Source organism: Ruegeria sp. CH6 (assembly GCF_056537005.1).
The window spans coordinates 1-45,008 of the sequence record NZ_JBQFQS010000018.1 but is presented as its reverse complement, the minus strand read 5'-3'; the positions used below and the strand labels follow the sequence as shown (position 1 = coordinate 45,008).

The following is a 45,008-nucleotide window of genomic DNA, read 5'->3' as shown; positions in this document are numbered from 1 at the left end:
GGCGCAGTCTGCGACATGTTCACCCCAGACGAGTGCTACAACTTCTTCCAGGCCGCAGGATATGAAACCAATTGAGCCAGACGCGCTCTAGTCATGCGATGCGTGCACATCCCGAAGCAGAGATTGTCTGGCGCAATTCGGACATGTCGATTGATCGCTACACCTATGCCGATATGGGGCGACGTACTCAGCAACTGGCCCACGCCTTGACTGGGCTGGGTGTGAGACCCGGTGACAGGGTGGCGACACTAGCCTGGAACAACAACCAGCATCTGGAACTCTACTATGCCTTGGCTTGCATCGGGGCTATCTGCCACACGATCAACCCTCGCCTGCACCCGGATCAGATTGCATTCATCATCAACGATGCGCAGGATACCCGTCTGTTCTTCGATACAACATTTGCGTCGCTGGTCGATGCTGTGTCGGGACGTTGCCCATCTTTGCAGGGCTGGTATAGCCTGACCGGACCTGATCGGGTACCGGAGATGAATACCGAGGTCATCGACTACGAAACGCTGATCTCAGGTCAGTCAGAAACGTACGCCTGGCCGGAACTTGACGAAAATGCAGCGATGGCGCTGTGCTATACCTCTGGCACCACCGGTAACCCCAAGGGGGTTCTCTATTCTCACCGGGGAACCGTGCTGCATGCCATGGGCGTGTCGGGTGGCGACTGGCTTGCGCTAAGCTCCAAGGATGCGTCGTTGCCGGTTGTGCCGATGTTTCATGCCTGTGCCTGGGGTATTCCTTATGCCGCCCTGATGAACGGCACCAAGCTGGTCATGCCCGGCCCGGGCATGGATCCGGCACCGTTGCAAGAACTGATGGATGGCGAAGAGGTCACCATGATTTCAGGCGTACCTACTGTCTGGCTGGGTCTTTTCGAGTATCTCGACCAACGCGGTGAAAAGCTGAAGACAGTAAAACGCGCAATGCTGGGCGGGTCGGCGGCACCGCGGTCATTGATCGAACAGATCGAACTGGGCCATGGCATAGATGTTGTCCACGGCTGGGGCATGACCGAGTTGAGCCCTGTCGGGACATTGTCTGTTCCGAAATGGGGCGAAGACAAGCTGCCGGATAACGACCGTATCGAGCTCAAGACCAAACAGGGCCGGGCGCTGTATGGGATCGAACTGCGTATCGTGAACGATGATAGGCAGACCTTGCCGCATGATGGGGTTGCCTCAGGCATGTTACAAGTGCGGGGGCATTGGGTTGCCAGCAGCTATTGGGGTGGGGTCGGAGCCGACGCCTTTACTGCAGACGGCTGGTTTTCCACGGGCGACGTCGCTGCGATCGATCCAAAGGGTTGTTTGCGCCTGACCGATCGAACCAAGGATGTCATCAAGTCGGGTGGCGAATGGATTTCCTCAATTGATCTGGAAAACATCGCCATGAGCCATCCGGACATTCTTGAGGCCGCCTGTATTGCTGCGAAACATCGCAAATGGGACGAGCGCCCGTTGATTGTGGCCGTCAGGCGCGAAGGGTCAGATGTCAGTCGTGCCGACGTTCTTGCGCTCTACGATGGCCAAATCGCCAAGTGGTGGATGCCTGATGACGTGGTGTTTCAGGCCGAGCTACCGCACACCGCAACCGGTAAGGTTTCGAAACTGCATCTGCGTGAGCAATACGCAGACCACAAGCTGCCAACCGACAACTAATTCTGTTTCTGAGGATCACTCCCATGCGTTCTGTCGTTATCGTCTCGACCGCCCGTACAGCTATTGGCAAAGCCTTTCGCGGTGCCTTCAATGACACACACCCCGCTGTTTTTGGCGGCCGTGCAGTCGCCGAGGCTGTCAAGCGGGCTGGGGTCGATCCGGCCGAGATTGAGGACGTGATCATCGGTAACGCTGTGCCCGAAGGCGCAAATGGTGGCAATCTGGGCCGTCAGATCGCTATGCGTGCGGGCCTGCCGGTGACGGCGTCGGGACAGACGATCAACCGGTTCTGTTCTTCGGGGCTTGAAGCGCTGACCCGGGCCTGTTCGCGGGTCATGGTCGATGGCTGTGACGTGGTTGTCGGCGGCGGTGCGGAAAGCATCTCGCTGGTGATGGGGCGCGACAACACTTATCGGCTGAAGGAAGAGTGGATCGAGAACAACATCCGGGGTTTCTATGATCCAATGATCAAGACCGCAGATACCGTGGCCGAACGCTACGGTATCAGCCGCGAGGCACAGGACGCATTCGCCCTGCAATCGCAACAGCGTACCGCTGCTGCACAAGAGGCTGGCAGGTTCGACGATGAGATCGTTCCGATCACGGTCACTAAGATGAATAAGGACAAGGAAACCGGTGAAGTCACCCAAGAAGAGGTCACGCTGACCCGCGACGAGTGCAACCGACCCTCGACCACGCTGGAAAGCCTGCAGGGTCTGGCCCCGGTAATGGGTGAGAACAAGTGGATCACCGCTGGTAATGCCTCGCAACTGTCGGATGGTGGGTCGGCGCAGGTCGTGATGGAAGAGAAGCTGGCCGAAAAGCGCGGGCTTGAACCTCTGGGCCGCTATGTGGGCTATGTGGTTTCCGGTTGCGAGCCTGACGAGATGGGCATTGGTCCAGTCTTTGCGGTGCCGCAGCTGCTGGAGCGCAATGGGCTGAAGATGGACGATATCGGCCTGTGGGAACTGAACGAAGCGTTCGCCAGCCAAGCGCTGTATTGTCAGCAGAAACTGGGTATTCCCGACGAGATCCTGAACGTCGATGGCGGTGCGATCTCGGTGGGTCACCCCTATGGCATGTCGGGCACCCGCATGGTTGGCCACGCGCTGATCGAGGGCAAGAAGCGCAGAGCGAAATACGTTGTGGCCACCATGTGCATCGGCGGTGGTATGGGCGCGGCCGGCCTGTTCGAGGTTCTGTAAATGGGCGCGATCAACAAGGTTGCCGTCATCGGTTCCGGCGTGATGGGAGCAGGCATTGCCGCTCATTTCGCCAACGCCGGGGCGCAGGTGCTTTTGCTGGACATCGTGCCAGATGGAGCTGCGGATCGCTCGGCGCTCGCCAAGGATGCGATTGCGCGTATGACCAAGGGCCGCGCGCCGCAACTGGCCGATCCGGCCTATGCCACGCGGCTGACCGGCGGGAACCTCGAAGACGATCTGGCTTTGCTGTCCGAATGCGATTGGGTGGTTGAGGTCGTGTTGGAGGATCTTGGCGTCAAGCAAGACCTCTATGCCAAGATCGCACCGCATTTGCGGGATGACGCGATCCTGAGCTCGAACACCTCGACAATCCCGCTGGCGGATCTGGTGGCCGAATTGGACGAAGGGTTGGGCAAACGTTTTGTCATTACTCATTTCTTCAACCCGCCGCGATATATGCGGCTGCTCGAACTTGTCACCGTACCGAAAACCGATCCGAATGTGGTCGAACGCGTCCGTGCCCACGGTGACGAGCGTCTGGGCAAGACCATGGTGCTGTGCAACGATCGGCCCGGCTTTATTGCCAACCGTCTGGGCGGCCTTTGGATGAACGTGGCCGTGCGTGAGGCAGTTGCTCGTGGCATCACGGTCGAAGAGGCCGACGCCGTTCTGTCGCGCCCCTTTGGTGTTCCGGGAACAGGCATTTTTGGTCTGTTCGATCTGGTGGGTATCGACCTGATCGGCAAGTCGCGCCTGTCGATGCGGTCGCTGCTTGAGGCTGACGATCCGCAACAGATCCACACCGAGGGTGTGGATACATTCAACCGGATGGCCGCAAAAGGCTATGTCGGGCGCAAGGGTGATGGATCGGGGTTCTATCGCCGGTCCATGGACGCGGCGGGCAAAACCGTTGCCGAAGCCATTGATCTTGAGACACTGGTTTACCGCTCGCGTGCCAAGACGCCGGAACTGGTAAAAACCTTTGGAACAGATTTCATCGATCAAAAGGGCGACAGGCTGGCCGACTACGCCTGGGCGGTGATGAGTGCGACTCTGTCCTATGCGGCCTACTGCGTGCCCGAAATCACCGATAGCCCGGCGGCCGTAGATGCGGGCATGGAGCTGGGATACAACTGGCGCATGGGCCCGTTCCGCCTGATGGACAAGATCGGCGTGGCCAAGATCGCTGCCCGTCTTGTTGAAGAAGGTCAGGATGTACCGCCTTTGCTGGCCTTGGCGGCGGAACGCGGCGGTTTCTTTTCGGGGCGGGGTCGTGATCGTAAGGTACTGCTACCCTCGGGTGAGCAGGCGGATATACCGCGAGGACCCGGAGTGATCTTTGCCTCGGACTTAACGGATGATCCGGTTTTCACCTCGGAGGCCGTTGCCCTGCGCGACATGGGCGATGGAGTTGTGTTGCTGTCCATCACTTCACCCAACGCCGCTTTGGATGATCTGGTGATGCAGGGGATTTCCGATGCACTGGATGTCGTGGAACGCGATTTCCGCGCGATGGTTATCGGCTCCGACGGCAGTCACTTCTCGGTCGGCGCCAACTTGAAGAAGGCGCTGGACCGCGCAGACGCCGGCGAATTGGATCTGGTCGCTGGGCAATTGGCAATCGGTCAGGCGACCTTACGCAAGATGAAATACGCGCCGTTTCCGGTGGTCTCGGCTGCCTGTGGTCTGGCCTTGGGCGGCGGGTGTGAGATCCTGATGCATTCGGACCGAGTCATGGCGACGCTGGAAAGCAATATCGGTCTGGTCGAGGCCAATGTGGGCCTGTTGCCCGCATGGGGCGGAACAACGGCCCTGTTGCTGCGCAAAACAGCGGAATTGGGCGATCCGGTTAAAGGTGCCGAAGCAGCATTTGGTGTCATACCGACGGCGCTGATGGTGGGATCTGCTCCTATGGCGCAACATGCTGGCTATCTGCGTAAAGACGATGGTGTGGTGATGAACCGGGACCGGTTGTTGGCGGACGCGAAATCGGCCGCCTTGGAACTGGCCAATGGCTATGCCGCTCCGGCCAAGGTCGAAATCGTGCTGGACGCCGCTGCGATCAACACTGCGCTTGAGCCCAAGCTGGCCGCGCTGGCCGAAGCAACTGCGGATGCGCCCTATACGGTCGAGATAGCTCGCGAGACGGCGCATGTTCTTGCAGGGGGTGACGGTGGCACTCTGGATGAAGTGGCACTGCACAAGTTGGAAGCCGAAGGCATGATGCGCCTGATCCGACAGGATAAAACCATCGAACGGATGCGGCACACCATGAACACCGGCAAGCCGCTGAAAAACTGAGAGAAACACAGTATGGACTATCAACTTTCTCAGCGGGATATCGCGTTTCTTCTGGATGAGGTGCTGGACCTTGATAAAACTCTGGCTCTGCCGGGTTACAAGCATTGTGACAAGGACACGTTCTTTGCCGTCGTTGACGCAATCAATTCCCTCGTGTGGGACAATCTCGCCACCTGCAACGAGGCCGGCGACAGCCCCGGCGCTCGGCTGGTAAATGGTCAGGTCTATGCTGCCCCCGGGTTTGGCGATGCCTACAAGGTGTTCTGCGAAGACGGCTGGAATGCGCTGGCGCTGGATGAAGAGTATGGCGGCCAGCAACTGCCCTTTGTTTTGTACGCAACGCTGCGCGAAGGCATGGCCGGAACCAATCTGGCGTTTGCCCTGATCCACGAGCTGAACTTCGGCGTGGTCGAGGCGCTGATGGCTTATGGCTCGGACGAGCAAAAGGTCATCTATTGCCCGCAACTGACACGCGGCCACTGGGCCGGGACCATGAACCTGACCGAGCCGCATTGCGGCACGGATCTGGGGCTTATCCGAACCAAGGCTGTTCGCAACGATGACGGATCCTATGCCATCACGGGCAACAAGATATTCATCACGTGGGGCGATCATGACATGTCAGAAAACGTCGCCCACCTGATCCTAGCACGGGTCAAGGGGGCGCAACCCGGTCCGCGTGGTCTATCGTTGTTTCTTGCGCCTAACTACATGCTGGATGGGGACAACAACACGACGGACGAGCGCAACGAGATCACCATTGCGGGGATTGAGAATAAGATGGGCATCCATGGATCGCCCACTTGCGCCATTTCGTTCAAAGGGGCCAAAGCCTGGATTGTTGGCGAAGAGGGCAAAGGGCTGGCCGCAATGTTCGTTATGATGAACGCTGCGCGCCTGTCGGTAGGTTTGCAGGGTCTTGGTGTGGCAGAAGCAGCGTTACAGTCTGCCAACGCTTATGCGCACGAACGTCTGCAGGGCCGGGCACATGATGAGCAACTGAACCCGACCGGCGTTGCCGATCCCCTGATCGCCCATGCCGATGTGCGTCGCCGTTTGTTAATCGCCCAGGGTGAGATGGATTCGGCGCGTGCGCTGGCCTACTACGGCGCAAGCCTGTTGGATGAGGCTCATCGCGTCACGGTGCCTGAGCAACGCAAAGCCGCCGATGCCCGGCTGTCGTTGCTGACGCCGGTGATCAAATCCTACCTCTCGGACATGGGATCTCGCATGGCAAGCGAAGCTGTCCAAATGCATGGTGGGCACGGATACATCAAGGATTATGGTGTCGAGCAATTGATGCGGGATGTACGTATCGCCGCGATTTATGAAGGCACAAATGCGATTCAGGCCCGTGATCTGGTGATGCGCAAAGTGCGCGGCGATCAGGGGGCAATAATCAAAAGCCTGGTGGCAGACATGCTGGAGGAGGCGAGCAATCTGCCTGCAGAGCTATCCGACACGCAGCGGAGTCTGCGAGGCGCGGCCGAGCGGTTGGATCGTTCAACTGATTGGGTGTTGGATGCGTCGCAGGGTGAGGTCTTGTCCGGTGCCTGCGACTATCTGGAAATCGTAGCGCTTAGCCTGTCGGCTTGGATGTCGGCCCGGATCGCCCGCGCGGCAAGTGCCGCTACCGGCAGCCAGTCATCGGACTATTATGCAGATCGTCTGGATGCCGCACAGGCATTCATGACGCGTGCGCTGCCGCGCGCTGTAAGCCACGAACTGATCATGCAAACGGGTGAGCCCGGCGTTATCAGCCGGGCAGATCGCTGTCTCTGACTCTCCTTCTCCCCAGACAGCGACGCGACAGGGCGCTCTGAATTCAGAGCGCCCTTTTTTGCATTTGTCGCGATAGAGTTTCGGATCAGAGAGCAGCTTCGCTGCCCAAAACGGTGGTGAACTCGTTCGAGAACGTGCCGCCGTTGCCATGAGCAATGGCAATGTTGACGTCATTGATCTGTCGATCACCGCCATCCCCGCGGATCTGGGTGGCGGCTTCGATCAGGCAGAACAGGCCGTACATGCCGGGATGCACGCAGCTGAGTCCGCCGCCGTTGGTGTTGACAGGCAGGCTGCCGCCGGGCGCGATATTGCCATCTGCGACAAATGCCCCGGCCTCACCCTTTTTGACAAAACCCATGTCTTCTAGGAACAGCAGCGTGTTGATGGTGAAAGCGTCGTACAGCTCGACCACGTCCACGTCCTTGGTCGTGATGCCAGCCATTTCAAAGGCGCGTTTTGAGCTGTCCGTTGCACAGGTGGTAGTGAGCGTTGTCGCCTGGCTGATTTCGCGGTGAGAAATCGCGTTGCCGCCGCCAAGGAAGTAGGCAGGTTTTTCCTGATAGTCTGTGGCACGCTCTGCCGAAGTCACGATGATCGCGGCCCCGCCATCTGACATCAAGCAGCAGTCCAGAACTGCAAGCGGATCCGCAACCATGGCAGAAGCCAGATACTCATCCATGGTCAGGTCCGTGCGCATTGTGGCATCCGGGTTCAGCTGTGCCCATTTGCGGGCCGAGATCGCCACATGACCAAGATGCTCCTTCGGAACATTGAATTCATGCATATAGCGCTGCGCGGTGAAGGCATAACCCGGGACCGGGACCATAGGCTCATAGGCGCGTTCCCATTGCGGGGTCTCAATCAGGCCGTTCAGGTCCCGTGCGGATTTGGCGTTCGAGCCGTAGCAGATCAGAACATTCTTACACAGGCCTGCCTGAATCGCCATCGTTGCTTCAAGCAGATAGGACATGAAGGATGATCCCCCCACCATGTCCGAATTCGCCCAAGTCGGATGGATGCCCAGATACTCGGCAATCGAAAGCGTCGGGAAGAAGTGATAGAACGTGCCGCCACAGATCCCGTCGATCTCGGACAGATCCATTCCTGCATCAGTCAGTGCGTTTTGCGTGGCCTTGGCGATCAGCTCTATGGGTGATGTATCTGGTGTTTTGCCCAGACCCCAATAGCCTTTGCCGACGATGGCGGATTTCCCGCGAAGAGCATGTGCCATGATGTGGTCTCCTTATTCCGCGGGTCTGAAGAAAACAGCCGGTTCGCCGGATTTTGCGTTGGGTCCGAAGTCAGGGGTCATAACGACGGCCTGGACCTTCATCCCGATTTCGACCGCTTCGTTGTCGACGTCGATAATACGACTGAACATTCGGGGTCCTTCATCCAGATCGATCAGTACATTGTTGATATCGCCACCAAATTTTGCGGGCCGCCGGATGATCGTCGAGGCGTAGACCGTTCCCCGACCCGATGCTTCGACCCATTCCAGATCGTCCGCGCCGGTTGTTGGTGACAGAGCGCGAGGGTAGAAAACGTGCTCTCCTGTCTTGGTAGAACGCTGAATCAGGAATTTTCCGGCCGCCAAGCCGGCGCGAAAAGTCGCGTCCGCCTGTGGGCTGGCTTCGGGAAGGGCAAAGTCAGTCATATGTCTTCCTTGGTTTCACGCAGCGAAAATAGCCGCATCATGAGTGGGTTGGGGATTGAGAATACGTCGTCGTAGCAAGGCGGCTTCGGGTAGGATGCGTGTACGCACGTGGCCTGCCGCTGCGCCTAGCAGATCCGGCTCGGGAGCCTGTTCAGCAACGGCTTCCATATCGGCCCAGACACGTCCAAAATAGACGAGGCCGGTCAAGCGCATGTAGTCGGCGACCGAGGGCCCGATATCAGAGCGGGTCTGCATTTCCCTGGTGGCCGCACGCCATGCCTCGATTGCTTCAGCCAGTTCCATCGAGGTTGGACCATCCGAGACAAGTTCGGCAAAGGCCTGAGCAGCGGTGCCGTCATTCGCGCGGATTGCGCGGCGGGCAATCCCGGTGGCCAGCACACCATTGGTGCCTTCGTAGATTGCCATGATGCGCGCATCGCGCATGATCTGCTCGACCCTGTATTCCTTGCAGAAACCGTAGCCGCCGTGGATTTGAACTGCCTGACTGGCGGCCATGTTGACCGCGTCGGTAGCAAACGCCTTGCATGTCGGGGTCAGGATATCCAGCAGTCCCTGATCGGTCCCCAGATCCATATCTACAAATGTCCGATAAACCATTGCACGGCAGCCCATTGCTTGGGCGTAGATGTCCAAAAGCATCCGCTGCACATCACCGTGTTCTGTAATCAGGGCCGTGCCTTCGGTTGCGGTTCCCTGTCGCCGTGCCGCTGCATGAGTGCGCGCGCGCTGAAAGGCGACATCCATCTGACCGACCGCTTGCAGCGACACATCCAGACGTTCGGCATTCATCATGGTGAACATTGCGGCAAGGCCCTTGCCTTCCTCACCCACCAACTCGGCCTGCGCTCCGTCAAAGGCCATCTGACAGGTGGGCGAAGCATGCATGCCCATCTTTTCCTCGATACGCACGGTCTGAACTGTGTTGCGGGTGCCGTTCGGCAGAACGGCCGGACAGGCAAACAGGCTCAGTCCCCGCACTCCCGGTGCTGAATCCGGCGTGCGGGCCAGTACCAGGTGCAACACGTTATCGGTGTAATCGTGATCGCCACCTGAAATGAAAATCTTGGTTCCGCTGAGTGCGTGTCCGTCGGTGGTGGGTGTTGCGATTGTTTTGATCCGCCCAAGATCCGAGCCCGCATCAGGTTCAGTCAGGCACATCGAGGCCATCCATTCACCCGATATAAGCGGAGGCAACAGACGTGCCTTTTGGTCATCGCTACCGGATGTTTTTAACGTGCGGATGCAGCCCTGCGCGAGGCTCAGCACCATCTCGTAAGAAATGCAGGCCCCGGCCAGCATGTCCGCCAGCACGGCCCCGAGAATATGCGGCAAATCCTGACCGCCGAATTCTTCGGGCGCGCAAAGTCCTGGCCATCCGGCCTCGGCGTAGCGCTTGTAGGCCGAGATCATTTGCGGGGGCATTCTTACGCGACCGTTTTGCAGGCGAGCGCCGGTATCTTCACCGATCAGGTCCAGCGGTGCGATCTCGGCATTGACGAACTTTCCAAGGGCCGGGATCACCGCGTCGGCCAGATCGTCGCTCCAATCCGGCGAGCGGTCGGGTCGGCCAATATGTTTCAGTACAAAGGCGATATCAGCCTCGGATGCAGTGTAATCGATCATGTGTTTCCCCGGCCTGTGATGATGACGGCATCCGAGCCTTCATAAAGTTCGGTTACCGCATCGGCGCGCAGCTCCAGCGCAAGACGCTGGTTGATATAGCCCTTGTCCGTGATTTCGTTTCTTTCCACCGATGGCGCATCGCGTTCAATCCGCACCCGTCCAACGCGTGTCGCACTACCGGTTTGACCGGCGTTGTAAGCAGCCAGTTGTTTGGTGATGAATGCACGTACAGCTGGATCAGCTGCATATCCTGCCTGAGTATTGTCATGCCCGGTCAGCGTTTTGCATTCATCCGTGTTCAGGAACAGCAGAGCGCCAATCTCGGCCCGGTCATGGCCGGTAATGACCGCGTCAGATGCTATTGGACTCAGTGCTTGCAGCAGAGCCACGCGTAAATTTCCAACAGCAACCCATGTGCCGGTCATCAGCTTGAAATTCTCGGAAATGCGCCCATCGAACACGATGCCTCTGGATGGATCCTTAGGATCCTCCAACCGCCCGGCATCGCCGGTCAGGAAATACCCTTCTTCGTCGAAGGCTTCGGCGTTCTTTTCGGGATTATTCAGATAACCGGTCGTCACGTGCGGACCGCGGACTCGCATTTCCAGCTTGCCACCATTGGGCAGGAACTTGAGTTCTGATCCCGGGCCGGGCACCCCGATCACACCCGCTTTGTCGATTGGGAAGTGAACGCAGGTTGCCATCATTGCCTCTGTCAGACCCCAGGCGCTGACAAAGGGTACTTTCTCGCCCCGCTCTTGGATCCCCAGCTGTTCCAGCCCTTTCCAAAGGTGATCTGGCAGGCCGGCACCGGAGAAAAAGATCAGATCAAGTCGTTTGAAGAACGCGTGGCGAAACTCCTCATCTTCGCGCAGGACCGGCAGCAGCATGTCAAAGCCGCGCGGGACGTTGAAGAACAAGGTTGGCGACACCTCGCGTACATAGCGAATGGTTTTTTCGATCTCGCCAGGGACGGGTTTGCCGTCGTCCACATAGAAACTGCCGCCATTGCGCAGGATCATGTTAAAATTGAAATTGCCACCAAAGGTGTGGTTCCAGGGCAACCAGTCCACGACCACGGGGGGTGCGGATTCCAGAAAAGGCCAGATTTGAACAACCGCCTCTTGCGTAGCCAGCATCATGCGCTGAGTCACGATGACGCCCTTCGGCAGGCCGGTCGAGCCAGAGGTGAACAGGATTTTCCCCGTTGTGTCGAGATTTACCAATGCGTGTGCATCGGAAACTGCGCCGTTAGCACTGGTCTGAAGGGCGCTATCGAAGGTCAGATCCCCGTTGTCGGACAGACCAGCGACATCCGATGCAGACAGCATCGCAAACGCATTTGCAAACACCTGGGCATCATCAGCATAGGCCATGCCCGGTTTCGTTGTATTCACGATGTGGCGCAGTTTGGCGAGAGATTCATCAAACAGTGAATAGGGCACCGAAACGGGCACGACCGGTATTCCGACATGCATCGCTGCCAACATAAGAACGCCATGCCGAACCGAGTTTCCGGACAGGATCAGCAACGGTCGATCTGGTCCAAGCCCTTGTTGCAGCAAAAAGGCGGCAAGCGAATCTACCTGTGCTTTTGCCTGTGCATATGTAACGCCCTGCCACTTACCGTCTGGCCCGCGTTCCATCAGAAACGGTCGGTTTGGCGCTTGTTTCGCCCACTGATCCAGATAGCTGGACAGGCTTTGCTTCGTGAACTCAAGCCCGTGCGGGCTGCGGAGCACAAACGCACCGTCGCCCAGATCTTCGCGCAGCACTTCGGCTGGTGCGAATTTGGCAGCCGGGACCTTAAGTTCATCGTCCTTTGGGGCAGTGTTGCTCATGTCCTGTCTTCCTGATTCCGCCGAGGGAACGGGTAAAGTGCATCGATATTTCGAAATTCACGCTAACCAATAATTTGTTAGTATGCAAATATATTATTGATCGTTCACTAAAGCTCGAATACATGGGAATAACGCACCGAAATACAGTGCAAGAATCCAAGCAGCTTTCGTCAGATCGCAGTGCCCTGGCCGCAAATGGAGACAAGATATGAAAATCGAAAACGCATCTGTAATCGTCACTGGAGGCGCGTCAGGCTTAGGGTTTGCCACGGCTGAATATCTGGCGGCGCGCGGCGGCCGGGTGGCTTTGTTCGACCTTCCGGGGGACAAACTTGATGCTTCGGCGGTCCAACTCGGAGCAACTGCCGCCGCATGTGATGTGACCAGCGAAGCAGAAGTTGCCGACGCTTTGCAAGTGGCCATTGCGGCGAATGGCCTTCCGCGGATCGTGGTGAACTGCGCCGGGGTGACACATGGTGAGCGGATTGTTGGTCGTAACGGTCCGGCATCGCTTGAGGGGTTTGCACGCACCATACAGATCAATCTGATCGGAACGTTCAATGTCATGCGGCTGTCTGCAGAGCAGATTATGCAAAACGATCCGCTTGAGGATGGAGAGCGGGGAGTCATTATCAACACAGCCTCAGCTGCAGCGTTCGAAGGTCAGATCGGGCAAGCGGCCTATGCGGCCTCAAAGGGTGGGGTTGCGAGTCTGACTTTGCCGGCGGCCCGAGAGTTTGCACGTTCGGGGGTGCGTGTCATGGCTATCGCGCCCGGCATTTTCTCAACCCCGATGATGGAACTGTTGCCTCAGGAGATACAAGATAGCCTGGGCGCCAAGGTTCCGTTCCCGACACGTCTGGGACAGCCATCCGAGTTCGCTCGTCTGGCGGGGCATATGATCGAAAATACGATGCTAAATGGCGAATGTGTCCGTCTGGATGGGGCAATCCGTCTTGAACCCAAGTGAGGCTGTTGGAATGGAATACACGCATATCAAACCCGAAACTGATGGGAATGTCGGCATCCTGACCCTGGACCGGCCTGCGAAGTTCAATGCGATCAATCACGGGCTGTTGTTTGAGATCGAGCACTACTTTGATACATTGCCTGACGAAATTGGCGCAGTTGTGATCCGCAGCTCGGGCCAACATTTTTGCGCCGGTCTGGATTTGTTAGAGCATTCGATGCGCGATGCCGCAGGGGCCATGCATGAATGCCGTCTGTGGCACAGAATTTTCGACAAAATCGAGTATGGCAGAGTGCCGGTTGTCGCCGCGATGAATGGCGGTGTTCTGGGCGGAGGGATGGAGCTGGCGATGACAGCCCATATCCGGGTCTCACAGCAGGACACATTCTACGAACTACCCGAAGGACGCCGCGCGATTTTTGTAGGTGGCGGCGCTACCGTACGCGTGGGGCGGATCATTGGTGCCAGCAGGATGATGGAGATGATGCTGACTGGACGTCGCTATGGGGCCGAGGAAGGGTTGCAGCTGGGTTTGGCCCATTATGTCGAGCCGAATGGTAGAGCTTTCGACAAAGCGATGGAACTGGCCCGGCGCGTTACTGAAAACGCGCCTTTGTCCAACTATATGATGATGCAGGCGATCACGCGCATCAACGACATGTCGGCCAGCGATGGATTCTTTGCAGAGAGTCTGGCGGCGGCGATTGCTCAATCCTCTCCCGAAGCGCGGGCGGGGATGGAGGCGTTTCTGACTAAAACGGGGAAGCGGGACAATCAGTGAGGTCCGAGACACGCGGGATCTGGCGTGAGAGCGTTTCACCAGATCCCGGTGTCGGGCGGGGCAGAGCCCCGGAGGTTAGTCGACGAAGGCGCGTTCGACCACGAAAGTGGAAGGTTTGTTATTCGCACCTTCTTCCAGTCCGAACCCTTCCAGCGCGGCCTTGGTATCCTGTAGCATTGCCATCGAGCCGCAGATCATTCCGCGATCATGTTCCGGAGAGATCGCGGGTACGCCCAGATCATCGAACACTTTGCCTGACGCCATCAGATCGGTGATCCTGCCCTGAAACGGATAATCCTCACGCGTGACGGTGCAATAGTGGCGCAAGTTCTGGGCCATCTCACCCACCAGCGGGTCGGATTTTAGTGTTGCGACCAAGTCTTTGCCGTATTGCAGTTCCGCTGCCTCCCGACAGGTATGAGTCAGGATAACTTCATCGAATTTCTCATAGGTTTCGGGATCGCGGATCAGGGACGCAAAAGGTGCGATGCCTGTGCCGGTTGAGAACATCCACAACCGCTTGCCTGGCAACAGCGCGTCGTTCACCAGCGTACCTGTCGGCTTTTTGCGCATCAAAACGGTGTCACCTTCGCGGATCTTCTGCAGATGCTCGGTTAGCGGACCATTTGGTACTTTGATCGAATAGAACTCGAGTTCTTCATCCCAGCTGGGTGAGGCGACAGAATAGGCACGGAGCACCGGCTTTTCGGCATTCGGCAGACCTATCATCACGAATTCACCGGACCGGAATCGAAAGGTCGATGGGCGGGTGATACGGAATCTGAACAGGCTGTCCGTATAATGCTGAACTTCGGTCACAGTTTGGGCAAACACGCTTGCCGGTATGGGAAAATCTGTCTTTGATTGGGTGTCCAGCGACATCATGCTCTCCTATGCGTCCGCGGGAGCTTCGGACAGAAGCTCCAGTTTGCTGTCCTTGCCGTTCCAGTCATCGGCGTCGGGCAGAGGGTCTTTTTTTTCCGTAATGACGGGCCACTGTTCTGCATATTTACGGTTCAGATCGACCCAATCTTCCATTCCGTCTTCGGTATCCGGGCGGATTGCATCTGCAGGGCATTCCGGTTCGCAAACGCCGCAATCAATGCACTCATCAGGATGGATGACCAATGTGTTTTCGCCTTCGTAGAAGCAGTCCACCGGGCAGACTTCGACGCAATCGGTAAATTTGCAGTTGATGCAGTTATCCGTCACTACATAGGTCAACGCGGCTATCCTTATCATTAGTATACGAATGAATATTTCTGAACCGCGTCGCCTGTCAATACGTTTTTATACTAACGATTACTTAGAGCGCTTCGTGCTTGACCCAGAGGCTAATATAATTAGTATACTAACGAAATATCCAAATCTTCGAGAGGGACAGATGGCTGATAAACTGGTCGTGAAAAACATCGGACTGCTGCTATCAGGAAAGATGGAGAACCCGATTCTCGATGGGGACTGTGTGATCGCCATTGACGGCAAGATTTCGGACTGGGGATACGAAAAGGACCTCGATTGTGACGATGCTGACACCGTGGTGGACGCCAATGGTGTGACTCTGGCACCGGGCCTTATCGACAGCCATATTCATCCGGTCGTTGGCGACTATACCCCCAGACAACAACAGCTTCACTGGATCGATTCCACGTTGCACGGCGGCGTGACCACACTGATTTCGGCGGGTGAAGTGCATATGCCGGGTCGGCCTAAGGACGTGGTGGGCCTGAAGGCGATGGCGATTGCAGCGCAGCGTTGGTATGAGAATTTCCGACCTTCTGGCGTAAAGGTTCATGCCGGAGCGCCGGTAATCGAACATGGTATGGTCGAGGAAGACTTCAAAGAGATGGCTGACGCCGGCGTCAAGCTGCTGGGTGAGGTCGGGCTGGGTACGGTCAAGGACGGCAAGACTGCCAAACAGATGGTCGACTGGGCGCGAAAGTACGGTATCCAGTCAACAATCCATACTGGAGGGCCGTCGATTCCGGGGTCCGGCCTGATTGATGCGGATATGGTTCTGGAAACCGGAACCGATGTGATTGGGCATATCAATGGCGGGCATTCCGCGTTGCCTGACGATCAGATCACCTGCCTTTGCGAAAGCTGTACCGCCGGGTTGGAGATTGTGCACAACGGGAACGAACGCGCCGCACTTCTGACTCTGAACACCGCGCGTGAGCTCAAGCAGATGGATCGGATTATACTGGGTACGGATGGACCAGCTGGCTCTGGTGTGCAGCCTCTGGGTATCATGCGAATGGTCGCGATGCTGTCAGCTTTGGGCAACGTTCCCGCCGAGATCGCGTTTTGCTTTGCGAACGGAAATACCGCACGTCAGCGCGAGCTGGATACAGGTCTGATCGAAAAGGGGTATTGTGCAGATTTCGTGCTGATGGATCAGGCGCAGCACGCGCCAGGTAAGACGATTCTAGAATCTGTTCAGTTAGGGAATCTTCCGGGTGTCGGCATGACCATCATCGATGGTGTTGTGCGTTCGGAACGCAGTCGCAATACGCCTCCGGCAACGCGTTTGCCGCAGATTGCTAGCTGAACAGATCACTTCTGGATGTTGAAGGCATTAGGGCACGGCGAGACTAGGACGTAAGATGAGCGCACCTTTGCAGGGCCTGAAAGTGGTTGAGCTAGCCAGGATTCTGGCGGGTCCGTGGATCGGTCAGACATTGGCCGATCTGGGGGCCGAAGTCCTCAAGATCGAAAGCCCGGATGGTGATGACACCCGCAAATGGGGGCCGCCATTTATCGAGCGTGACGGAGATCGGACGGCCGCGTATTTTCACGCCGCAAACCGAGGAAAGGATAGCATAGCGCTGGACTTTGCGGATGCGGAGGACCGGTCAAAACTGCTCGACCTGATCCGCGAGGCGGATGTTGTGGTCGAAAACTTCAAAGTCGGCGGCCTGCAAAAGTTTGGCCTGGACTATAACAGTGTCAAAGAAATCAATCCCCGCCTGATCTACGCCTCCGTTACGGGGTTTGGTCAGGACGGGCCATATGCACATCGTGCCGGTTATGACTTTCTGATCCAGGGTATGAGCGGCATCATGGATCTGACCGGCGATCCACAGGGCGAACCGCAAAAAATCGGTGTGGCTTTTGCGGACATATTCACCGGGCTTTACGGGGTGATCGGAATTCAGGCTGCGCTGGCGGAACGAGAAAGATCGGGGCAGGGGCAACATGTGGATCTGAGCTTGCTCGATTGCATGACGGGGGTGTTGGCCAACCAGGCCATGAACTATTTGGCTTCGGGGAATTGCCCGACCCGTCTGGGGAATGCGCATCCAAACATTGTCCCGTATCAGGTGTTCCCGGTTGCGGACGGCCATATCATCATCGCGTGTGGAAATGACCGTCAGTTCGCAACGCTTTGCGGGCTTCTGGGGTGTTCCGAACTGGCTGATGATGCGCGGTTTGCAACCAACCCGGATCGTGTGGCCAATCGCTCTGAACTGAGCGACATGCTGACCGAAGCCTGCCAGAAATGGACCAAGGCTGATCTGTTGGCAGCGCTTGAAGGCGGTGGAGTGCCAGGGGGGCCGATCAATACGGTCGCCGAAGCGCTGAGTGATCCGCAAATTCATCATCGTGTTATGCAGATCGAGCCGGAAGGTGTGCCGGGGCTGCGCACACCAATCCGGTTTTCTCGGTCGGAACTGCGTCTGGACAAAGCCTCGCCCAAACGGCCGGTCAGATCATGAGATTTTGCGCAGGATCTTGATCAGGTTGCGTTGCTCGGCGGCGGTCAGGGGTTTCAGCGTTTCGCCCGTGATCTTCTGGCCGACTTCTTTCATCCGTTCAACCAGCGCCTCTCCGGCCGGCGAAAGCGAAATCAAAGTGCGGCGCTTATCGTCCGGATCGGCCTCGGTAATCGTGAAGCCCTTTTGCTTCAAGCGGTCCACAACACCTTTAATCGTCGCGACATCCATGGCGGCCAACCGGCCCAAGCGGTTCTGCGAACATTTGCCGAGCTCGGCAATTCTCACCAGAGCTGCAAATTGAGTGGGCGTCAGGCCTTCCAGGGTGTGCGACTGAAAAATCGAAGCGTGACGCTGATTGGCCAGACGCAACAAATAGCCGACCTGACTGTCGAGCAGATAGCTGTCGTCTGAGTCTGTCATGGTTGCTCCTGACCGGTATTTTCGTTTGTGTTATAATAAACGTCCGGGCGACCGCTACAATAGCCAGGGGTCATACCGCAAGGTAGGAATTGGAAATCTCAGGATTTTCGTCCAGATCCGCGAAACTACCTTCGAACCTCATCTCTCCTTTTTCTATGATATATGCCCGGTCCGAGACCAGCCGTGCAAAATGCAGGTTCTGTTCACTGATCAGTACCGACAAACCTTCGCGTTTCAATTCGGCTATGACACGCGCCATCTGTTCGACGATTACCGGAGCGATCCCCTCGGATGGTTCATCCAGCAAGACCAGTTTGGGGTTGCCCATCAGGGTGCGGGCTATGGTCAGCATCTGCTGTTCACCCCCAGACAACTGCTTGCCGAGGTTTTTCCGACGCTCATCAAGGTTTGGGAACAGCTCAAACAGATGTTCCAGCGTCCATTCCGGGGCACCCGGGCGGGGTGGGCGACGACCGACCTCCAGATTTTCTTCAACGGTCAGATCACCAAATATCCGCCGTTCTTCCGGAACATAGCCGATGCCTGCGCGGCAAATGGCATGGGGCGTGCCACCCAGGATGCTGCGTTCGTCATAGTGAACTGTACCCGCAGTGTGGCGTACCAGCCCCATGATTGATTTCATTGTCGTAGATTTTCCGGCGCCATTGCGCCCCATCAGCGCGACAACTTCGTTCTCTTGGATATTCAGAGATACGCCGTTTAGAATCTGTGCGCGGCCATACCATGCACCGAGGTTGGTGACTTCAAGCATAGGCACCCTCCGCTTCGAAAACGCTGCCGCCACCCAGATAGACTTCCTGTACCGTGGGGTTTGCCCGGATTTCCGAGCCGGTGCCTTCAGCGATCAACTCACCCCGATTCAGGACAAGTATGCGGTGGGCATGGGCAAAAACCACATCCATGTCATGTTCAGTGAAGATGACGCTGACCCCTCCCTTTGCAACGATTTCTGCGGTCAGGGACATCAGTGCAAGTCGCTCGGAAGGTGCCATACCAGCGGTTGGCTCATCCATCAGCAATAAGGCGGGTTCGTGGGCGAGTGCGATCGCCAGTTCCAGCCGCTTGAGATCACCGTAGGCCAGTTCCGAACAGGCGCGCCCGGCCTGATCCTGCATCGAGACGAGTTCCAGCAATGCCATCGCCTCATCCACGTACAAATGCGTCGCACGAGAAAACAGGTCAAACACCCGACGATGATGCGAGATCAGCGCCATCTGCACGTTTTCGACAACTGTCATCGAAAGGAAAGTCGCCGTGATTTGGAACGTGCGGCCTACGCCCATTCTCCAGATTTTCCGCGGTGGATGGCCGATCAGGGCCTGACCACGCAGCGAAACCGAGCCGGTATCGGGTTTCAAATACCCGTTCAGCATGTTGAAGCAGGTTGTCTTGCCTGCACCGTTTGGGCCGATCAGGGCCAGAAACTCACCTTCGTTCAAATCAAAGCTGACATCTTTAACCGCCTGCACGCCTCCAAAGCGTTTGGAAAGGTCACGTACCTCAAGAACCCGAGTCATGCCCGCTCTCCCTTCAGCATACGCAACAGTCGCTGAATGCCGCCTGCGATTCCATCCGGAGCCAGCAGAACGACGACCAGAATGATGGCACCGAAGATAAACCGCCAGTAGTCCAGCCTAGTGACCCAGTCCTCAATCAGAACAAAGGCACCTGCACCCAGAATTGGTCCCGCCAGTGCGTGAATACCGCCCAACAACACCATGATCAGGCCGTCGATACTCTGCGCAATCCCCAGACTGTCAGGAAAGACGCTGCCTTTGGAAAAGGCAAATACCACGCCGGCCAAACCTGCAAAGCCTCCGGCCAGAACAAAGCCCATCCATTGGTGGAAGCGGGTATCGACACCGATCGCCTCGGCCCGGGTCTGGCTGTCGCGTATGCCGCGCAGCACATAACCGAAGGGCGAGAATGCCGCGCGGCGCAACATCCAGATACCGCCAACACACAAAACAAAAGCGATATAGAAAAAGACCTTGTCCGAACTGGCCCACTTGGCAGGCCAAACCCCAAGGATCCCGTCATCACCTCCGGTAAACTCCTGCCACTGGAAGGTGACCCCCCATAGGATCTGAGCGGCGGCCAGCGTGAGCATCGCCAGATACACGCCGGAAAGCCGTACGCAGAACCAGCCAAAGAACAGGGCTGCCATAGCGGCGCAAATCGGGCCAAAGACCATCGCCGGGAGCATTCCAAATCCGAGAAACTTGACGGCCATCGCCGCAGCATACGCCCCGACACCAAAGTAAGCGGCATGCCCGAAGCTGACCATGCCTCCGACGCCCATCATGAAATGCAATGACACTGCAAACAGCGTTGCCATCATCACATCCACCATCAGGACCGTCGTGAAATCGGCGGTGAAGAACGGGCTGAGTGCAAGAACGCCCAAAGCCGCAAAAAGAACCATTGCCGATTTCTGGTCCATCAGTGCCAGAGGCCGCTCGGGTTCTTCTGGTGCGCCTTTCTCGCTGCCCGGTTTTCCGAACAATCCATGAGGCCGGAAGATCAGGACGATCGCCATCACGATAAAGGGCAGGACAATCGAGATTTGGGGGAAAATCAGGATCGCAAACGCATTGAGAACCGAGATGAGAACTGCCGCGACAAATGCCCCTGAAACACTGCCCATACCTCCGATAACGACGACAACGAAGGCTTCGCCGATGATTGAAAGGTCCATTTGCAGCGACACCGCTTCACGTGGAATTTGAAGCGCACCGCCCAGCCCGGCCAGGAATGAACCCAGCACAAAGGCCGCCGAGAACAACCAGGCCTGATTGACGCCAAGCGCGCCGACCATTTCGCGGTCCTGCGTGGCTGCGCGGACCAGTACACCCCATCGCGTCTTGTGGAATAGCAACCAGATCGCCAGCAGCACGACAGGTCCGATCGCAATCAAGGCGAGATCATATTCAGGGATTGGCTCTCCCATGATCCGGACCGCTCGATCAAGTCCAGGCGCGCGCGGCCCCAGCAGATCCTCTGCCCCCCAAATTGCCAAAGTCGCATCCTGAAAGATCAGAACGACCCCAAAGGTTGCAACCAGCTGGAACAACTCGGGCGCATGATAGATGCGGCGCAGGATGGTCAGCTCGATCACGAGGCCGATCAGTCCGACAATCATTGCAGCCAGAATCACACTGCCCCAAAAACCGATGATGCTGCCGCTCCAGATTGAGACCAGCGTATATGCGAGATACGCGCCGATCATATAGAACGAGCCATGTGCGAAATTCACGATCCGCGTAACGCCGAAGATGATCGAAAGCCCGGAAGCGATGAGAAACAGCGAAGACGCATTCGCCAATCCAGTCAGTAGCTGAGCAAAATAGAACCCCATCGGGCCACCGTCCCTTGTTCGTGTTCTTATTGTGGGGCGGGGCAACATATGCCCCGCCGATTTCGGCTTATTCCGCCGGACGCAGGGCTGTTGCGTCTTCTTCACTGGGCAGATAATCGGCCCCATCAGCATAGGCCCAGTCGACCATCACAGGGTTACCATCCACCATACCGGTCTTGCCGACATAGGCACCCATCGTGGACTGGTGGTCCGCCGCGCGGAAAGTGAATGGGCCGGTGGGGCTGGTGTCAACGGTCAGTCCCTCCATTGCAGCCAGCAATGCCTCGGTGTCTGTTGAACCGGCTTTCTCGAGTGCAGCAGCAATCGCCAGAACTGAGTTGTAGCCGACTATCGAACCCGTCTTGGGTGCTTCGCCAAATTTCGCGATATAGGCATCGGCAAAGGCTTTGTGGTCGTCGGTCTCGATATCTGTTGATGGATACCCGGTTACGATCCAACCCTCAGGCGCTTCACCCCCCAACGGAGCAAGATACTCGGGCTCACCAGTCAGAAGAGACGCCACATCGCGGTCTTCGAAGAGGAAGCGCAATGACCCTTCACGGACGAATTTTGCCAGATCACCACCAAATGTGACGTTGTAGATCGCATCCGGTTTGGCTGCTTCCAATGCGCGTACAGTTGATCCTGCGTCGATCTTGAACAATGGGGGCCACTGTTCTTCGACAAACTCCACATCAGGGCGCAATTTGGTCAGCTCTGATTTGAATGCCTTCACCGCATCCTGCCCATAGGCATAGTTCGGCGCGACGGTGGCCCATTTCACAGCGTCCAGCTTGGCGGCTTGTTCGGCCAGCATGGCAGCCTGCATGTGGGTCGAGGGGCGCAGCCGGTAGGTGTATTTGTTACCCTTGGACCAAACGATCGCGTCTGACAGAGGTTCGGAGGCGAGGAACAGAACCTCTTTCTGTTTGGCAAAATCCGATACGGCCAGGCCGATATTGGACAGGAATGTACCAAAAATCAGCACGGCTCCGTCTTTCGAAACCAATTCTTCAGCGATGCGGATTGCGGTCGCCGGATCGCCGGTATCGTCGCGGCTGATGACTTCCAGTTGTTTGCCGTTGACGCCACCTGCGGCGTTGATTTGTTCAACAGCCAGCTGCCAGCCTTTTTTGTAAGGCTCCGTAAAAGCCGGAAGCCGGGTGTAGCTGTTGACTTCGCCCAGCACGATGGTGTCTTGGGCCAAACCGCTGCCGGTTGTTAAGCCGGTCAGAGGCAACGCGGCGAGCGCGCCAAGTACCGTGCGTCTGATCAGATTCATATCTAGTCCTCCCTATGATCATTTTTCACGGCCAGTTGTGCCCGGCTTCTTGGTTGTTGTCAGTGCCAGATTGAGGTCAATTACATTTTTAGCGAAGCCCGTCCTTGCCTTCTGCCTCTTCGGAGGTCAGCCCTCCAACGCGTGGCAACGGGCGGCCACTGTCTGTGACCGCGACGGCCACCATGATTTCATTGGCCCGAGGAGCGTCGTTCAGCTGCACTTCGATCCCATCAAAATGAGAACGTACATAGGCCGCATCCTTGTGGCCCAAGGGTACATCCAGAACCTGTCCGGAACTGCCCATCTTCTTTGATGACGGAACCAGAGCCGCACCTTTCTCGACCTCTTTGCGCAACGGAGCGCCCAGTTTCGGATGCAGGATCGCAGCGGCATGCTCCAACTCGCCGTTTTCACCGACCATCGCCGATTTGCCATAACTTTCGGCTTGTTCCGGTGTGATACCCAGGGCTTCGACGCAGCGGCGGCCAAGCAGCGCGCCCAGTTCCGCACCTGTCTCCATCAACGGCGTCAGATCCTCGACATACTGTCCAGCGAACGGGTTTTCGATTACTGCGACGGCCACCGCCTTGCGGGTGGCAGGTGATATTTGCCGTCCTGCCTCGATGTGTGTTTCTTCGATGTTGACGGCAATCTTGCGAATTTTGGTCATCGCAGCCCATCCTCTCCTTTGATATCCCAAGCTTCGAGCCCGCCCGAACGCGAATGAACACGCGGCCCGGTGGTCATGACCAAAGCGAATGCAAGCTCTCCTGCACGCGGCGCATCGTTGCTTCCGACCTCCATGCTGTCGAAATGACTACGAACGTAAGAAGCGTTGATGTGAGTGATTGGCACGTCCAGCCGCGCACCGACGCCACCCACTTTCTTTGAGGACGGGACGATTGCATTTGCCTGGCCCAACAATTGCCGCATCGCGTAGCCACCGGGAGCGTGCCACAGCGCGCCATGCTCCAACTCTCCGGCTTCACCCACAAGAGAACCCTTGCCATAGCCCTCGATGTTGTCGGGTCCGCCCAGCATGTCGATGAGCTTTTGTGCCATTTCCAGTCCCAGTGGCTTCAGGTCTTCCATGAAGCCCGTGATTTCAGGCTCATAGCGCCCCGCGAACGGGTTAGAGAGAATAGCGAGTGCCGATGCGCGGTATAAAGGTTTGTCCGGGGAGGGTCCGCCTTCGTGAAAAACCTCTTCCAGCGATAAAACCGTTTTCCGCAGTTGAACGTCAGGCATATTCGGGAATCCTTTGTATTGAAGAAGATACCATCCGGGTCGGCCCGGTCTGGCAGCTATGACCCTGAAGCGAAAGATGAGCGGCGCTGATCAGGCCTCTGGCTTTCATGTCTTCGGCTGTATCAAGACCGCGCTGCAGAGCGTCGCGGATTTCTGGTGCCGTGAGCGCGCCAAATGAAACCGGGACCAGGCGCGTACCCAGATCGGTGTCATCTCGTAGCTCAATGGCCGGGACGCGATGGATTGCGGGGTGATCGGGAAGATCGACGGCATTGGCGATCAAGGTTGCCGCCACATCTGCTTGTGCCGCGCTTCGTGCAAGTACGGTCACACTGTCGGCAATACCCAGGCTCAGACTGCGCCCACCGCGACCGGATGTGGCTACCCCGCCGATACTATCTTCGGCGCAAAGAGCGATGCGCCCTAATTCCTGTCCTTCAAGACCGCTCATCGAAATGTTGAAGGTCTGGCCCGGCCCGAGAAAAATGGCTATATCGCCGCCGTTGTTGACGGATGCACGGTTCAGAGATGCGGCATCGCGCATCGCGCTCAGCACGTCGTCGGCAACTGCCCCTGCGACAGCGACCATGCGAGTGACAAAAACACGAGCATGAGCGCGCGCGGCCTTGTCCATGCGTCGGGCGATCTGGCCATTCGGGTATGGGCAGTCCGAGGTCAGGGGTTGTCGAAGTAGTTCAAGTTCTTCCACCAGTTCCTGCAGCACCGATTGGAACCGGCAGTGCGCGGCCTCAAACGCATGTTCCCGCTCACCTTGGGCGTCGACGATCAGGTCGATCGGCCCATGCTGCAGATGCAGCCGCTGTCCACAAGGAAGTATGGCGGAAACAGGTTTCATCTAGCCCGAAGTACCTTTCGCCCATCTGTAGTTGGCAGAGGCCATCGGGTCTGGCTGGTTTTGGAACTGATCTACCTTGCGGGTCTCGTCTGAGACAACATCCGCAACGGGCTTGATTTCGTTCATGTGCCCACCCAGTGTCCCATAGTCACTGACGCGCATGGTGAACTCGATCGGAGCAACAAGGGCAGGGGTCGGCACATATCCGAACGAGCCCGTGGGCATATCCAGGACATCCACCATCACGGTAATCCCACCACCAGGCCAGACAAAGGCTTCGGCCCCACCACAGGAGACGAATGTCAGTGAATCCTTGACGGATTTTGTAAGCCGCACAGGGTTTTCGGTGACACCGGCGCGCAGGCTTCCGCCCGCACCTCCCATGAACAGAACCGAACAGACCGAAGGTTCGCAATTCTCCGCAATCAGTTCAGCCGATGCCTTGAGCGCTGGAGGGATATCCGCAGACTGTGGTTTCAGATCAGCATCGAGTTCATAATATCCGTATTGCTCACCTGTGGTCGAGACCATCAACAGCTTCAGGCCTTCCCGCGCAAACTTCGCGTTGAAATCACCCAGAATCGTGAGCGGATCCTCAATATCCGTGCCACCCCAGCCAGTCCCCGGTTCGGCCACATTGAAATAGCGCCCGGGCGTCGAGCGGCGTCCGTTAATTTTGATGCCGGTCGGTTCGACATCCAGCAGTTTGCCTGCCTGATGCTCGGATAGTACCCCGGTGATGTGATCATCCACCACCACAACATCATCCACGTGATCGACCCACTGCTTGGCAAACATGCCGATCGTGGCGGATCCGCAGCCGACCCGCATCAGCTTTTCCTCGACCCCGTTGATAATGGGAGCCTTACCTGCCTGAATGACGACGGTGGTTTCGTGGCCCTCATCGCCGATCACCATCTCGACAGCCTCGCGGTTGCACAGCCGCAGCAGAGCGTCGCAGGTGACCCGCCCCTCTTTCTTGCTGCCGCCGGTGAGATGTTCAACCCCGCCCAGAGATAGCATTTTTGAGCCGTATTCTGAGGTCATTACATGACCGATCGGTTCGCCATCAACACGGACAATATCGCGCTCGTGCCCGATGTGACGGTCGGTGTCGATCTTAACCTTCACGCCGCAATACGAGAAAATCCCTTCAGTCACGACCGTGACCATGTCCACACCTTCGACCTCCTGGCTAACGATGAAGGGGGCGGGTTTATAGTCCGGATATGTCGTACCTGCACCCACAGCGGTCACGAATGGCCGTTTACCCTGAACTATGTCACCGTCCCAGTCATTCGGGCCGGAGCTGTCCTTCATGAACGGCACAAGCCGGGTGTTTTCAGTACTTTCGATGATGGTCAGCGCGTCGAGTCGTACCAGATCTCCACCATGGTTGGCATAGCGATCGCATGCTCCGGCTTTGCCGTCTGCGATGAAGCACATCACCGGGCAGGCGTCGCATCGGATTTTCTCCGGCTTTGCACGATCAGTTGCCATTTTCGTTTTCCTTGATTGCCGCGCGCAGTCGGGAGGGTGTCGCGGGAAGTCGTTTCAACCGGACACCGCAGGCACGCTTAATTGCATTCAGAAGAGCGGGTGCAGTTGGAATAAGCACATGCTCACCCAACCCTTTGGCGCCGTAAGGGCCATGGGCGTCCTCTTCTTCGATGATGATCGTTTCGATCGGAGGAATGTCACCTATGGTTGGGATCAGATAGTCGTGCAGGTTTTCAGTGCGGCCCGGGAGGTATTCCTCCATCAGCGTCATACCGAGCCCCTGGGCAATGCCGCCCTGCACCTGTCCTTCTACCAGCATCGGGTTGATTGCCTTGCCGACATCATGGGAGGCGAAGAATTTCACAGGTTTCACAGTGCCCAGCTTTGTGTCCACTTCGACCACCGCCAGATGCGCGGCATAGCCGAATTGTGCGTAGGGCACGCCCTGACCGTTTTCGTCCAATGGCTTGGTTGGCGGGTCATAGGTTTCCTCAGCCCGCAGGACATATCCCTCTGCATCGGCGGCGAGCGTGCTGAGGTCGATCCGGTGGGATTGTCCGTTTTCGTTCACCTCTAGCATACCTGCTGAAAACGTGATCTTTGCATCCGGCCCGGCATTCACACGGGCCAGAATCTGCGCGCGCAATGCTTCACCTGACAGGCGCGCGGCGCTGCCCGATACATAGGTCTGACGTGATGCAGATGTTTTGCCCGCGTCTGGCGTGACGTCCGTATCGCTACCGATAAGCTCGATTAACTCAACAGGAACTCCCAAAGCCGTTGCAAAGATTTGTGTGATGACCGTGTTTGCACCCTGACCGATATCCATCGCCCCCTGATGCAGAACCAAAGTGCCGTCCGCCCGAATGCCGGACTTTATGGTCGAAGGGTTGGGCAGAGAGGTGTTGCCGCACCCATACCAGCCCGCAGAAACGCCGACGCCGCGCTTGAGAGTGTCATTGCGCGCGTTGAATGCCTCTGCCGCGTCACGTTCCGCTCTCCAAGCGGGTTGCAACGCCTCGAGGCAAGCGCGAATGCCGACACCCTGCTTGAAGACCTGACCGCAAACTGTAGGTGTTCCATTTTCAAGGGCATTTCGAAGGCGAAACTCAAGCGGGTCCATATTCAGCTTGTCCGCCAACTCGTCAAACAGGCTTTCTTGAGCAATTGCAGATTGAGGAACACCAAATCCACGAAACGCCCCGGACGGCGGACAGTGCGTGTGAATGCCTTTGGCCTCGGCGCGATAGTCCGCAATTTTGTAGGGGCCTGAGGCGTGGACCGGCACCCGATTTGCGACGGTTGGCCCCCAACTTGCATAAGCACCTGTGTTGAACAGACCGTCAAATGTCATGCCGCTGACCCGGCCATCGTTTGTAGCGCCAATCGTTACCCAAATGTCCGACGGATGGCGTTTGGTTGTCGATTGCATAGACTCGGTGCGTGAGTATGTCAGACGAACAGGTTTTCCGGTTCGTAAGGCTGCAAGAGCAAGATAGGGCTGCACCGAAAGGTCAAGTTTGGAGCCGAACCCTCCTCCGACACCCGTCGGTATGATGCGTATTTGATCACGGGGCATGCCCAGAACGATTTCCAGCGAATCCAGATCCATGACCGGTGCTTGAGTACATGCATGCACTTCAACGCGGCCATCCACGATCTCGGCATATCCGGCTTCCGGTTCAATATAGCCATGCTCGACAAAACCTGAACGAAAGTAACCTTCGGCAACCACATCAGCCTGCGCGATGGCTTCATCAGCGTCACCGCATTTGACGAATCCGCCACACATGACGTTGCCGTCACGCCCGTCATGCAGCTGCGGCGCCTCTGGTGTCATTGCATCCTGAATAAGCAGGGAAGCCGAGCGCTCGTCCCAGCTTACAGGGAAGGAGTTCGGATCGAAGGTCGCCATCATCTCAGGTGTACCAACAACTGCGGCAACCGCCTCGCCGCGAAAGCGCGCCTCGGATTCAGCAAATACCGGCTGGTCGGCGAAATTTGGGATTACACCAAATATGTTACGGCCCGGAACGTCGGCTGCTGTCAGAACTGCCTCGACGCCCGGAGTATCCTGAACCCATGATTGCAAATCCCCAAAGGTGAATCCCGCCCGATGATAGGGCGAGCGGATTACGGCGATTTCCAGCGTGCCAGATGGTGCGACATCGTCGCCAAACAGCTCAGCCCCGGTCACCTTGTCATGGCCATCCACCCGGCGGATGGCATCTCCTGCATGACCGATGGATGGTGTCGGTTCAGTTGCGGTTCCTGCTGCAACCACTGCATCGATGATCTTGCGATATCCGGTGCAGCGACAGAGGACGCCTCCAAGCGCATCCTGAACCTGTTGAACGTCTGGTTGAGGCGTCTCGCGAAGCAACGCAACAGCTGCAGTCATCATACCGGGCGTGCAGATCCCGCATTGAGCGGCACCATGGTTCTGAAAACTCGTTGCGAGCTGTTTCGTGATCGGATCGTTTTGTGATAGTCCGCCGAGCGTTTCAACCGAGCGACCTGCGACCTGTTGCGCCGGCATAAGACAAGCACAGACAGGATCACCATCGACAAGTACAGTGCACGCGCCGCAATCTCCGGCATTGCAACCAATCTTGACGTCACGCGCGTTGAGACGCTCGCGAAGAGTATCAGAAAGACGTTCGCCAACCCGGGCAACTATACTGGCGACCTGACCGTTCAGAAGGAATTCGGTTGTGATTTCATCGGCCCGCTTATCCATGGAACTGACCCGCCTCCTTGATCGCTCTGGCACATTGTTCTGCGGCAGCTTCCAGCCGGTATTCGGCACTGCCGCGAACGTCATCAATAGGTTTGAGAGAGTTCAGATGATCCGGGCTGACCCTGACATCTTCGATCTGTTGACCAATTAACTCCTGTTCGAGTTCGGGCAGACGTAGCGCCACTGCGGAACACGCCCCCACTGCGACACGTGCGTGAGCGATGCAGCCATCCTGATCAAGACCTATGACCACCGAGGTCATCGTGATCGAGATTACCAGATACCGTCGCGCACCCAGTTTCTCAAAATGCCCGACGGATCCTTTTGGCGGATCGGGCAGATAGATCGCGGTAACCATCTCATCATCTGCCAGCGCAGTCCGGCGTACGCCGGTAACGAAATCCTGTAGCGAAAGCTCCTGAACCCCGCGGACCGAGCCAATTTCGACGCTGGCATCCAAGGTTAGCAGGGGTGGTACGCCATCTGCTGCCGGAGACGCATTACACAGGTTTCCGGCAACCGTTCCACTGTTTTGAATTTGCAGGCTTCCAACCTCACGGGCTGCGGCTTGCAATCCGCTAAACGCAGGGGGCAGATTTGCACGCGCTACGTCCGTCCAGCGTGTCGCTGCCCCTATTTTCCAGCGCTTTTGGTCAAAGGTGACGCCTGCAATCCCGTCAATCCGGGTGACATCCATCATATCGGTACACAATTCGTGACGCTGCCGGGATGGAAAGAAGTCTGTTCCACCGGCGATTATGGCAAGGTCCTGAGAGGCGAGCATACTGAATGCTTCGTCAAATGAACCTGGTGTTAGATACCGCAATGCTGTCATTCCTGATGGCGAGCTTTCTGTTTGTATACTAATGATATTAGGCAATCGAAAAAAAAGTCAACGATTTGTTTGAGGATCATTTGCTCTTCCGTGGAAGGCTGGCGCTGGGGGCTGCAATTTCACCAAGATTGCCGCTTACTGTCATATTTTTATGGCTCAACGAACCAGATGGCGGTTCCATTGGCCTTTGCGTCGGGCTGGCTGCTCTTACTTGGGCGAGTCAAAGAAATGCTGATTCCGGAACTCACTTTTCATCAGTAATTCGTTGACACACTAACATTCCCTAGCAACTATAGTGATCGATCACTCACCTAGATGTGAATCCACTGGCGGATCAAAATCGACCGCTTGATGTCAAAAGGGAGGAAGAAATGAATAAGTTCAAATTGATGCTGGCAAGCGTTGCGATAACTCCATTGATCGCAGGCGCCTCAGTTGCGCAGGAAAAGGTGCGAATCGCATTCATCGATCCGCTATCCGGCCCATTCGCAACCACCGGCACGCAAGGGTTGGCTATCTACCGCCACAGCGTCAAAGAGCTGGTTAACGAGCCCGGTGCTTTGCTAGAGGGGCAAGCCGAATTTGAGATGGTACCCTTTGACAACAAGATCAGCGCCAAGGAATCATTGATCCAGCTACAAGTGGCGATGGATCAGGGTATCCGCATCATTGCGCAGGGCGCATCTTCTGGTGTTGCCAACGCGCTGACCGAAGCGGTAGCGAAGCACAATCGCCGCAACCCCGATGATCCGGTCATCTTCCTCAACCACTCAGCTGTGGATCCAGCCCTGACAAACGACAAGTGTCAGTTCTGGCATTTTCGTTTTGATGCGAATGCTGACATCAAGATGGACGCCCTGACTGACGACATTGCAGCCAACCCGGACATCAAAAAGGTCTATATCATCGGCCAGGACTATTCCTTCGGCAAAGCCGTTGCGGCAGCGGCTCAAAGATTCCTTAAGGAGAAGCGTTCTGATATCGAGATCGTCGGGAATGAGTTGCACCCGATCGGCAAGGTCAAGGATTTCACGCCCTACGCGCGCAAGATTGTAGGCTCGGGCGCAGACGCAGTGATCACCGGTAACTGGGGTGGTGACATGGTCGGTCTCGGTAAGGCGGTTATGGGCGCTGGCTTCGACAAGCCCATCTACACCTATTATGGCGCAACGTCCGGCATAACGGCAGCCTTTGGTGAAGAGGGTGATGGCATCGTAAAACTGGTTGGCGCCGGTCAGGTCAATCCTCCGGCAACCCCGGAAGCCCAGGAATTCGTTGGCGCGTTTTATGAATCCTTCCCAGATCTCGATTTTGGCCAGCCGCAAATGGCAAACGTCGCCCCGATGCTGGCCGCTGCCATCAACGAGGTCGGCAATGCAACGGACATCAAAGCAATCGCCTATGCTCTGGAGGGTATGGAGTACGACAGTATCGTTACCGGCAAGACCGTCATGCGCGACAGCGATCATCAGGTGATCCAGACCGTAACGGTGCAGGGCCAGACACCAGATGATATCCTGTTCGAGTATGACAAATCGGGCCGTGGAATGGTTGCCGAAACCGTCGTTGAGATGGCCTCTGCAGACTCGTCCACAACGTGCGAGATGAAGCGCCCCTAACTCTCTCACCACTCTTGCGGCCCGTCTGAAAGCGGACGGGCCGCTGGGTCACCACTCTATCAATGCAGGGAGACAAGCAATGGCGCTGTTCCTCGTGAACGTGTTGGATGGGTTTGTGACCGGACTGCTGTTGTTCATGCTATGCAGCGGTCTGACACTTATCTTTTCCATGATGGGCGTTCTGAATTTTGCCCATGCCAGTTTTTACATGCTGGGTGCCTATTTCGCCTATCAGATCAGTCTGGTCACAGGATTCTGGGTCGGCCTGATCATCGCGCCACTTATTGTCGGGGTCATCGGAGCCTTCATCGAACGTTACGGGCTCAGACGGGTGCATAAGTATGGCCATGTGCCCGAACTGATATTCACCTTCGGTCTTGCCCTGCTGATCGAAGAGGCGGTTCAGTTCTTCTGGGGTAAAAGCCAGCTTCCGTTTTCGGAACCTGCAGCACTGGACTTTGCTGCCTTTTCGATCGCCGGCAATTCTTTCCCAGCCTACAAACTCTTCATGATCTTTGTTGCGATGGGAATCTTCCTGACACTGCTTTATATCCTGACCAAGACCCGGATCGGCATGACCATTCAGGCTGCGCTGAACTATCCCGAAACCGTGCAGAATCTTGGGCACAACGTGCCTTTGGTGTTCATGTGTGTCTTTGGCGTTGGCACGGCCATGGCAGGTCTGGCCGGAGTCATCGCCGGGCCGGTTTTGGGGGTTTTCCCCGGGATGGCTGTGCAACTGGGATCAATCGTCTTTGTCACTATTGTAATCGGCGGGCTTGGGTCACTTTGGGGTGCGTTGGTCGCATCCCTGATTATCGGCTGGATGCAAACCTTTGCCACAGCCTATGACATTACGGCCGAGCAGGTGCTGACCGCCATAGGCTTTACCAAGCCCGAATTGATCTGGGATCATCCGTTGCAGGATCTGTGGACCCTGACACTGCCACAGCTGGGGCCGATCCTGCCCTATCTGCTGATGATCATCGTTCTTGTTGTGCGCCCGCAGGGCCTGATGGGGAACCGCGAGTCATGAGTATCGCCAGCAAGACGCCACTCACAGCGGGCACTAACCGTTTGATTTCGCTGTCAAATACGATGCCATGGGTCTTCGCCGCGCTGTTCCTGCTGTGTCTGCCTTTTGTGTTTCAGACCAGTTCGGCGCTGACAATCATGAACCAGATGGCCATCACCATCGTTTTTGCGCTCAGCTATAACATGCTGCTGGGGCAGGGGGGCATGCTGTCCTTTGGCCATGCGGTCTATATGGGCCTTGGCGGATTTTTCGCCATGCATGTGATGAACATGGTCGAAGACGGACTGTGGCTGCCACTGCCGCTTCTGCCGGTTGTCGGTGGCCTGTTCGGCCTGGTCTTTGCCTTCCTCATCGGCAGCTTTTCAACTCGCCGTGCCGGAACCGTGTTCGCGATGATCTCACTGGGTGTCGGCGAACTGATCGCCGCCTGTTCAGTCATCATCGTCGTGTTCTTTGGTGGTGAGGAGGGGATTTCGGGTGATCGCACCATGGGCCCGCCGGTCTTTGGCTATGAGTTCCTGACTCAGCAAGAGGTCTATTACCTGACCATCTTCTGGCTGCTGCTGGCCACGTTGCTGATGTATCTGTTTTCGCGCACGCCCATCGGACGGATCGCCAACGCAGTACGCGACAATGAAGAGCGCGCCGAATTCCTCGGGTATTCACAACGCAATGTGCGCTGGATTTCCTTCTGTGCTTCGGGCTTTTTCGCCGGGGTGGCAGGATCTTTGTTTGCTATCAATTTCGAGATCTTGACCGAAGAGAATCTGAATCTTGCGACCTCTGGCTCAATTCTGCTGGTGACATTCATTGGTGGGGCAGGCTTTTTTGTCGGGCCGATTATCGGTGCCGTGATCTTCACTCTGCTGCAAACGGTTCTGGGTCTGCATACCGAGCTCTGGGCGCTGTATCTGGGTATCCTGTTTGTTGCCTGTGTGATGTTCTTCCCGTCGGGCTTTGCCGGGCTGATCGCGATGCACCGCCGACCGTTCTCACTTGGTAAACTGCACCTGCTGATCAAGCCATATCTCAAAGTTGCGATCCCCTCGATCACCAGTGTTTTGTCGCTGGCGGCCATTCTGGAGATCCTGTTTCACAAACGCCACGGCTATGGTGGAGATCATGGGATGGAGCTATATGGGATCGCTTTTGACAGTGGCGGCTATCGCGCCATCGCTCTTGCGGCGCTCATCGCTGCCATATCCCTGTTTCTCGTGTCACGTGTTCTGCCGGAAATCCGGGCCGTCTGGGAAGAAGCAAACCACGCAGGAGGTCAGGGATGAGCGTTCCTGCAATCGAGCTGAAAAAACTTCAGAAGAGCTTTGGCCTGGCCAGCATCATTCAGGGTGTGGATCTGCAGATCGCAAAAGGTGAGCGGCACGCGATTATCGGACCAAACGGGGCCGGGAAATCCACGCTGTTCAATCTGATCACGGGTCGCTTTGCGCCAACTTCAGGTGGGGTATTCCTGCACGGTGAAGAGGTCAGCGGTATGAAGCCGTTTGAGATCAATCGCCGTGGCCTCAGCCGGTCTTTCCAGATCACCAACATCTTTCCGAACATGACCGTATTCGAAAATATCCGCTGTGGGTTGTTGTGGACGATGGGGTATCGCTATTCCTTTTGGCACATGATCGGGCGGCAGCATGATGTAGCTGAAAAGGCTGATGAGATCCTTGAGCAGATCAATCTGACCCAGCGCCGGAATGAACTGGCGGGAACGCTGGCCTATGCCGAACAGCGCGCGTTGGAGATTGGGATTACCATTGCTGGCGGAGCTGACATCATTCTGCTGGATGAACCTTGCGCGGGTATGAGTCATTCGGAGACCGATTTGATAGTCGACCTGATCCGCAAGGTGACCGAAGGCAAGACACTTATGATCGTCGAGCACGACATGGGCGTGATTTTCGATCTGGCCGACAAGATTTCGGTTCTGGTCTACGGCGAGGTGATCGAGTCTGAAACGCCGGACATCGTGCGCGCCTCGGCCAAGGTGAAAGAGGCCTATCTGGGCGCAAGTTTGGAAGAGGAGGCGGTGTGATGCTTCAGGTCACTGACTTGCACGCCTATTACGGTAAGAGCCACATCTTGCAGGGGGTCAACCTCGAGGTGGGCGAGGGTGAGATCGTCTCGCTGCTGGGTCGCAACGGGGTCGGGCGATCGACCACCTGCAAGGCCATCATGGGAGAGGTCGCGCCACATGGTTCGATCCGCTTTCGCGGGGATGAACTTGCCGGGCGCAAGAGCTTTGAAATCGCCAAGGCAGGCATCGGTTATGTACCTGAAAACAGGGATATCTTTCCTGGCCTCACGACCCGGCAGAACCTGATGCTGGGCCTGAAACCGGGTCAGAAAGACGGCGATGGTCGATGGCGCATGGAGGACATGTTCGAGATGTTCCCCAACCTGCGCCGCCGCGCAGATGTGGATGCATCGGTCATGTCGGGTGGTGAAAAGCAAATGCTCACCATCTGTCGCGCGCTCATGGGGGATCCCGACTTTATCATGATCGATGAGCCAACCGAAGGTCTGGCCCCAAAGATCGTTGAGCAAGTCGGAGATCTGCTTGTGCAGATCGCCGAGCGGGGCGTTTCGATCTTGTTGGTTGAACAAAAGCTGACCATTGCCTTGCGCGTGACCAACCGGGTCTATGTCATGGGTCATGGCCACATGGTCTATGAGGGTACGCCACAAGATCTGAAGGAAAATGCTGACATCCGACAGGAATGGTTGGAGGTCTGACGATTTAGCTCTGTAGTGCCGGAGCAGTTGACAAGGTCAACGGGAGCCTGATCCAGGCTCCGTTTCATGTGATTATTTCTTCAGGAACGGACCTATGACCTTGAAGAATTTCTTGCCATAGGGTGGTCGCAGGGCCTTGAAAACACCATCAATGTTGATCTGCTTGAAAACAGCTTTTGCATGACTGAAGCGTTTGAAGCCGTGGATACCGTGATATGAACCCATGCCGCTGGCGCCGACACCGCCGAAGGGCAGCGACATCTGAGTCATATGCATGATGGTGTCGTTGATTGTGGCACCACCGGAAATGGTGTTTTCCACCACCTTTTGTTGCTCAGCCTTGTCCCGGGCGAACACATAGGTCGCAAGAGGGCGCGCGCGATCATTGGCAAAGGCAATCGCTTCATCCAGCGAGTCATAAGGCAGGATGGGCAAGATCGGCCCAAATATCTCGTCCTTCATGGCTTCAAGTTCCGGGTCGGCGTCGATGATCAGGGTCAGCGGCAGGATTTTCTCGTTCGAGGCGGAAAGGTCCTCGTTTGCCGGGTTCACCTCGACGATACGCGCACCAGCGGACCGGGCCTGTTCGACCAGTCCTTTGAGCCGTTCGAACTGCCGATCCGAGATGATGTGGGTGCAATCGGGGTTGCCGGACAGGGTAGGAAGCGACTCGGCGACCTTGGCGGCAAGGGCGGTCGCGAACTCCTCCATCCGGGGGCGTGGGACCAGAATATAATCCGGCGCAAGGCAGACCTGACCGGCGTTGAAAATCTTGCCCGCTGCCAGCCGGGCGACTGTTATTTCCATATCTGCGCTGGGGGCGATGAAGGCCGGGTTCTTGCCGCCCAGTTCCAGTGTGGTCGGGACCATGTTCTCGGCCGCAGCGCGCAAGACATGTGGCCCGATGGTGCTGGCGCCAGTGAACAGCAGGTGGTCGAATGGCAGACCGGTAAAGGCCTGAGCCACTTCAACGCCGCCAGTGGCTACGGCAACCTCATGCGAGGCAAACTTGGCCTCGAGGAGCGATTTCATCAGGTCCGAAGTCCGGGGTGTGTACTCCGACGGCTTCAGCATGACCGAGTTGCCTGCGGCGAAGGCCTCGGCCATTGGTCCGATGGACAGGATAATGGGAAAGTTCCACGGGCTGATGATACCAATCACGCCCAGCGGTTGATAGTGAATCTGTGCGCGGGCACCCAAAAGGCCCAAGGGAAATTCGGGTGAGGCTTTCTCAGGGCGCATCCAGCGGTCCAGGTTCTTCCGCGCGAACTTGATTTCTTTCAGGGTGCCCACAATATCAGCCGCGATTGTCTCATGCAGTGATCGGTTCCCAAAGTCCGCGGAAATGGCGTCGATAATGTCATCCTGGCTATCCACGATCAGATCAATCAGACGCGTCAGACGATCTTTCCGCTCGGACGCGCTTGGCGCGCCATGGATGGCCTGATGGGTCTTTTGTGTTTCCAGTAGCGTCGAGAGGCGTTCGAAGGGGCTGGGGTTGTGATCGTTCACTTGGGCCTCCTGTTTGGTCCTGCGGGCGTAGTTAACCTTATCGCTGGTTGGTGCGCCTGTTCCAATTCCTGAATCAACAGCATGGGTTTTCATTTGATGATGCCGGGCTGCGATGGCCGCGTTGATATTGGATCAATTATGTGGAATTAAGTGAACGTACACTATAGTGTAAGAGTGCAGAATGACCCTGACCACCGAAAACAGGTTCAAAACCGGCATGCAATTGCTTGCGGCCTCGACGAACATCGTGACCTCAGAATACCAAGGCGAGAGAGCTGGTATGGCCGCGACAGCTGTTTGTTCGCTGACGGTTGATCCGCCCGCACTGCTGGTGTGCATTAATCGCACCGCCCGCACATATGGTACCGTAATGGATAGTCGAAAATTTGCTGTGAACCTCGTGCCTGACGACATGACTGCAGTGGTTGGCGCCTTCTCCTCAAAGGCAGACAAGGAACAGCAGTTTCAGATGGCCGGAACCTGGGGCAGGGGTGACTTGGACCTGCCTGTGTTGAAAGAGGCCGTTGCCTCATTCGAGTGTGAGGTCGAAAGTTGGGCCAATACAAAAACGCATGCAGTGTTCTTTGGATTGGTCAGGCAGGTTTACCTGAACCCGGATAAGTCTGCGTTGATCTATGGGCGCAAGGGTTTTCACAAACTGACGCCACTCGGCAAATGATCGAGTGATTATGTGCGTGTTTGGTATTTTTGCGGGAGGTTGGGAGCCTCCCGTAAGCACCGTCAAGCCCTGTCTGAGAATCTCCTACCAAGATTGAAGAGTTCTTCGTTGACAGTCCAATGTATCTTGCTTGATAGTTAAAAAGCGAACGTTCACTAACCTAGATATTGATAGGAGGCGCCGATGCCGACGCTTGGCCAGTTGATTGATCGAAATGCAGATCGCTTTGGTGATCACGACGCATATGTCGAACTGGACCGCCGTCGCAGTTGGCGCGATCTCGGCAAGCGTACAGATGCCCTGGCCCACGCCTTGCAGGGTTTGAATGTGAGAAAAGGGGATCGCGTTGGTGTTATCCTGCCTGACTGCATCGAGATGGTGGAGACGATCGGTGCCTGCGCAAAGACCGGCGCGATCCGCGTGGGTTTAAACTATCGTTTGGCGCCGCGCGAGATTGGGGCCCTTATCGACGACGCCGGCATCGATGTTTTGTTTGTGCAGGCAGTTATGGTCGATATAGCCAAAGAGGCCCTGAACGCCAGCAAACGCCAGCCCATCCTGATTGGAACTGGTAGCGATCATGGTTTTGATCTGGACTATGAGGCGCTGCTCAGTGCTGAGATAGGTTCCGGGACGTTCGATCAAACACCGCATGATCAACTTATGATCTGCTATACGACCGGATCGACCGGATTGCCCAAAGGCGCCATCTATCCACATCAGATGATGATGGAGTCCATGGCCGCGATCGCGCTTGCCGAAGGTGCTACTCCGGATGATGTTTGGCTGCATGCGATGCCGGCCTCCGGTATTCCGATTATGCATCTTCTGCGTAACATGTTCCACGGTTCCAAATGTGCAATCATTGGCGAGTGGGATGCTGAAATCGCGTTGAAGCTTATCGAACGTGAACAGGCCACCATTTGCGTTCTTGTTCCGACCATGTTGAATGGACTGCTTACCTCAGGCCAGATCACCAGGTACAATTGTTCCTCGATCCGACAGCTTGGTTATGGATCGGCACCGATCCCTCCTGCGACTGTTCGCGAGGCGCACAAGGCGTTTGGCTGTGAATTCCTGCAGATGTTCGGCACGACCGAGCTGATGGGGATGGGTATGATGCTTACAGCCACGGACCACGAGCGCGCGCTGAAGGATGGGCATGACTGCCTAGAAAGCGCGGGTAAACCTTTGTTCTTTGTAGATGTACGTGTGGTTGATGATGCCGGGCAGGAGCTGCCTCGGGGTGAGGCAGGCGAGTTGTTGATCCGTTCGCCTTTTGTCATCCCGGGCTATTGGAATCAGGCCGTTGAGTATTCCGAGACTGTGCGCGACGGCTGGCTGCATACGGGTGATATCGCGCTGATTGATGCCGAAGGATATGTGCACCTGAAAGACCGTGCCAAGTTCCGGATCAAGTCAGGTGGATACAACGTATTCCCGGTTGAAGTCGAAAACTGTCTGGCTGAGCATGACGCGGTGGATGAAGTCAGCGTATTCGGCCTGCCGGATCCCAAATGGGGTGATCGCATACATGCGGTGGTTACGCTGCATGTCGACCAAACCACCAGCGGCCCTGATCTGCGCGAGTACTGCCGGGGCAAGATTGCAAACTTCAAGATTCCCAAGCGTATAGAGATTTGGGAGACGCTGCCAAAAGGTCCGACCGGGAAGATTCAGAAGCGTAAGATTATCGATATCTGCGGAAGTTCGGATAACCGCGAGTTGACCTGGCATACCTAAAGTTCAATCTGGCGTGCCGATGAGGCATTCCAAAATCAGATAAGTGCTGATGCCGTCAGGCGTTTCGCGCTTTGTCCACCCACTAACCTGTTAAGTCGCCAGTTTGGTGATGCCAGTTGCTACCCCTGTCTGCAGAATTCGCACTGCCGGGCGGTTATCATTTAGTTTGCCGTAATCGATGGGCGCCGATCGGGAGCGCCAGTTTATACGCGTGTGAATGACCGCACATGCGCATCGATTTGCCAAGGCGCGACAATTCATCCTGTCCGACAGAAAAATATATCATCACAATTGACAATAAACCTGTGAGACATAAATTGTCAAAAATGATAATTAATGCCACTTCCGTTCCGCGGGCCTGGTCATCACCCATAATCCAACTCAGGAGATTCTGATGTCACAAAACGCGCGCGTCAGCCGATTTCTGATGCAAGCCACACTTGGTGCCGATCAAGCACTTGTGGATCAGGTCAAAGCCAAAGGCATGGAGCCCTGGCTGATGGAGCAACTCAAGTCCGCTCCGATTGCCAATAACGTGTATGAGACCAGAACGCGCGAGATCTGGCAGAGTTTCCGCCAGAGAATGGTGGCAAAACACGGAGCAGCCGCGCTGAATGGCGAAGGCAACAATCCGGCCCTGCCGTATAAATGGTATTTTCACATGGCCTGGTGGCAGCACCTGTTGTCTCAACGACAGGACATGCTCCGGCAGCGCGTTGCATTGGCTTTGTCAGAACTTCTGGTGATATCGGATAACTCGTCGCTCGAACTCGATGCGGTGGGCATGGCCAGCTACTACGACATTCTCTACCGCAATGCGTTCGGGTCCTACGCCGATATGCTCTACGAGGTGTCGATGCATCCCACGATGGGCATCTATCTGAGTCATATGAACAATCAGAAGGCAGTGCCGGAGAAACACATCCATCCTGATGAAAACTATGCGCGTGAGATCATGCAGCTGTTTTCCATCGGCCTGTTTGAGCTGAACCCGGATGGCAGCGAAAAACTGGACAGCGCCGGAAACCCGATCCCAACCTATGACAACGCCGATATCCGCGAAATGGCGCGGGTTTTCACCGGGCTATCAGCGGCTGGCTATCGATATGAGTGGACCACCAGCTTCTGGCAGGATGACTACAACGGTTACCCTGTCGGCTTCGACGACGGTATCGAAAAATCGTACAAGACCGTACCGTTTGTCTCGATGACGCAACCGATGGTTTTTCACAAAGACTATCATGACCGCGGGCCCAAAAAGCTCCTGAATGGGCATATCGATCTGCCGGGCGGACAAAGCGGCGAAGAAGAAGTTTGGGAAGTTGTTCAGCGCCTTGTGGCGCATCCCTCGACCGCTCCTTTCGTTGCCCGACACATGATTGCGCGGCTGGTTACATCGAACCCTAGCCCAGATTATGTCAGAACCGTCTCCGAGGCGTTTGGACCAAACGGTGATATGGCTTCGATGGTCTATGCGATCCTTGCCTACCCGTTGGCGGCGCCGGTTTCAGACACCGTCTTGCCGGGCGGCCGGCAAGACGGTGACCTGTACGTACAAAGCCAGAAGCTCAAATCGCCGCTGCAGCGCATTACTCAGCTTATGCTGGCGTTCAATGCCCGGAATGAAAGCGGCAAGTACTGGCTGCTGGGCGATGATATTCAGGATGCGCTGGCGCAGCATCCTTTGTCGGCGCCGACAGTGTTCAACTTTTACAAAGCCGACTTTGTTCCTCACGGAGGGCTTGAGGACAAGGGGCTGGTTGCGCCTGAATTCGAATTGCATACGTCGTCGACTTCGATCGCTTGGATCAACCAGATGTATCAGTGGTTCTTCGGAGAATGGTTGCCCATCGTATCGACACAGATCGGTGCCTCGGAAGAGGGCAAGATGGTCCCCGAGATGTGGCCCGAAGCACTGGAGAAAGAAACTCAGGATCATCTGAAACTTGATCTCGATGAAGCTATCGAGATTGCAAAGGATTCGGGGCAACATGATGCACTGATTGATCAACTGTCCGAGTTGCTAACAGGTCGACCGGAATTGGCGATCAAACCGCAGATCAAAGAAGCGTTCAGGCTCTATGCCAATGAACCGGCATGGGTCGTTCAGACCATCCTGTTCATGATTACGATTTCACCCGAATTCACCGTGCAGGAGGCTTGAGCCATGGCAAAATTCGCACTTTCCCGCCGTCAATTCATTCAGACAGGAGCTGCCGCCGGTGTGTGGTCCATGAGCCAGACTGCGCCGTCCTTTGCCCTGCCGGGTGGAACGTCCCTGTCGATTGCTCCCGCGCGAAAAGCACTGGTTTTCATCATGCTGGATGGCGGCAACGACAGCTACAATATGCTGGTGCCCATTGATGATATCCATCATCGCCAATACGCGGAGACCAGATCCAATCTTGCTCACAGCAAGAAAGAACTCTTGCCACTTGAGGGCTATACGGATGCCAATGGCCGCACGTTTGGCCTGCATGCGGCCATGCCCGAGGTCCGGGATTTGTTTGACCAACGCAAGCTCAGCTTTGTTGCCAATGTTGGCCCGATGATCGAGCGGGTGACAAAAGAGAGCTTTCTGAACGGCTCGGCCCGTATTCCTCTTGGCTTGCTGTCCCATGCCGATCAGTTCAAACACTGGCAAACCTCACGCCCGGATCAGCGTCTGAACAAAGGCTGGTTCGGGTACTTCGCAGATGCGCTGCAGCCTTCGAAATCCGAGCACGAGATTGCCATGAACATCTCACTGGCTGGCAATAACATCGTTCAGAACGGAAACAGCAGCCTGCCTTACGCCATTACAGAAAAGGGTAGCACCGGCTTCTACGTAACCGAAGAGCAGTCGATCCTGAACGAGACCATCAAGGCAAGTTTCGACAAGCTGATGTCGGCAAGCTACGATGGCGATCCGTTCAAGGAAACCTACCTGAACCTGACCCGGACTGCTCAGGCGCAACACGAGGTTTTCAAAGCAGGCACCAAGGATGTTTCGGTTCCCACCGCTTTCTCGGAGACACCGCTCAGCCAGGAACTGCGCAAGGTAACTCAAACCATTAAGGCGTCAAGCGAGTTGGGCTTGCAGCAGCAAACCTTCTTCCTGCGCTATATTGGCTGGGATCATCATGATGAACTTCTGGATACCCAAGCGGGCATGTTGCGAGTTCTCAGCAGGGCATTGGGTGAGTTTCAGGCCGCGCTGGTCGAAATGGGACTGGACGACCAAGTCGTGACTTTTACCGGATCGGATTTCGGCCGCACGCTCACGTCAAATGGCAATGGCACCGATCATGGCTGGGGCGGCAACACGATTGTCATGGGAACGCCGGTCGATGGTGGACAGGTCTTTGGTGAATATCCGGAACTTGGACTGGATAGCGACAATCCGTTGGATATCGGAAATGGAGTACTCATCCCGACGACTTCGACAGATCAGCTATATGCTGGATTAGCCCATTGGTTCGGCACGCCACATGATCAATTGGATATGCTGTTTCCGAACTTGCATCGGTTCTCGATGCCCGGGCAGAGCAGCAATCTCAAGCTGTTCGGATAGCGAGTGACATTGGCGATATCAGAAGAAACGAAATAAAACGCTCTGCGGACCTCCGCCGGAAAGCCGGGGGTCCGCTTTGCCTATCTGGGTGCCTCAAATCAATGGTCTCATTGAGATCGCGCATGTGGGGGAGGGGGGTTGACCCTAACGGCGTTTGAGAGAAAGAAACGGATAAGGTCTAAACTCCATTGATTGGAAAGCTTGTCTTGTCGCAGATCACCGTCATAAGCGTTTGTTACAACAGCAGCCGGGTTCTGCCGGAGATGCTGAGTTCAATCCCCAAAGGCGTGCCGGTCATACTAGTCGACAACGCATCGGATGATGTCGAAGCAATTCAGCAAATGGCCGATGCGCGGGATGCGACTCTGATCAGAAGCTCTGAGAATGCCGGTTTCGGCCGGGCATGCAATCTCGGCGCAGCCCAGGCACAAACAGATTTGCTGTTATTTCTAAATCCGGATTCATGCCTTCAACCCGGTGCGTTAGAAGCACTGCAAAAAGGGGCTGAGCGCCACCCCGATGCTTCTGCATTCAATCCCGGTATTCTAAAGGGCCGCGGAAAACCTCTGTTCAGGCGTTCCAGCGTGATCCTGCCGCGCAGTGAAGCCTTGCGCCAGAAGGAGGCCGATTCCGATATTGAGCTACCTGTTCTCGTAGGATCTGCCTTGCTGGTCCGACGAGTTGCGTTCGAAAAGATCGGAGGGTTTGATCCGGAAATCTTCATGTATCATGAAGACGATGATCTGAGCCTGCGATTGAAAGCGGTATGCGGTCCCTTGTATTACATACATGAAGCTCAAGTAAGCCATGCAGGAGGACAATCCTCTCCGCGCAGCACCGCCATCGCGGGATTGAAGGCCTGGCATATGGGGCAATCGAGGGTGTACGTTGCCCGCAAACATGGCGTTCCCTTCGCTTTTGGGCGGGCCATAGCGTCTGCCGCAATTCAGATGCTGTCTCCGGTTTTGTTGTTTTCGGCGAGAAAACGCGCCAAGCAGTGGTCTTTCCTGTGCGGCATCTGGCAAAGTCGGGACGTTCAACCGCCGTTATTCAAACCCTAAAGTTCGTACCGGGTTTTCGTTGGGTCTGTGGGAGTTGGTCTGCATCATTTTACATAATGATAATTACGCGTACATATGCGCCTGACCCCATCATTTGTCGGAGTACGTAAATAATGGGACGGAATTATTGAGACTCGTCTCCCATTGAATTCAACACCTTAAGATTTTTGTGCATTTTGAGTATTTCGACGGTTCAAGCGCTTCAAGTCGACGTTAAACAGAAAACTAATGAGACTCTTCGCAATCTGGAAACCGGAACAGTTACTCTTAGTTGGACTTAGTTGATCAGAAAAATACCTTGGCCGAACGCAGTGCTCTGGACCATTTGAGTCTAGAAGAACTCTCAAAGTCAGATCGTGGGCATCGCTGGCTCTATCTAGCGATCAACCGTTCTAAGCGATGTGTGATGGGCATGAGACCGGCAAAAAAAGCCGAACTGTTTTTGGTCATGGACACCTATACATTACGGCATCAATCAGCATGTCTCCCAAATGACTAGTTGCTGTAGTGTCAAGTAAAACCAAATTTGCACCGTGAGACGCGGCCTGCCGTTTGATTTCATTTATTGCCCGGTCTTGTGCGAACTTGTTTGAACCCACCTGAGGAATTAAGCCGATTTCTTGTGAACCTGAGCAAGTAGGTGCTGAAGCAAACGAAACTTGTACTGAATCGGGCGAGATCGCTGGGTAGCTTGCACCTGTTTGAATGACAGTTGACTGGCAGCCTGATACAGCGAGCGTCAAAAGTGTCGCGAATGAAAATCTGCGCATGTTTAGCCCTCAATCACTTAATTTAGGGTGTAAGAAGTACGATCCGCTGAGAATTGCAGCTTATAAATTATCTGCTGATTGTTGGCTGAACTGATGATGCACGTGATCCTGTATCCATCCGTCCCTAAGGGGCGAACTGACAACATACGGTAACATCCTTTGCCACGTGCGTTGATCATGGTGCCAAGCATATCACATACACTCTGATCACCACTTACACACGCGGGATCGTTTCCAGCCACAGCGGCATGGGGTGCTAACACGCCCCATGCGGTGAACGCCGCTGCCGAAATGACCCCATTTCTCCAATTTGCAGATCTGCTCATAGTTGATCGTCCTATTAACTTGCCTCAATGCAGGTACTTTGTAGCGGCCCTTGAGAGTTTTCTTCCTAGAACTTCCACTCATAGGATGCCCAGAGGGCCTGAGTTGAAACGTCGGCCCCGAGGGTCGACCT

General features: G+C 56.1%; 36 protein-coding genes. 18 read left to right on the top strand and 18 right to left on the bottom strand.

Annotated features, from left to right (window positions below):
• The first annotated feature begins 71 nt into the window (after nt 1-71).
• From ACR0CW_RS21305 to ACR0CW_RS21290, 4 genes are read left to right on the top strand one after another with little or no spacing between them, the layout of a single operon-like run.
• Entirely contained in the window at nt 72-1,670 is a 1,599-nt protein-coding gene (locus ACR0CW_RS21305; protein ID WP_480789325.1) for a long-chain-fatty-acid--CoA ligase, read from the top strand.
• Nucleotides 1,671-1,693: 23 nt separating this feature from the next.
• Complete coding sequence (locus ACR0CW_RS21300) at nt 1,694-2,875, top strand: acetyl-CoA C-acyltransferase (protein WP_480789324.1); 1,182 nt, start codon at nt 1,694-1,696, stop codon at nt 2,873-2,875.
• Complete coding sequence (locus tag ACR0CW_RS21295; RefSeq protein ID WP_480789323.1) at nt 2,876-5,176, top strand: 3-hydroxyacyl-CoA dehydrogenase/enoyl-CoA hydratase family protein; 2,301 nt, start codon at nt 2,876-2,878, stop codon at nt 5,174-5,176.
• Between the two features lie 12 nt (nt 5,177-5,188).
• Entirely contained in the window at nt 5,189-6,958 is a 1,770-nt protein-coding gene (locus ACR0CW_RS21290; protein WP_480789322.1) for an acyl-CoA dehydrogenase, read from the top strand.
• 85 nt (nt 6,959-7,043) lie between these two features.
• Here ACR0CW_RS21290 and ACR0CW_RS21285 read toward each other — a convergent pair whose 3' ends face one another.
• The 4 genes from ACR0CW_RS21285 to ACR0CW_RS21270 are packed head-to-tail and all read right to left on the bottom strand — an operon-like array spanning nt 7,044 to nt 12,103.
• Nucleotides 7,044-8,192: an acetyl-CoA acetyltransferase gene (locus tag ACR0CW_RS21285; RefSeq protein WP_480789321.1), complete on the bottom strand. Its 1,149-nt coding sequence runs from the start codon at nt 8,190-8,192 to the stop codon at nt 7,044-7,046.
• A 12-nt stretch (nt 8,193-8,204) separates the two neighbouring features.
• Nucleotides 8,205-8,618 (bottom strand): Zn-ribbon domain-containing OB-fold protein, encoded by a 414-nt coding sequence (locus tag ACR0CW_RS21280; protein ID WP_480789320.1) that lies wholly within the window; start codon nt 8,616-8,618, stop codon nt 8,205-8,207.
• 15 nt (nt 8,619-8,633) lie between these two features.
• A complete protein-coding gene (locus ACR0CW_RS21275; RefSeq protein WP_480789319.1) occupies nt 8,634-10,262 on the bottom strand; it encodes an acyl-CoA dehydrogenase family protein in 1,629 nt (542 codons plus the stop codon).
• Entirely contained in the window at nt 10,259-12,103 is a 1,845-nt protein-coding gene (locus ACR0CW_RS21270; protein ID WP_480789318.1) for a feruloyl-CoA synthase, read from the bottom strand. The genes ACR0CW_RS21275 and ACR0CW_RS21270 overlap by 4 nt, the downstream gene beginning before the upstream one ends.
• A 208-nt stretch (nt 12,104-12,311) precedes the next feature.
• Between ACR0CW_RS21270 and ACR0CW_RS21265 the strand changes: the two genes are divergently transcribed.
• Nucleotides 12,312-13,073, top strand: a complete 762-nt coding sequence (locus tag ACR0CW_RS21265) for an SDR family NAD(P)-dependent oxidoreductase (RefSeq protein WP_480789317.1) — start codon at nt 12,312-12,314, stop codon at nt 13,071-13,073.
• The gene (locus ACR0CW_RS21260; protein WP_480789316.1) at nt 13,024-13,854 is read left to right on the top strand and encodes a crotonase/enoyl-CoA hydratase family protein; all 831 of its coding nucleotides are present in this window, start codon (nt 13,024-13,026) and stop codon (nt 13,852-13,854) included. The genes ACR0CW_RS21265 and ACR0CW_RS21260 overlap by 50 nt, the downstream gene beginning before the upstream one ends.
• A gap of 75 nt (nt 13,855-13,929) precedes the next feature.
• Here ACR0CW_RS21260 and ACR0CW_RS21255 read toward each other — a convergent pair whose 3' ends face one another.
• Nucleotides 13,930-14,739, bottom strand: coding sequence for a ferredoxin--NADP reductase (locus ACR0CW_RS21255; protein WP_480789315.1), 810 nt, complete (start codon nt 14,737-14,739; stop codon nt 13,930-13,932).
• 6 nt (nt 14,740-14,745) lie between these two features.
• Nucleotides 14,746-15,078 carry a ferredoxin FdxA gene (gene fdxA, locus ACR0CW_RS21250; RefSeq protein WP_480789314.1) on the bottom strand — a complete coding sequence of 111 codons (333 nt, stop codon included), beginning with the start codon at nt 15,076-15,078 and terminating at the stop codon, nt 14,746-14,748.
• 160 nt (nt 15,079-15,238) lie between these two features.
• Here fdxA and ACR0CW_RS21245 point away from each other — a divergent pair, with 160 nt between their 5' ends.
• Nucleotides 15,239-16,405 (top strand): amidohydrolase family protein, encoded by a 1,167-nt coding sequence (locus tag ACR0CW_RS21245; protein WP_480789313.1) that lies wholly within the window; start codon nt 15,239-15,241, stop codon nt 16,403-16,405.
• Between the two features lie 55 nt (nt 16,406-16,460).
• On the top strand, nt 16,461-17,573 hold the full coding sequence (locus tag ACR0CW_RS21240) for a CaiB/BaiF CoA transferase family protein (RefSeq protein ID WP_480789312.1): 1,113 nt from the start codon (nt 16,461-16,463) through the stop codon (nt 17,571-17,573).
• On the opposite strand, the gene ACR0CW_RS21235 is transcribed toward ACR0CW_RS21240, so the two are convergent.
• From ACR0CW_RS21235 to ACR0CW_RS21185, 11 genes are all read right to left on the bottom strand, one after another.
• On the bottom strand, nt 17,568-17,993 hold the full coding sequence (locus tag ACR0CW_RS21235) for a MarR family winged helix-turn-helix transcriptional regulator (RefSeq protein WP_170334792.1): 426 nt from the start codon (nt 17,991-17,993) through the stop codon (nt 17,568-17,570). The two genes, ACR0CW_RS21240 and ACR0CW_RS21235, sit on opposite strands and share 6 nt — an antisense overlap.
• A 70-nt stretch (nt 17,994-18,063) precedes the next feature.
• Nucleotides 18,064-18,765 carry an ABC transporter ATP-binding protein gene (locus ACR0CW_RS21230; RefSeq protein WP_480789311.1) on the bottom strand — a complete coding sequence of 234 codons (702 nt, stop codon included), beginning with the start codon at nt 18,763-18,765 and terminating at the stop codon, nt 18,064-18,066.
• Nucleotides 18,758-19,531 carry an ABC transporter ATP-binding protein gene (locus tag ACR0CW_RS21225; protein WP_480789310.1) on the bottom strand — a complete coding sequence of 258 codons (774 nt, stop codon included), beginning with the start codon at nt 19,529-19,531 and terminating at the stop codon, nt 18,758-18,760. The genes ACR0CW_RS21230 and ACR0CW_RS21225 overlap by 8 nt, the downstream gene beginning before the upstream one ends.
• Nucleotides 19,528-21,372: an ABC transporter permease gene (locus tag ACR0CW_RS21220; protein ID WP_480789309.1), complete on the bottom strand. Its 1,845-nt coding sequence runs from the start codon at nt 21,370-21,372 to the stop codon at nt 19,528-19,530. Before ACR0CW_RS21220 ends, ACR0CW_RS21225 begins: the two co-directional genes overlap by 4 nt.
• Before the next feature lie 67 nt (nt 21,373-21,439).
• Nucleotides 21,440-22,654, bottom strand: coding sequence for an ABC transporter substrate-binding protein (locus tag ACR0CW_RS21215; protein WP_480789308.1), 1,215 nt, complete (start codon nt 22,652-22,654; stop codon nt 21,440-21,442).
• Nucleotides 22,655-22,742: 88 nt separating this feature from the next.
• Complete coding sequence (locus tag ACR0CW_RS21210; protein WP_480789307.1) at nt 22,743-23,324, bottom strand: amino acid synthesis family protein; 582 nt, start codon at nt 23,322-23,324, stop codon at nt 22,743-22,745.
• Nucleotides 23,321-23,902, bottom strand: coding sequence for an amino acid synthesis family protein (locus ACR0CW_RS21205; RefSeq protein ID WP_480789306.1), 582 nt, complete (start codon nt 23,900-23,902; stop codon nt 23,321-23,323). Before ACR0CW_RS21205 ends, ACR0CW_RS21210 begins: the two co-directional genes overlap by 4 nt.
• Complete coding sequence (locus tag ACR0CW_RS21200; protein ID WP_480789305.1) at nt 23,895-24,758, bottom strand: UPF0280 family protein; 864 nt, start codon at nt 24,756-24,758, stop codon at nt 23,895-23,897. The genes ACR0CW_RS21205 and ACR0CW_RS21200 overlap by 8 nt, the downstream gene beginning before the upstream one ends.
• Nucleotides 24,759-26,258 (bottom strand): 6-hydroxynicotinate reductase, encoded by a 1,500-nt coding sequence (locus ACR0CW_RS21195; protein WP_480789304.1) that lies wholly within the window; start codon nt 26,256-26,258, stop codon nt 24,759-24,761. It lies immediately after the preceding gene.
• Nucleotides 26,248-28,998: a molybdopterin-dependent oxidoreductase gene (locus ACR0CW_RS21190; RefSeq protein WP_480789303.1), complete on the bottom strand. Its 2,751-nt coding sequence runs from the start codon at nt 28,996-28,998 to the stop codon at nt 26,248-26,250. Before ACR0CW_RS21190 ends, ACR0CW_RS21195 begins: the two co-directional genes overlap by 11 nt.
• Nucleotides 28,991-29,833: an FAD binding domain-containing protein gene (locus ACR0CW_RS21185; RefSeq protein ID WP_480789302.1), complete on the bottom strand. Its 843-nt coding sequence runs from the start codon at nt 29,831-29,833 to the stop codon at nt 28,991-28,993. Before ACR0CW_RS21185 ends, ACR0CW_RS21190 begins: the two co-directional genes overlap by 8 nt.
• Before the next feature lie 371 nt (nt 29,834-30,204).
• Here ACR0CW_RS21185 and ACR0CW_RS21180 point away from each other — a divergent pair, with 371 nt between their 5' ends.
• The 5 genes from ACR0CW_RS21180 (at nt 30,205) to ACR0CW_RS21160 (ending at nt 35,233) form a co-directional block, all read left to right on the top strand.
• Nucleotides 30,205-31,452 (top strand): branched-chain amino acid ABC transporter substrate-binding protein, encoded by a 1,248-nt coding sequence (locus ACR0CW_RS21180; protein ID WP_480789301.1) that lies wholly within the window; start codon nt 30,205-30,207, stop codon nt 31,450-31,452.
• 79 nt (nt 31,453-31,531) lie between these two features.
• On the top strand, nt 31,532-32,488 hold the full coding sequence (locus ACR0CW_RS21175; RefSeq protein ID WP_480789300.1) for a branched-chain amino acid ABC transporter permease: 957 nt from the start codon (nt 31,532-31,534) through the stop codon (nt 32,486-32,488).
• The gene (locus tag ACR0CW_RS21170; protein ID WP_480789299.1) at nt 32,485-33,771 is read left to right on the top strand and encodes a branched-chain amino acid ABC transporter permease; all 1,287 of its coding nucleotides are present in this window, start codon (nt 32,485-32,487) and stop codon (nt 33,769-33,771) included. The genes ACR0CW_RS21175 and ACR0CW_RS21170 overlap by 4 nt, the downstream gene beginning before the upstream one ends.
• Nucleotides 33,768-34,532, top strand: coding sequence for an ABC transporter ATP-binding protein (locus tag ACR0CW_RS21165; RefSeq protein WP_480789298.1), 765 nt, complete (start codon nt 33,768-33,770; stop codon nt 34,530-34,532). The genes ACR0CW_RS21170 and ACR0CW_RS21165 overlap by 4 nt, the downstream gene beginning before the upstream one ends.
• Complete coding sequence (locus ACR0CW_RS21160; protein WP_170334817.1) at nt 34,532-35,233, top strand: ABC transporter ATP-binding protein; 702 nt, start codon at nt 34,532-34,534, stop codon at nt 35,231-35,233. Before ACR0CW_RS21165 ends, ACR0CW_RS21160 begins: the two co-directional genes overlap by 1 nt.
• 72 nt (nt 35,234-35,305) lie before the next feature.
• On the opposite strand, the gene ACR0CW_RS21155 is transcribed toward ACR0CW_RS21160, so the two are convergent.
• A complete protein-coding gene (locus tag ACR0CW_RS21155) occupies nt 35,306-36,745 on the bottom strand; it encodes a coniferyl aldehyde dehydrogenase (protein ID WP_480789297.1) in 1,440 nt (479 codons plus the stop codon).
• 181 nt (nt 36,746-36,926) lie between these two features.
• On the opposite strand from ACR0CW_RS21155, the gene ACR0CW_RS21150 reads away from it, so the two are divergent.
• From ACR0CW_RS21150 to ACR0CW_RS21130, 5 genes are all read left to right on the top strand, one after another.
• Nucleotides 36,927-37,424, top strand: a complete 498-nt coding sequence (locus ACR0CW_RS21150) for a flavin reductase family protein (RefSeq protein ID WP_480789296.1) — start codon at nt 36,927-36,929, stop codon at nt 37,422-37,424.
• A 183-nt stretch (nt 37,425-37,607) separates the two neighbouring features.
• Nucleotides 37,608-39,167: a class I adenylate-forming enzyme family protein gene (locus ACR0CW_RS21145; RefSeq protein ID WP_480789295.1), complete on the top strand. Its 1,560-nt coding sequence runs from the start codon at nt 37,608-37,610 to the stop codon at nt 39,165-39,167.
• Nucleotides 39,168-39,561: 394 nt separating this feature from the next.
• Entirely contained in the window at nt 39,562-41,331 is a 1,770-nt protein-coding gene (locus ACR0CW_RS21140) for a DUF1800 domain-containing protein (RefSeq protein ID WP_480789294.1), read from the top strand.
• Nucleotides 41,332-41,334: 3 nt separating this feature from the next.
• Nucleotides 41,335-42,720: a DUF1501 domain-containing protein gene (locus tag ACR0CW_RS21135; RefSeq protein ID WP_480789293.1), complete on the top strand. Its 1,386-nt coding sequence runs from the start codon at nt 41,335-41,337 to the stop codon at nt 42,718-42,720.
• Between the two features lie 206 nt (nt 42,721-42,926).
• Nucleotides 42,927-43,781, top strand: a complete 855-nt coding sequence (locus ACR0CW_RS21130; protein ID WP_480789292.1) for a glycosyltransferase family 2 protein — start codon at nt 42,927-42,929, stop codon at nt 43,779-43,781.
• Nucleotides 43,782-45,008 lie beyond the last annotated feature (1,227 nt).

What these genes read in the sequence shown, in the direction of transcription:
- ACR0CW_RS21300 (WP_480789324.1), top strand. Translation starts at nt 1,694, where the DNA reads ATGCGTTCTGTCGTTATCGTCTCGACCGCCCGTACAGCTATTGGCAAA.
- ACR0CW_RS21295 (WP_480789323.1), top strand. Translation starts at nt 2,876, where the DNA reads ATGGGCGCGATCAACAAGGTTGCCGTCATCGGTTCCGGCGTGATGGGA.
- ACR0CW_RS21290 (WP_480789322.1), top strand. Translation starts at nt 5,189, where the DNA reads ATGGACTATCAACTTTCTCAGCGGGATATCGCGTTTCTTCTGGATGAG.
- ACR0CW_RS21285 (WP_480789321.1), bottom strand. Translation starts at nt 8,192, where the DNA reads ATGGCACATGCTCTTCGCGGGAAATCCGCCATCGTCGGCAAAGGCTAT.
- ACR0CW_RS21280 (WP_480789320.1), bottom strand. Translation starts at nt 8,618, where the DNA reads ATGACTGACTTTGCCCTTCCCGAAGCCAGCCCACAGGCGGACGCGACT.
- ACR0CW_RS21275 (WP_480789319.1), bottom strand. Translation starts at nt 10,262, where the DNA reads ATGATCGATTACACTGCATCCGAGGCTGATATCGCCTTTGTACTGAAA.
- ACR0CW_RS21270 (WP_480789318.1), bottom strand. Translation starts at nt 12,103, where the DNA reads ATGAGCAACACTGCCCCAAAGGACGATGAACTTAAGGTCCCGGCTGCC.
- ACR0CW_RS21265 (WP_480789317.1), top strand. Translation starts at nt 12,312, where the DNA reads ATGAAAATCGAAAACGCATCTGTAATCGTCACTGGAGGCGCGTCAGGC.
- ACR0CW_RS21260 (WP_480789316.1), top strand. Translation starts at nt 13,024, where the DNA reads ATGGCGAATGTGTCCGTCTGGATGGGGCAATCCGTCTTGAACCCAAGT.
- ACR0CW_RS21255 (WP_480789315.1), bottom strand. Translation starts at nt 14,739, where the DNA reads ATGATGTCGCTGGACACCCAATCAAAGACAGATTTTCCCATACCGGCA.
- ACR0CW_RS21245 (WP_480789313.1), top strand. Translation starts at nt 15,239, where the DNA reads ATGGCTGATAAACTGGTCGTGAAAAACATCGGACTGCTGCTATCAGGA.
- ACR0CW_RS21240 (WP_480789312.1), top strand. Translation starts at nt 16,461, where the DNA reads ATGAGCGCACCTTTGCAGGGCCTGAAAGTGGTTGAGCTAGCCAGGATT.
- ACR0CW_RS21235 (WP_170334792.1), bottom strand. Translation starts at nt 17,993, where the DNA reads ATGACAGACTCAGACGACAGCTATCTGCTCGACAGTCAGGTCGGCTAT.
- ACR0CW_RS21230 (WP_480789311.1), bottom strand. Translation starts at nt 18,765, where the DNA reads ATGCTTGAAGTCACCAACCTCGGTGCATGGTATGGCCGCGCACAGATT.
- ACR0CW_RS21225 (WP_480789310.1), bottom strand. Translation starts at nt 19,531, where the DNA reads ATGACTCGGGTTCTTGAGGTACGTGACCTTTCCAAACGCTTTGGAGGC.
- ACR0CW_RS21220 (WP_480789309.1), bottom strand. Translation starts at nt 21,372, where the DNA reads ATGGGGTTCTATTTTGCTCAGCTACTGACTGGATTGGCGAATGCGTCT.
- ACR0CW_RS21215 (WP_480789308.1), bottom strand. Translation starts at nt 22,654, where the DNA reads ATGAATCTGATCAGACGCACGGTACTTGGCGCGCTCGCCGCGTTGCCT.
- ACR0CW_RS21210 (WP_480789307.1), bottom strand. Translation starts at nt 23,324, where the DNA reads ATGACCAAAATTCGCAAGATTGCCGTCAACATCGAAGAAACACACATC.
- ACR0CW_RS21205 (WP_480789306.1), bottom strand. Translation starts at nt 23,902, where the DNA reads ATGCCTGACGTTCAACTGCGGAAAACGGTTTTATCGCTGGAAGAGGTT.
- ACR0CW_RS21200 (WP_480789305.1), bottom strand. Translation starts at nt 24,758, where the DNA reads ATGAAACCTGTTTCCGCCATACTTCCTTGTGGACAGCGGCTGCATCTG.
- ACR0CW_RS21195 (WP_480789304.1), bottom strand. Translation starts at nt 26,258, where the DNA reads ATGGCAACTGATCGTGCAAAGCCGGAGAAAATCCGATGCGACGCCTGC.
- ACR0CW_RS21190 (WP_480789303.1), bottom strand. Translation starts at nt 28,998, where the DNA reads ATGGATAAGCGGGCCGATGAAATCACAACCGAATTCCTTCTGAACGGT.
- ACR0CW_RS21185 (WP_480789302.1), bottom strand. Translation starts at nt 29,833, where the DNA reads ATGACAGCATTGCGGTATCTAACACCAGGTTCATTTGACGAAGCATTC.
- ACR0CW_RS21180 (WP_480789301.1), top strand. Translation starts at nt 30,205, where the DNA reads ATGAATAAGTTCAAATTGATGCTGGCAAGCGTTGCGATAACTCCATTG.
- ACR0CW_RS21175 (WP_480789300.1), top strand. Translation starts at nt 31,532, where the DNA reads ATGGCGCTGTTCCTCGTGAACGTGTTGGATGGGTTTGTGACCGGACTG.
- ACR0CW_RS21170 (WP_480789299.1), top strand. Translation starts at nt 32,485, where the DNA reads ATGAGTATCGCCAGCAAGACGCCACTCACAGCGGGCACTAACCGTTTG.
- ACR0CW_RS21165 (WP_480789298.1), top strand. Translation starts at nt 33,768, where the DNA reads ATGAGCGTTCCTGCAATCGAGCTGAAAAAACTTCAGAAGAGCTTTGGC.
- ACR0CW_RS21160 (WP_170334817.1), top strand. Translation starts at nt 34,532, where the DNA reads ATGCTTCAGGTCACTGACTTGCACGCCTATTACGGTAAGAGCCACATC.
- ACR0CW_RS21150 (WP_480789296.1), top strand. Translation starts at nt 36,927, where the DNA reads ATGACCCTGACCACCGAAAACAGGTTCAAAACCGGCATGCAATTGCTT.
- ACR0CW_RS21145 (WP_480789295.1), top strand. Translation starts at nt 37,608, where the DNA reads ATGCCGACGCTTGGCCAGTTGATTGATCGAAATGCAGATCGCTTTGGT.
- ACR0CW_RS21140 (WP_480789294.1), top strand. Translation starts at nt 39,562, where the DNA reads ATGTCACAAAACGCGCGCGTCAGCCGATTTCTGATGCAAGCCACACTT.
- ACR0CW_RS21135 (WP_480789293.1), top strand. Translation starts at nt 41,335, where the DNA reads ATGGCAAAATTCGCACTTTCCCGCCGTCAATTCATTCAGACAGGAGCT.